53 protein-coding genes (2 of these 53 cut by a window edge) are annotated in these 56,192 nt (G+C 62.0%); 33 read left to right on the top strand and 20 right to left on the bottom strand.

Annotation, left to right across the window (positions count from 1 at the left end):
- The 9 genes from Q4S41_RS06070 to Q4S41_RS06110 all read left to right on the top strand — a co-directional run.
- Positions 1-560, top strand: the 3' portion of a protein-coding gene (locus Q4S41_RS06070; RefSeq protein ID WP_305030207.1) for a ribonucleoside-diphosphate reductase small subunit. The gene continues 400 nt to the left of window position 1, outside the view; 560 of the gene's 960 nt are visible here — the last part of the coding sequence; the start codon falls outside the window, past its left edge; the stop codon is at positions 558-560.
- A 199-nt stretch (positions 561-759) separates the two neighbouring features.
- Entirely contained in the window at positions 760-1,383 is a 624-nt protein-coding gene (locus Q4S41_RS06075; protein WP_305030208.1) for a YceI family protein, read from the top strand.
- A gap of 143 nt (positions 1,384-1,526) precedes the next feature.
- A complete protein-coding gene (locus Q4S41_RS06080; RefSeq protein ID WP_305030209.1) occupies positions 1,527-2,402 on the top strand; it encodes a hypothetical protein in 876 nt (291 codons plus the stop codon).
- Between the two features lie 250 nt (positions 2,403-2,652).
- Complete coding sequence (locus tag Q4S41_RS06085) at positions 2,653-5,034, top strand: ribonucleoside-diphosphate reductase subunit alpha (protein ID WP_305030210.1); 2,382 nt, start codon at positions 2,653-2,655, stop codon at positions 5,032-5,034.
- Positions 5,035-5,333: 299 nt separating this feature from the next.
- Positions 5,334-6,992, top strand: a complete 1,659-nt coding sequence (locus Q4S41_RS06090) for a hypothetical protein (protein ID WP_305030211.1) — start codon at positions 5,334-5,336, stop codon at positions 6,990-6,992.
- Positions 6,993-7,071: 79 nt separating this feature from the next.
- Positions 7,072-7,317: a DUF433 domain-containing protein gene (locus Q4S41_RS06095; protein ID WP_046243905.1), complete on the top strand. Its 246-nt coding sequence runs from the start codon at positions 7,072-7,074 to the stop codon at positions 7,315-7,317.
- Positions 7,314-7,688 carry a DUF5615 family PIN-like protein gene (locus Q4S41_RS06100; protein ID WP_305030212.1) on the top strand — a complete coding sequence of 125 codons (375 nt, stop codon included), beginning with the start codon at positions 7,314-7,316 and terminating at the stop codon, positions 7,686-7,688. Before Q4S41_RS06095 ends, Q4S41_RS06100 begins: the two co-directional genes overlap by 4 nt.
- Before the next feature lie 335 nt (positions 7,689-8,023).
- Entirely contained in the window at positions 8,024-8,923 is a 900-nt protein-coding gene (locus tag Q4S41_RS06105) for an Abi family protein (RefSeq protein ID WP_305030213.1), read from the top strand.
- 292 nt (positions 8,924-9,215) lie between these two features.
- The gene (locus Q4S41_RS06110; RefSeq protein WP_305030214.1) at positions 9,216-10,124 is read left to right on the top strand and encodes a DUF5694 domain-containing protein; all 909 of its coding nucleotides are present in this window, start codon (positions 9,216-9,218) and stop codon (positions 10,122-10,124) included.
- Positions 10,125-10,203: 79 nt separating this feature from the next.
- Here Q4S41_RS06110 and Q4S41_RS06115 read toward each other — a convergent pair whose 3' ends face one another.
- Positions 10,204-11,664, bottom strand: a complete 1,461-nt coding sequence (locus tag Q4S41_RS06115) for an alpha/beta hydrolase-fold protein (RefSeq protein WP_305030215.1) — start codon at positions 11,662-11,664, stop codon at positions 10,204-10,206.
- A 241-nt stretch (positions 11,665-11,905) separates the two neighbouring features.
- On the opposite strand from Q4S41_RS06115, the gene Q4S41_RS06120 reads away from it, so the two are divergent.
- Positions 11,906-12,505: a hypothetical protein gene (locus tag Q4S41_RS06120; RefSeq protein WP_305030216.1), complete on the top strand. Its 600-nt coding sequence runs from the start codon at positions 11,906-11,908 to the stop codon at positions 12,503-12,505.
- A gap of 27 nt (positions 12,506-12,532) precedes the next feature.
- Here the strand turns inward: Q4S41_RS06120 and Q4S41_RS06125 are convergent, their stop codons facing one another.
- Both Q4S41_RS06125 and Q4S41_RS06130 read right to left on the bottom strand, forming a co-directional pair.
- On the bottom strand, positions 12,533-13,441 hold the full coding sequence (locus Q4S41_RS06125) for a helix-turn-helix domain-containing protein (protein ID WP_305030217.1): 909 nt from the start codon (positions 13,439-13,441) through the stop codon (positions 12,533-12,535).
- A gap of 2 nt (positions 13,442-13,443) precedes the next feature.
- Positions 13,444-14,412: an NADP-dependent oxidoreductase gene (locus tag Q4S41_RS06130; RefSeq protein ID WP_305030218.1), complete on the bottom strand. Its 969-nt coding sequence runs from the start codon at positions 14,410-14,412 to the stop codon at positions 13,444-13,446.
- Between the two features lie 281 nt (positions 14,413-14,693).
- On the opposite strand from Q4S41_RS06130, the gene Q4S41_RS06135 reads away from it, so the two are divergent.
- From Q4S41_RS06135 to Q4S41_RS06145, 3 genes are all read left to right on the top strand, one after another.
- Positions 14,694-15,431: a DUF3826 domain-containing protein gene (locus Q4S41_RS06135; RefSeq protein WP_305030219.1), complete on the top strand. Its 738-nt coding sequence runs from the start codon at positions 14,694-14,696 to the stop codon at positions 15,429-15,431.
- Between the two features lie 108 nt (positions 15,432-15,539).
- Complete coding sequence (locus Q4S41_RS06140; RefSeq protein WP_305030220.1) at positions 15,540-16,808, top strand: cation:proton antiporter; 1,269 nt, start codon at positions 15,540-15,542, stop codon at positions 16,806-16,808.
- A gap of 154 nt (positions 16,809-16,962) precedes the next feature.
- Complete coding sequence (locus Q4S41_RS06145) at positions 16,963-17,691, top strand: potassium channel family protein (protein WP_305030221.1); 729 nt, start codon at positions 16,963-16,965, stop codon at positions 17,689-17,691.
- A 149-nt stretch (positions 17,692-17,840) separates the two neighbouring features.
- Here the strand turns inward: Q4S41_RS06145 and Q4S41_RS06150 are convergent, their stop codons facing one another.
- A complete protein-coding gene (locus Q4S41_RS06150) occupies positions 17,841-19,901 on the bottom strand; it encodes an ExeM/NucH family extracellular endonuclease (protein WP_305030222.1) in 2,061 nt (686 codons plus the stop codon).
- Positions 19,902-20,001: 100 nt separating this feature from the next.
- Entirely contained in the window at positions 20,002-20,421 is a 420-nt protein-coding gene (locus Q4S41_RS06155) for a hypothetical protein (RefSeq protein WP_305030223.1), read from the bottom strand.
- A 102-nt stretch (positions 20,422-20,523) separates the two neighbouring features.
- On the opposite strand from Q4S41_RS06155, the gene Q4S41_RS06160 reads away from it, so the two are divergent.
- From Q4S41_RS06160 to Q4S41_RS06180, 5 genes are all read left to right on the top strand, one after another.
- Positions 20,524-21,075, top strand: coding sequence for a GNAT family N-acetyltransferase (locus tag Q4S41_RS06160; RefSeq protein ID WP_305030224.1), 552 nt, complete (start codon positions 20,524-20,526; stop codon positions 21,073-21,075).
- Between the two features lie 79 nt (positions 21,076-21,154).
- Entirely contained in the window at positions 21,155-21,787 is a 633-nt protein-coding gene (locus tag Q4S41_RS06165; RefSeq protein ID WP_305030225.1) for a YhcH/YjgK/YiaL family protein, read from the top strand.
- A gap of 78 nt (positions 21,788-21,865) precedes the next feature.
- Positions 21,866-23,134 carry a TPM domain-containing protein gene (locus tag Q4S41_RS06170; protein WP_305030226.1) on the top strand — a complete coding sequence of 423 codons (1,269 nt, stop codon included), beginning with the start codon at positions 21,866-21,868 and terminating at the stop codon, positions 23,132-23,134.
- Between the two features lie 162 nt (positions 23,135-23,296).
- Positions 23,297-23,665 carry a VOC family protein gene (locus Q4S41_RS06175; protein WP_305030227.1) on the top strand — a complete coding sequence of 123 codons (369 nt, stop codon included), beginning with the start codon at positions 23,297-23,299 and terminating at the stop codon, positions 23,663-23,665.
- Positions 23,666-23,827: 162 nt separating this feature from the next.
- Positions 23,828-24,382, top strand: a complete 555-nt coding sequence (locus Q4S41_RS06180) for a GNAT family N-acetyltransferase (RefSeq protein WP_305030228.1) — start codon at positions 23,828-23,830, stop codon at positions 24,380-24,382.
- On the opposite strand, the gene Q4S41_RS06185 is transcribed toward Q4S41_RS06180, so the two are convergent.
- Complete coding sequence (locus Q4S41_RS06185) at positions 24,370-25,044, bottom strand: hypothetical protein (protein WP_305030229.1); 675 nt, start codon at positions 25,042-25,044, stop codon at positions 24,370-24,372. The genes Q4S41_RS06180 and Q4S41_RS06185 overlap by 13 nt on opposite strands.
- 50 nt (positions 25,045-25,094) lie before the next feature.
- Complete coding sequence (locus Q4S41_RS06190) at positions 25,095-25,694, bottom strand: TetR/AcrR family transcriptional regulator (RefSeq protein ID WP_305030230.1); 600 nt, start codon at positions 25,692-25,694, stop codon at positions 25,095-25,097.
- A 222-nt stretch (positions 25,695-25,916) separates the two neighbouring features.
- Between Q4S41_RS06190 and Q4S41_RS06195 the strand changes: the two genes are divergently transcribed.
- The 4 genes from Q4S41_RS06195 (at position 25,917) to Q4S41_RS06210 (ending at position 28,378) form a co-directional block, all read left to right on the top strand.
- Complete coding sequence (locus Q4S41_RS06195; RefSeq protein WP_305030231.1) at positions 25,917-26,681, top strand: creatininase family protein; 765 nt, start codon at positions 25,917-25,919, stop codon at positions 26,679-26,681.
- 93 nt (positions 26,682-26,774) lie between these two features.
- Positions 26,775-27,419 (top strand): HAD family hydrolase, encoded by a 645-nt coding sequence (locus tag Q4S41_RS06200; RefSeq protein ID WP_305030232.1) that lies wholly within the window; start codon positions 26,775-26,777, stop codon positions 27,417-27,419.
- A gap of 57 nt (positions 27,420-27,476) precedes the next feature.
- Complete coding sequence (locus Q4S41_RS06205) at positions 27,477-27,872, top strand: DUF433 domain-containing protein (RefSeq protein WP_305030233.1); 396 nt, start codon at positions 27,477-27,479, stop codon at positions 27,870-27,872.
- An 80-nt stretch (positions 27,873-27,952) separates the two neighbouring features.
- Complete coding sequence (locus Q4S41_RS06210; RefSeq protein ID WP_305030234.1) at positions 27,953-28,378, top strand: hypothetical protein; 426 nt, start codon at positions 27,953-27,955, stop codon at positions 28,376-28,378.
- Positions 28,379-28,545: 167 nt separating this feature from the next.
- Here Q4S41_RS06210 and Q4S41_RS06215 read toward each other — a convergent pair whose 3' ends face one another.
- From Q4S41_RS06215 to Q4S41_RS06230, 4 genes are all read right to left on the bottom strand, one after another.
- Positions 28,546-30,195, bottom strand: coding sequence for an MFS transporter (locus Q4S41_RS06215; RefSeq protein ID WP_305030235.1), 1,650 nt, complete (start codon positions 30,193-30,195; stop codon positions 28,546-28,548).
- 231 nt (positions 30,196-30,426) lie between these two features.
- Positions 30,427-31,461 (bottom strand): LacI family DNA-binding transcriptional regulator, encoded by a 1,035-nt coding sequence (locus tag Q4S41_RS06220; RefSeq protein WP_305030236.1) that lies wholly within the window; start codon positions 31,459-31,461, stop codon positions 30,427-30,429.
- Between the two features lie 381 nt (positions 31,462-31,842).
- Positions 31,843-32,451: a pentapeptide repeat-containing protein gene (locus Q4S41_RS06225; protein WP_305030237.1), complete on the bottom strand. Its 609-nt coding sequence runs from the start codon at positions 32,449-32,451 to the stop codon at positions 31,843-31,845.
- Between the two features lie 79 nt (positions 32,452-32,530).
- Entirely contained in the window at positions 32,531-34,624 is a 2,094-nt protein-coding gene (locus Q4S41_RS06230) for an ExeM/NucH family extracellular endonuclease (RefSeq protein WP_305030238.1), read from the bottom strand.
- A gap of 198 nt (positions 34,625-34,822) precedes the next feature.
- Between Q4S41_RS06230 and Q4S41_RS06235 the strand changes: the two genes are divergently transcribed.
- From Q4S41_RS06235 to Q4S41_RS06245, 3 genes are all read left to right on the top strand, one after another.
- The gene (locus Q4S41_RS06235; protein WP_305030239.1) at positions 34,823-36,163 is read left to right on the top strand and encodes a Gfo/Idh/MocA family protein; all 1,341 of its coding nucleotides are present in this window, start codon (positions 34,823-34,825) and stop codon (positions 36,161-36,163) included.
- A 156-nt stretch (positions 36,164-36,319) separates the two neighbouring features.
- Positions 36,320-37,171, top strand: a complete 852-nt coding sequence (locus Q4S41_RS06240) for a pirin family protein (RefSeq protein WP_305030240.1) — start codon at positions 36,320-36,322, stop codon at positions 37,169-37,171.
- Between the two features lie 125 nt (positions 37,172-37,296).
- A complete protein-coding gene (locus Q4S41_RS06245; RefSeq protein ID WP_305030241.1) occupies positions 37,297-37,713 on the top strand; it encodes an STAS/SEC14 domain-containing protein in 417 nt (138 codons plus the stop codon).
- A gap of 37 nt (positions 37,714-37,750) precedes the next feature.
- Here Q4S41_RS06245 and Q4S41_RS06250 read toward each other — a convergent pair whose 3' ends face one another.
- Positions 37,751-38,449 (bottom strand): DUF1345 domain-containing protein, encoded by a 699-nt coding sequence (locus tag Q4S41_RS06250; RefSeq protein ID WP_305030242.1) that lies wholly within the window; start codon positions 38,447-38,449, stop codon positions 37,751-37,753.
- 267 nt (positions 38,450-38,716) lie between these two features.
- Here Q4S41_RS06250 and Q4S41_RS06255 point away from each other — a divergent pair, with 267 nt between their 5' ends.
- The gene (locus Q4S41_RS06255) at positions 38,717-39,061 is read left to right on the top strand and encodes a hypothetical protein (protein ID WP_305030243.1); all 345 of its coding nucleotides are present in this window, start codon (positions 38,717-38,719) and stop codon (positions 39,059-39,061) included.
- An 8-nt stretch (positions 39,062-39,069) separates the two neighbouring features.
- Here Q4S41_RS06255 and lysA read toward each other — a convergent pair whose 3' ends face one another.
- Entirely contained in the window at positions 39,070-40,299 is a 1,230-nt protein-coding gene (lysA, locus tag Q4S41_RS06260) for a diaminopimelate decarboxylase (protein ID WP_305030244.1), read from the bottom strand.
- Between the two features lie 162 nt (positions 40,300-40,461).
- Here lysA and Q4S41_RS06265 point away from each other — a divergent pair, with 162 nt between their 5' ends.
- The gene (locus Q4S41_RS06265) at positions 40,462-40,989 is read left to right on the top strand and encodes a DinB family protein (RefSeq protein WP_305030245.1); all 528 of its coding nucleotides are present in this window, start codon (positions 40,462-40,464) and stop codon (positions 40,987-40,989) included.
- A gap of 149 nt (positions 40,990-41,138) precedes the next feature.
- On the opposite strand, the gene Q4S41_RS06270 is transcribed toward Q4S41_RS06265, so the two are convergent.
- The 6 genes from Q4S41_RS06270 to Q4S41_RS06295 all read right to left on the bottom strand — a co-directional run bounded on the left by Q4S41_RS06270 (position 41,139) and on the right by Q4S41_RS06295 (position 47,223).
- The gene (locus tag Q4S41_RS06270) at positions 41,139-42,233 is read right to left on the bottom strand and encodes an NADH:flavin oxidoreductase/NADH oxidase (protein WP_305030246.1); all 1,095 of its coding nucleotides are present in this window, start codon (positions 42,231-42,233) and stop codon (positions 41,139-41,141) included.
- Between the two features lie 254 nt (positions 42,234-42,487).
- Positions 42,488-43,606 carry a 3-isopropylmalate dehydrogenase gene (gene leuB, locus Q4S41_RS06275; protein WP_305030247.1) on the bottom strand — a complete coding sequence of 373 codons (1,119 nt, stop codon included), beginning with the start codon at positions 43,604-43,606 and terminating at the stop codon, positions 42,488-42,490.
- A gap of 12 nt (positions 43,607-43,618) precedes the next feature.
- Complete coding sequence (gene leuD / locus Q4S41_RS06280) at positions 43,619-44,215, bottom strand: 3-isopropylmalate dehydratase small subunit (RefSeq protein ID WP_305030248.1); 597 nt, start codon at positions 44,213-44,215, stop codon at positions 43,619-43,621.
- Between the two features lie 101 nt (positions 44,216-44,316).
- Positions 44,317-45,711 carry a 3-isopropylmalate dehydratase large subunit gene (leuC, locus tag Q4S41_RS06285; RefSeq protein WP_305030249.1) on the bottom strand — a complete coding sequence of 465 codons (1,395 nt, stop codon included), beginning with the start codon at positions 45,709-45,711 and terminating at the stop codon, positions 44,317-44,319.
- Positions 45,712-45,864: 153 nt separating this feature from the next.
- Entirely contained in the window at positions 45,865-46,041 is a 177-nt protein-coding gene (locus tag Q4S41_RS06290) for a hypothetical protein (protein WP_305030250.1), read from the bottom strand.
- A 15-nt stretch (positions 46,042-46,056) separates the two neighbouring features.
- Positions 46,057-47,223: a 2-isopropylmalate synthase gene (locus Q4S41_RS06295; RefSeq protein WP_305030251.1), complete on the bottom strand. Its 1,167-nt coding sequence runs from the start codon at positions 47,221-47,223 to the stop codon at positions 46,057-46,059.
- Positions 47,224-47,389: 166 nt separating this feature from the next.
- On the opposite strand from Q4S41_RS06295, the gene Q4S41_RS06300 reads away from it, so the two are divergent.
- The 6 genes from Q4S41_RS06300 to Q4S41_RS06325 all read left to right on the top strand — a co-directional run bounded on the left by Q4S41_RS06300 (position 47,390) and on the right by Q4S41_RS06325 (position 54,343).
- Positions 47,390-48,934 (top strand): hypothetical protein, encoded by a 1,545-nt coding sequence (locus Q4S41_RS06300; RefSeq protein WP_305030252.1) that lies wholly within the window; start codon positions 47,390-47,392, stop codon positions 48,932-48,934.
- Positions 48,935-49,002: 68 nt separating this feature from the next.
- Positions 49,003-49,539, top strand: coding sequence for a DUF4833 domain-containing protein (locus Q4S41_RS06305; RefSeq protein ID WP_305030253.1), 537 nt, complete (start codon positions 49,003-49,005; stop codon positions 49,537-49,539).
- Positions 49,540-50,050: 511 nt separating this feature from the next.
- Complete coding sequence (locus Q4S41_RS06310; RefSeq protein ID WP_305030254.1) at positions 50,051-50,923, top strand: prephenate dehydratase; 873 nt, start codon at positions 50,051-50,053, stop codon at positions 50,921-50,923.
- Between the two features lie 5 nt (positions 50,924-50,928).
- Positions 50,929-52,161 carry a pyridoxal phosphate-dependent aminotransferase gene (locus Q4S41_RS06315; RefSeq protein ID WP_305030255.1) on the top strand — a complete coding sequence of 411 codons (1,233 nt, stop codon included), beginning with the start codon at positions 50,929-50,931 and terminating at the stop codon, positions 52,159-52,161.
- Positions 52,162-52,239: 78 nt separating this feature from the next.
- The gene (locus Q4S41_RS06320; RefSeq protein ID WP_305030256.1) at positions 52,240-53,085 is read left to right on the top strand and encodes a prephenate dehydrogenase; all 846 of its coding nucleotides are present in this window, start codon (positions 52,240-52,242) and stop codon (positions 53,083-53,085) included.
- A 148-nt stretch (positions 53,086-53,233) separates the two neighbouring features.
- A complete protein-coding gene (locus tag Q4S41_RS06325) occupies positions 53,234-54,343 on the top strand; it encodes a chorismate mutase (RefSeq protein ID WP_305030257.1) in 1,110 nt (369 codons plus the stop codon).
- Positions 54,344-54,430: 87 nt separating this feature from the next.
- Here Q4S41_RS06325 and Q4S41_RS06330 read toward each other — a convergent pair whose 3' ends face one another.
- Positions 54,431-56,192 carry the 3' portion of a hypothetical protein gene (locus Q4S41_RS06330; protein WP_305030258.1) on the bottom strand. It continues 29 nt past the right edge of the window, so only the last 1,762 of its 1,791 coding nucleotides appear in the window; its start codon lies off the right edge, out of view — the gene reads right to left on this strand; the stop codon is at positions 54,431-54,433.

Consider the following 56,192-nt stretch of genomic DNA (forward strand, 5'->3'; position numbering starts at 1 on the left):
CCGTGCAGAAGAAAGGCGAGTGGGCCCTGAAGTGGATTAACTCCGAGAATTTCGCCGAGCGCCTCATTGCCTTCGCGGCGGTGGAGGGCATCTTCTTCTCGGGTTCGTTCTGCTCCATTTTCTGGCTGAAGAAGCGCGGCCTGATGCCGGGCCTGACCTTCTCCAATGAATTGATTTCGAGGGATGAGGGCCTGCATTGCGACTTCGCTTGCCTGCTCTACAGCTATCTGCAGAACAAACTCGACCCGGCGCGGGTGCAAAGCATCATCCGCGACGCGGTGACGATTGAGCAGGAGTTCGTGACCGACGCGCTGCCGGTGAGTCTCATTGGCATGAACGCCAAGACGATGTCGCAGTACATCGAGTTTGTGGCCGACCGCCTGCTGGTGGCCCTGGGCTGCGGCAAGATTTACAACGCCACCAACCCCTTCGACTTCATGGAGATGATTTCGGTGCAGGGCAAAACCAACTTCTTCGAGAAGCGCGTGGCCGAGTACCAGAAAGCCGGCGTGATGAGCGAACGGAACGACAACGTATTCTCGCTCGACGAGGATTTTTAGGATACTTGATTGATTTTTGACAAAGGCCTGTCCTGCTGATTGTTGTTCAGCAGGACAGGCCTTTTTTATGGCCGGCGGCGCCGGAACGAAAAAAAGAAAAACGGGAGGCAACCACGAAATCAATTGTTTCGAGTTGTAATACAGCGGGCCTCTGGCCCGCCGCCTTTTATATTTGCTGTCTTCCGATAATCAGTCCTTTATGAAATACCGTTTACTCGTTCTCTTTGCTTTTCTAATTGCCGCGCCCTTGGCGCAGGCCCAAACCCCAGCGGCCCCCGCTGCCACTACTCCCGCCGCATCCAAGCTGCCGCGCTACACCACGGCTACCGGCCTTATCACCTTCTTTTCGACGGCCCCGCTGGAGGATATTGAAGCACTGAATTCCAAGGTGGCGGCCGTGTTTGAGTTGGCCACTGGCCAGTTGGCTTTCTCTATGCTGATGCGCGATTTTCAGTTCAAGAACACGCTGATGCAGGAGCACTTCAACGAGAACTACGCCGAGAGCGAGAAGTACCCGCGGGCGCGCTTCACCGGCACGCTGGTGACCATGCCCGACGAGGCCACGCTGCGCAGCGGCCCGCAGCCGGTGTACGTGCAGGGCGTGCTCACCATTCACGGGGTGAAGCGCAAAGTGCGGGTGCCCGGCACCCTGCACTTGCGCGACAACGACCTCGTTGTGACCTCCAAGTTTGCCGTGGCACCGGCCGATTACAAGATTAAAATCCCGGCGCTGGTGCGGAACAACATCGCCAAGAGCATCGACGTGAGCGTAATAATGACCTGCCAGCCCACGACGACGGCCACCGCCAGCATTGCCAAGTAGCTTCGGGTGTCTGCGAAAGCAAAAGCCCGCTCTGCACCAGCAGCGGCGGGCTTTTTTGTGTGCCAAGCAAGAAAGGCCCAACTTCCGCCGTTGCGAGAGCTATGACAAGATTTCGACGCTTCTTAGAGTGGCTTCGGCCGCTCATGCCGTATCTGAATTTTATACTGGCGGGAGCGGCTTACTGGGCCAATGAATACTGGTTTCAGGGTTTTTGCCAGCCGGTGGAGTGGGCGGCTTGGGTGCTGGCCGTGAGTACAGGGGCGTTTTTGCTGTGGCCATTTGCGAAACGTGTGCCGGGACTGAACTACCTGCTGCTCTTTCTGATGGGCGTGCATTTCACGGTGTGCGTGTACTGCGCGCTGTTCATCAATCCATTGCAGCTGTTAAGCATTTTGCTGATGGCTTTTCTAGTGTTTCCCTTGCTGCTATGGGTGCCGGTGGTGTTTGCGGTGCAGGCTTTGAACCGGGTACATAGGAGTGCACTGCCGGGGGCTAGGGTAGTTTTTGGCCTGGGGGTGCTTGCACTGTTGCCCGTGCAGCTTTGGGCAGAGCTTCGGTACCGGGAAGTGGAAACAGCCGTGGCACGGTTGCCCTGGCAGCAGCGGCATCAGGTGGCGTCATTGGTGGGGGTGGTTCCCCGGAACTACATGGCCGAGCGACTGGCTGGCGCCCTTTTCAAGTATCATAATTCCCCCGAATTTGTGTTCGATGGCTGGCGTCCGCCCCTGCACGACCCCTTGGTGAATATATGTTTATGGAGCCGAAGTGGCGGTGGCAATCCGCTGCTTATTGATAGTGCTGCATGGCGAACGCCCCAGACTTCGGCCGACACCCAGGCAGCTTTCTACCACCAGCTTTTCCCGGACCTGCCCATCAAAGCCGACTGTACCTGCAACCACACGCACGATGGCGAAAGCTACCTGGAATGGCAACCCTGGCTGAACAGCCGCGCGGCGGACGCCCGGCTTCGACTGAAGCGCCAAGAATTGCTAAAACAGAATAACCCTTTGGGCTTATAAACCGTAGTGCGCGGCTCCTTTTCGAAAAGTGGCCGGGCGACCTGTTTCAGGTCCTTTGTGGAAAACTTCAGGAACTTTTTCTTGCCCTTGGAAAACAGATGAGGTAATTTCCGGGATTAAATATTCTGCAGGCTGGCCAATGCCTCCGCATTCGCTACCGCCTTCTAGAACTGCCTGAACAAGTTGCGACTGGACCTTTCCAAACCGGCCGCTTTTTATACGAAAAAACCCACAACCAAACACCACTGGTATGCTAGTAATTAAACGCGACGGTCGCCGCGAATCCGTGAAGTTTGACAAAGTCACGGCCCGTATCGAGAAGCTTTGCTACGGCTTGAATCAGGATTTCATCTCGCCGATTGAGGTGGCCAAGAAGGTGATTGACGGCATCTACGATGGCGTGAGCACCATTGAGCTGGACAACCTGGCCGCCGAAACGGCCGCCTCGCTCACCACCCGCCACCCCGATTACGCCATTCTGGCGGCCCGCATTGCGGTGAGCAACCTGCACAAAGTGACTTCTAAGTCCTTTAGCAGCACTATGAAGCGGCTGTACACTTATGAAGACCCCAAGAATGGCGATAACGCTTCGCTGATTGCCACCGACGTGTGGGAGGTGATTCATAAGAATGCCCACACCCTGGACTCGGCCATTATTTATGACCGCGACTACAACTACGACTTCTTCGGCTTCAAGACCTTGGAGCGCTCGTACTTGCTGCGCCTGGAGGGCAAGGTGGTGGAGCGGCCCCAGCACATGCTGATGCGCGTGTCGGTGGGCATCCACAAGGATGACATTGACTCGGTTATCAAGACCTACAATCTGCTGTCGGAGCGGTGGTTTACGCACGCTACGCCGACGTTGTTCAACGCGGGCACGCCGAAGCCGCAGATGTCGAGCTGCTTCCTGCTGACGATGAAGGACGACTCCATTGACGGCATTTACGACACGCTGAAGAACTGCGCGCTGATTTCGCAGTCGGCGGGCGGCATTGGGCTGTCGGTGAGCAATGTGCGGGCCACGGGCTCCTACATCAAGGGCACCAACGGCAACTCGAACGGGCTGGTGCCCATGCTGAAGGTGTTCAACGACACGGCCCGCTACGTGGACCAGGGCGGCGGCAAGCGCAAGGGCGCGTTCGCCATTTACCTGGAGCCCTGGCACGCCGACATTTTCGAGTTCCTGGACCTGAAGAAGAACCACGGCAAGGAGGAAATGCGCGCCCGCGACCTGTTTTACGCGCTGTGGACGCCTGATTTGTTCATGAAGCGCGTGGAGGAAAACGGCGACTGGACGCTGATGTGCCCCCACGAGTGCCCCGGCCTGGACACCACCTGGGGCCCCGAGTTCGAGAAGCTGTACGCCAAGTACGAGCGCGAAGGCCGCGGCCGCCGCACCATCAAGGCGCAGGAGCTGTGGTTTGCCATTCTGGAAAGCCAGACGGAGACGGGCACGCCCTACATGCTGTTTAAGGACGCGGCCAACGGCAAATCGAACCAGCAAAACCTGGGCACGATTAAGAGCTCGAACCTGTGCACCGAGATTATTGAGTACACCGACGCCGACGAAATTGCCGTGTGCAACCTGGCTTCGCTGGCGCTGCCCCGCTACCTGGTGACCGACGCGCAGGGCAACACCACCTTCGACCACCAGAAGCTGTACGAGGTGACCTACCAGGCCACCCTGAACCTGAACAAGGTGATTGACGTGAACTACTACCCGGTGCCCGAAACGCAGAAGTCGAACTTCCGCCACCGGCCCATCGGGCTGGGCGTGCAGGGCCTGGCCGATACGTTCATTGCCCTGCGCATGCCCTTCGAGAGCGACGAAGCCTCGGGCCTGAACAAGGACATCTTCGAAACCATCTACTTCGCGGCCATGACGGCTTCGAAGGACCTCGCCATCAAGGACGGGCACTACGAAACCTTCCCCGGCTCGCCCTTGAGCGAGGGCAAGTTCCAGTTCGACCTGTGGGGCGTGACGCCCGACTCGGGCCGCTGGGACTGGGACAGCCTGCGCGCCGAGGTGGTGAAGCACGGGGCCCGCAACTCGCTGCTGGTGGCGCCCATGCCCACGGCCAGCACCGCCCAGATTCTGGGCAACAACGAGTCGTTTGAGCCCTACACGAGCAACATTTACGTGCGCCGCGTGCTCAGCGGCGAGTTTATGGTGGTGAACAAGCACCTGCTGAAAGACCTGGTGGCCCTGGGCCTCTGGAACGACGCGATGAAGCAGGAAATCATCGCGGCCAACGGCTCGGTGCAGGGCATTGCCCGCATTCCGCAGCACATCAAGGACCTGTACAAGACGGTGTGGGAGATTTCGCAGCGCCGCATCATCGACCAGGCCGCCGACCGCGGGGCCTACATCTGCCAGAGCCAGAGCCTGAACCTGCACGTGCAAAACGTGAACTTCGGCAAGCTCACCAGCATGCACTTCCACGCCTGGAAGCGCGGCCTGAAAACGGGCATGTACTACCTGCGCACCAAAGCCGCCGCCGACGCCATCAAATTCACGGTGGAAAAGCAAGCCGCCGAAACCCTGGAGCCCCTGGCCCTGGTGGAGCAAAACCAGTCCGACATGGCCTGCTCCCTGGATAACCCGGACGCCTGCGAGGCCTGCGGGTCGTAAAACGGTGGTTACATAGCCAAACAAAGAAGGCTCCCTCTAGGGAGCCTTCTTTTATATTTAAGGAAGCGGACGACAAACTCTGTGGCTTACGTCAACATTGAGTTTGAGCCGCTATCCTTTTTTGTTTTCTGAAATTCGGAACGCAAAGATAGCACATAAAGTTTCAAATGCAACATACGCCTTACCGCAACCAGTCATTTTCAAAGCTCCAAAAGATTTTCGTCGAATCTTGCATAGAGCTATGTGACCCCAAGTCCCTAGACAGCTATAGAGCTAGGGTAGCAGGCCCAATATACATCTTGGAAGAGCTATACAAGCTTGTAGACGATTGGAAAAAGGCCAAGCTTAAATCATTTGAAACACTTGCTTCATGTCGAGATGAGACAATTCTCATCTTAAAAGAAGATAAATGTATCAACTATGGCCGGGTCTCAAAAGCAGCTTTTATCGAGATTTTGAACTCCTTGAAAGACCAAAAAGACAACCTTGAGAATAATTTGCCGAAAGCAGAATATTATATTTATTATATACTGACGGTAAATAAGGATTACATTAAATCAACTCTTGAAAGTATAAAAGCAATTATATCTGATACTTATACGACTGTTGAGGACGAAAATACAGCGGCAAGTGCGTTGGTGTCAAGGACGGGTTTTTTAATAACTGAAATTATAAATTTTGGATTCACTAAAGGATTTATAATAAGATTAATACGAGGCATATTTGTTTTCAACCCAGGTGGTTCATTCGAGGACTGTTGGGCAGCATTTTATGGAAGAATTTTGTCACAAGATAAGGAGAACTACTCTGTTATTTTTAAAGGATATATTCTTGAAAGCTTATTGGATGATGTGAATATCCCAAGCTTAAAGAGAGAAGTAGAGGAAGATGAAGTTGCAAAAATTGATGTATTGAAAGGTATAAGCAAGTATAGAAAATTTTTGCAAGCTGCGGTTAACCAAAGGTTCATGGTTAAAAGTGTTACTGCACTTGACCATTACCAAGCACTGAAAATAGCCAAGTCAGAGTTAGGGGCTATGCTAGATTTAATGCATTTAGGATACTGTAATCTCAAAATTGATTTAAGAGAATCAGCCCTAGTGGTAAATCACAATTCACCTGAAAGAGCCGATTTTCAAACTATTCATTTTCAGGCAGATGATGTTTTCACCAGTAATGACACCCTTTACAATAATCTATCTCTAAAACTGAGTAACATTGAATCTAAACGGTTCATAGCACAAGAAGTAGTAGCAAAAATAGAGTCTGCTATAAGATATCTGCGTGCAGGAAGTGAAGCGGTTGAATTAGAACAAAAGTTTTTGAATTATTGGATTGGGTTAGAAAATATATTCTCGACTCATGATATAAATGCCAAAACTTTTCTGAGAATTAGGATGCATCTATCCACAGCTCATGCGGTAAGCTACGCTCGTAGGAATTTGCATGATTTTCATAAGTCATTGAAGCGAATGAATGCTCGTCAGTATTTACCTGCATTCAATGATGACCTTACGTACTTAATGGACGTTGCCACATACGACTTAGTCATAGCTCAGAGTACTGAGCAGCCGTTTTTAGCCTTACGTGCACAGACTTTGAAAGACAGCTACTTTGGAAATCCCAAACATTGCGAGGAAACTATCAAAAGGCATAAATTGAACGTTGAACGGCATCTTACAAGGATGTATAAAATCAGAAATGAATTGGTGCATAATGCGGCAACATTTCAAAAGATTGAAAACATTACAAGTAATCTGAGATATTATTTAGTCTTTGTGCTGAACAAACTAATAGAGTACTTTGATGGATGCCAACAAAAAGCTATTAGCGACAGATATATTGACATGAACGACTTTTTCTTGTTTCAAGAAGCTGTGCTGAAATCAATTGAGGAAAAGGGATACTTACTAGAAGACTTGCTTAGAACGCCTCATCCAGTTGAATTTATAGTTTGATTCTTAAGCTTCGCCAGCCGCTGCCGCCCCGGGAGCGGCTGGGGGGTGGGGCACTCTGGCAATTTCGTATCTTAGCCACATGGAAACTGTTGCTTCAGCGGCCCACCCGCGCATCACCCTCGACCCGAACATCTGTCACGGGCAGCCCACGGTGCGCGGCCTGCGCTACCCTGTGCAAAACGTGCTCGAATACTTGGCCTCCGGCATGACGGAAGCCGAAATCCTGGCCGACTACCCCGATTTGGAGGCCGAGGACCTGCGCGCCTGCCAGGCCTACGCGGCCGACATGCTGCAAGTGCGGTCCATCTTCCGGCTGGCGTCGTGAGCACCGCCGAGGCGCTGCGGTTTTTGGTCGATGCGCAGCTGCCGAAGCGGTTGGCCGATTTTCTGGCCTTTCATACCGGTTGCGATTGCCTGCACACCCTCGACCTACCGGCCGCCAACCAGACGCAGGACGGCAGTATCACCCGGCTTTCGATGGATGAGAAGCGGGTGGTCATCACCAAAGACGCGGACTTTGTGAACAGCTTTTTGCTGCATGGCCAGCCCTACAAGCTGCTGCTCGTGTCCACGGGCAACATCAGCACGAATGAGTTGCTGGAAGTGTTTCGGGCGTTTCTGCCGCAACTCACGAAGCTGTTCGGGAATCACTCGTACCTGGAATTGTCGCGCACGCTGCTGGTGACGCACCGTTAGCAAGTAACCTAAGCTTCCCCAGCCGCCTTCGCGCCGGGGGCGGGTGGGTTGGTTTTGGGGGTGCGCGCCGTTAGGTAGAAACACGAAGCATCGTTCAGCCGCTGGGGCGCCGGGGGCGGCTGGGGTGGCGTTGGGGAAGCTCGCGCGCCGTTAGGTAGAAACACTAAGCGTCGTTCAGCCGATGGGGCGGGTGGGGGGATGCGACTGTTTTCACTGGTGAAACTTGTTTTCCGGTATAGCCGTTCTACCTTTGCAACAACAACACCCGCCACGCCTCTAGGTCTCACGACTCACGCGCACCAGGGCGGGTTTTTTGTTGCCTCATTTTTCGGCCTGTGCAGTACGCGAAACCAGCTATTCCCATTCCGCAACAGCTGGCTTTGCTGCAAAGTCGCGGTTTGGTGATTACCGATACGGGGGAAGCAGAACGGGCATTGGCCCGATTGAGCTATTACCGGTTGAGCGCCTATTTCCTGTCTTTCCAAACACCGGGCGACCCCACGCACGCCTTTCGGCCAGGCACCACGTTTACGGAAACGTTGCGGCTCTACGAGTTTGACGAGGAATTGCGGCTGCTGGTCTTTCGGGCGGCGGGTACGGTAGAAATTGCGCTACGGGCGCAGCTTGCTTACCAAAACTCGCTGTTACTGGGGCCGCATTGGTACGAGAACCCGACGGCTGCGGTGAATGCTTACCGTTTTCAGGAAAACCTAAATAGCTTGGATAAGGACTTGGCGCGGGCCAGCGAAATATTTCTGGACCATTACCGCACCACCTACACCAACCCGCAACGGCCGCCCAGCTGGATGGGTTTGGAAGTGGCCTCATTCGGGCTGACATCTAAATTTCTGAATAATCTGCGCTCTTCGCCAGCTTCCGTCGCCATTGGTGCCTACTTCGGCGTCGATGAAATAGTGTTGAAAAGCTGGACGCGGATGATGAGCTACGTGCGCAACGTCTGTGCGCACCATGCACGTCTGTGGAACCGGACGCTAACAGTAAAGCCCAAACTTCCGCGCCGTACTGCTCACCGCTGGCTCGCCAATCCACGCATTGCCGATGACCGGCTTTATAGCCTGCTGGCAGTAGCCGCTTACCTGCTAACAGCTATCGAACCCGCTATCGGGCAACGATTCAAACGGGATTTACGGACACTACTTCAAGTGTACCCAACGGTGCCAATAACGGTCATGGGTTTTCCTGTCGGTTGGGAACAAGATGCCTTCTGGCAGTAGTAAAGCAACCTAAGCTTCGCCAGCCGCCCCCGCCCCGGGAGCGGCTGGTTTGGTTTTGGGGTAGCTCGCGCGGGATTGCGAGAAACACGAAGCATCGTTCAGCCGCGGGGGCGCCGGGGGCGGCTGGGGTGGCGTTGGGGAAGCTCGCGCGGCATTGCGAGAAACACTAAGCATCACCCAGCCGCTGCGCGCCGGGGGTGGAGGGGAGGCTTATGTTCAATTGCGGCGGCATATGCAGCTTTGCAATGGCCAACGGGTTCTTTAGCCACTGTTTCACCCTTCTCCTTGTTGTATGCATCTGTTCGGTCACCGCAACCGGCGTTTGGCTGCCAGCCTGCTGGGGCTGGCCCTGAGCTTATTGGGCTGTAGTGCCACCAAGACGCCGCTGGCCGCCCGCGTGCGTCCGGGCAGTGCGCCCACCTCCATCCTGATGCTCGGCTGTAGCCACCTGACGCAGCTCTACAAAGCCGGCAACCCGAACTCCGATGTGCTCACGCCCAAGCGCCAGGCCGAACTGGCCGCCGTGCTCGACGGGCTGCAGCGCTACCAGCCCGACGGCAGTCTGGTGGAGGAGCTGCCCGAGCAGCAGGGCCGCATCGACAGCCTGTACCAGCGCTACCGGCAGGGCCAGCTCGACCTCAACACCCTGCCCGGCGGCCGCAGCGAGGTGTACCAGTTGGGTTTTGCGCTGGGCAAGCGCCTGGGGCTGGCCCGGATTCAGTGCGTGAACGCGCCGGGCGGCACGTCGCAAAGCATTCTGAATGCCGGCCAGAACATTGAGCTGTACGAGCAGGCCAATGCCGACTGGCACGCGTTTTCCGACCCCTTCGGGCAGCAATTGGCGGCCGGCACCAGCACCATTGGGCAGTTTCTGCGCACCATCAACACCCCGGCTACCCTGCGGCAGCTGCACGCGCTGGTGTACTGCACGCCGGCCCGCGTCACCAACGGCACGCTCAAACCCGATGAGATGGTCGATGCGGCGTTTATCAACCCCAAGTACGTGGGCGCGGAGTTCATCTCCGTATTCTACAACCGCGACCTGAAGGTGTATTCTAACATCGTGACCACTCAGCTGCAAACCAAGCAAAGCCGCCAGCTCCTGATAATCGGGGCGCGGCACGTGAGCTCGCTGCAGGGCATTCTGGCCGCCGACCCGGCCTATCGGGTGGAGCCCACTGCGCGCTACCTCGGGCGCTAACGCAGTCGCTCACAGTGTCGTATGGCCGCCTGGTGCCGGCCGGAGGCTACGGGCCAACTGGCGTGGGCGCACGTTAGCGCTAGGCCTGGGGGTGCTGGGCCAGCCACTGCAGGTAGGTTTTCTTCAGCCACTGTATTTCCGCTTTGCGGTATTCCGGGGTGCTGACCGTGAAATGGGTGCCGGGGTAATAGGCAAAGACTACGTCGGCGCCCAGCTTTTTCATTTGCTGCTCCATGAGCATTGCGGAAAAATTTAGGAAGTAGTTGTCCTCCGTGCCGGCCGATACCCGGAGCTTGCCATTGAGGTCGGGCTTGAGCCGGGCCCAGTGCCGGGTGATGTACTGCGTGAGGTCGTAGCGCTTCCAATAGGCAAACACCTGGCGGTCGAGGGTGCCGGTGGCGGGGTCGAACAGCGGTTTGGGCAGGCCCTGCGGGCCGCGGGGGCCAAACACGGCATCAAATGACACGTCCTGCTCGCCGCGGTAGAGCACGTTTTCCAGGTGGTGGGCAATGTTGGGCCGGTCGTACACCGCGGGGGCGGGCAGGGGGCCGCCGTAGATCACCGAGTCCGGCACAGGCACCCAGCGGGCGTCGGTGTAGAGGTTGGTGCGCAGGAAGCGGTGAAAGTCGACGGGGTCGGGGGCGCTGGCGTTGCCGCCGGCAAAGAGCTTGGGGTAATGCGTGAGTAGGTACACCACGGCCCAGCCGCCGCTGCTGTGGCCCCGCAGCAGGCGCGCGCCGTTGGTGCGGTAGCGGCGTTCGAGCGCCGGCAAAAACTCGGTGGTGAAGGCATCGCCCACTGGGCCGTTGTTGTCGCTGTTGGCATACACGCTGTGGCCCAGCGAGCAGTCGCCGTCCAGAAACACGCGAACGCAGGCAATGGTGTCAATCGGGTTGGCGGGCAGGGTATCGGTGCTCTCGGTGCGCGAGTAGTGCAGGTAGCTGCCGCCGTAGCCCCCCACCGTGAGCACCAGCGGGTAGCGCCGGCCGGGGTGCTGGTGGTAGTCTCGGGGCAGGATGACGGCGGCGTTCAGCGAAACGGGCTTGCGCTGGAAGCGCGTCAGCAGCGCCGACGGCACTTTGATTTCCTGGCAAAACGTGGTGGGCACAAAAACCGGCGCCGCCACGGCCTGGTCGCACACCAGCACGAAAGTTTCGGAGGCCGCCCCCAGTCTTACCTTCCGGGACGGGCTGTAGGGGTTGCCCGTGCTCTGGCCAATGGCGCGGCCTTCGAGGTTGCGGTCCCACACGGCCTGCACGTAGTAGTCGCCGCGGGCAATGCGCGAGAGCAGCGTGGGGTAGGAGAGGGCCGCATCATCGAAGGTAATGGCCTGGCCGGGCGGCACGTTGCGCACGGCCAGCCGGAAGCAGGGCCAGCTCGGCTGGTTCTTGGGCGCTTCGTTCTTTTGGGAAAGGTACAGGATGACGTTGCCCGTGAAAGGCCCCGCGTAAGCCGCCGCGGTGTAGGAAACCTTGAACTGCTGGGCGCGGGCGCCCGGCAGCGTCAGCAGCAGCAAAAAGAAGATGGCCAGGTATTTCATTGCAGCAGCAGCAGAACGGGGAAGGTGAAGGAAGCGCTGTGGTTTTGCCAGCAGCGCCGGGAGTACCGGTTCGGTGGCCCACCCGTTACAGCCCCGGCCAAAAAAACTCCATTGCCGCCTTGAGACGGTTGAAAACAGCCCGCCGCCCCCGCGCCGGACGCGGCTGGTTCAGCATCAGGGGGCTGGCCGGAAACGCGGCTTTGCGCTATCTTGGAAGGCACATCCACCCCCCACGACAGCCATGGCCGTTTCGGAAGCCGCCCTGAAGGAAAATTACCGCCGTCTTTCCGACGAGAAGCTGATGCGCATTGCCGCGGAAGACGCGCCCCGGCTCCGGCCGGAAGCCCTGGTGCTGCTCAAAGCAGAGCTCAGCACGCGCGGACTGGCCGAAACGGCCGAGAAAACCATTCAGGCGCAGCTGCGGCAGGCGACCGAAGCCGAGGTGCTGGCCTATGGAGCGCTGCTGCAGGCCCAGCCGTGCCCGGTGTGCGGGTCGGCGGCGCGGCCGCTCAATGCCACGGTCACGCACCGGGTGCTCAGCTTTGTGGTGATGACGACCTGGAAAAAACAGCTGGTCATTGCCTGCCCGCCCTGCCTGGACCAACTCAACCACGACGCCATGAAGTCTTCCGCGCTGCTGGGGTGGTGGGGCTTTCCCTGGGGAGTGCCGCGCACCATTGACGCCCTGCTGTCGAACCAGAAAATGACCAGGGCCAACCATGCGCCCTATCCCAACGAAACCCTGCTGGCATTTGTGGCGGGCAACGTGGGCCGCATCGAAGCTGCTCGCGCCAACGCCCGCGACCTGCACGCCTTGCTCAAAGCCACGCTGCGGAGCTAAAATGCCCGGGGACGCGCCCAATGATTTTCAGTTGAATGACGCCCGAAACGCCAGCGGCGAGAGGCTGGTCTTGGTTTTGAACAGCTTGCTGAACGATTGCAGGTGCTCGAATCCCAGGCCGTAGGCGATTTCGCTCACGGTGAGGCTGGTGGTCGAGAGTTGTTCTTTGGCCTTGGCGATGAGCTGGGCGTGGATGTGCTGCTGGGTGTTCTGGCCGGTGAGGACGCGCAGCAGGTTGCTGAGGTACTTGGGCGACACGCGCAGGCGCTCGGCCACGTACTGCACGGTGGGCAGGCCGCGCTCCAGCAGGTCGGGGCTGTCGAAATAGGCGTGGAGCAGGGTTTCGAGGCGTTCAAGTACCTCGTGGTTGGCCTTTTCGCGGGTCAGGAACTGGCGGTCGTAGAACCGGTCGGCGTAGTGCAGCAGGCTTTCCAGCTGCGACACGATAATCCGCTTGCTAAACCGGTCGATGGTGGACGTGTATTCCCGCTCGATGGCGAAGACAAGGCTCAGGATGGCCGCCTCCTCCTTCGCCGACAGAAACAGCCCTTCCTTGAGCGAATAATCCCAGAAATCGTACTGCTTGATGGTTTTGGCCAGCGGCGTGTTCCACAGAAAATCGGGGTGGACGTACACTACCCACCCCGATTTTTCTACTGCCTGGGCCGGGTCGGCCACCGCCATGCTGAACACTTGGCCCGGCGCCATGAAGGACATGATGCCCTCGTTGAAGTCGAACGAGTGCTGCCCGTACTGCACGTGCACGTTGTGCATGCGCTTGATGGAAATCGAGTAGAAATCGAAGACCATGCTCATCGGCTCCGCGCCATCGCGGTGCGGCACGGTGCTCACGTCCACCACGCTCAGCAGCGGATGCTGGGGCTTGGGCAGCTGCGCAAACGCATGAAACTCGCTAATGGTGGTGAAGCGCCGCATCGTTATTCGCCGCTGGGGTTGATTTCAAGCACCAGCTTGCCTTGTACGTGCCAGGTCTGGCTTTCGCGGTGGGCATCGGCCACCTGCGCCAGCGGGTACACCCGGCTGATGGTCACCTTCACCTGGTTGGTATCAATCAGCTGGCCGATTTCCTCGAGCCAGTCCCGCCGGGCCTGGTTGGGGGCCAACTCGCCGGTGGCCTGCTGGTCGGCCAGGGCCGCCTGCATGGCGTCATCGAAGGGAAAATCGACGTTCACACTCACGAAGATACCGCCGGCTTTCAGCACCCGCACGGCGTTCACGCGGGCGGCATTGTCGCGCAGGGGCGAGGCTTCGAGCACCACGTCAATGTCGCGCAGCAGGTTTTCTGCCGGCTGGGTGCGGTAGTCCAGCGCCTCATCGGCCCCGAGGCTTTTCACATAGCCCAGGTTGCCGGCCGAGGCGGTGCCGATGACGTAGGCGCCCCTGGCCTTGGCAAACTGCACGGCGAAACCGCCCACGCCGCCCGAAGCCCCCTGAATCAGGACGCGCTGGCCGGCCCGCAGCTGGCCGTGCCCAAACAGGCCGGTCCAGGCCGTGAGGGCGGCCAGCGGCACCCCCGCGGCCTCGGTGAAGCTCAGGCTGTGGGGCTTGGGGGCAAACTGGCTGGCTTTGGCCGCGCAATATTCGGCGTAGCTGCCATTGCCGGGGAAGTTGGGCACGCCGTACACAGCATCGCCTTTCCGGAACCCGGTTACCTGGCTGCCCAGCTCCTCCACCACGCCGGCCGCGTCCCAGCCCAGGGTCAGGGGCAGGGTGAGGTAGGCCCGCAGGGCGTCGTTGCCGCCTTCGCGCACCACCCAGTCCACGGGGTTCACGCCGCTGGCGTGTACTTTGACGAGGATTTCATCAACCGCCGGTACGGGGCGGGCTATTTCTTCGATTTGCAGGACCTCGGGCCCGCCAAATGCGTGAATTCTTACTGCTTTCATCGGGAAATACATTTGGTTAGTTGATAAGACAAAGGTCCCGGCTGGCGAGGCGGGGCGTTTAACCGAAATGCCTTTTGTTTCAATCGAAATGACGCGTGGTAATCCTTGGCTTTGCAGGGCTCACGCCCCGGCGGCCGGCCGCCAGTTGTGCGGCCGGTGGCGCATTTTTGGTTTCCAAAGGCTAATACCGGCTGCCTGGTGACCGGCCCGTTTGTGCCTGGCATTCATTCTTTAAACTGGTAACCCAAGTAAACCGGTAACCCAAGCAACTTCATTTCCCCATGAGCAAACCCCTGAGAATACTCGTTCTCTTCATTGGCTTGGGCGCAGCGGGCAGCCTGGCCGCGCACGGCCAGGGCCTGAGCAATGCCGCACAGGCACCAGCCCCCGGCACCGTCGCCCCGGCCGCCGACCCGGAAGCCGCCAAAAAAGCTACTGAATGGGTGGCCGCGCTCAACCTGCGCGATGCTCAAAAGGAAGCCGCCATACAGCAAGTCATTGCCACGCACCTCGCGGCCATTCGCGACTACCACAATACCCACCCCTACACCGAAACGCCGGCCGGCATCAACCCCGCCACCGGCCGGCCGCTGAGCGTGATGGACCGGACGCTCATCACGGTGTCGGCCATGCCGAAAAGCATCCACGACAACCTGATGGCCGGCCTGCGCCAGCACCTCACGCCTGCGCAGGTAGAGGCTGTGCTCGACCAGTACACCATCGGCAAGGTGGCCTTCACGCTGAACGGCTACAAATCCATCGTGCCCGACCTGACCCCGACGGAGGAAGCGGTGATTGTGGCCAACCTGAAACAGGCCCGGGAGCAGGCCGTCGATTTCAAAAGCATGAAGGAAATATCGGCCGTTTTTGAAATCTACAAAACCAAAAACGAGGACTACCTGAACACCCACGGCCGCAGCTGGCGCGAGCTGTTCAAGGCCTACGTAGATGCCGCCAACGCCAAAAAAGCCGCCGACAAAGCCCGGGCAGCCACCGCCCCTGGTTCCTCGCCGAAGTAGCACCAGCCCGGCCTTGGCGCCGCCAACGCCGTATGAATGAGGCACCACTCCAACCGGCTGCCAGCGGCCTGCGCCAGCGCAGGCCGCTGCCGCCGGTTCTTTTTGCCCATGCCCTATTACACCATTGCGCTGCTGCTGCTGGGAATTGCCATTCTGGGCGTGGCCTGGCTGCCGTCGCTGCTGGAGAAGTACCCGCTTTCCTATCCCATTCTCTACATCTTGCTGGGGCTGGGCGTGTGCAGCCTGCCGCTGCACCTGCCCGCGGCCGACCCGCTGGCGCATCCTGCCTTCGTGAAGCACCTCTCGGAGCTGTGCGTGATTGTGGCCCTCACGGGCACGGGGCTGAAGATTGACCGGCCGTTTTCCTTGCGGGCCTGGCGCTCGCCGCTGCTGCTGGTGCTCGTGCTCATGGTGTTCACCATTGGCGGGCTGGCGCTGGCGGGGCGCTGGCTGCTGGGGCTGGCCCCGGCCTCGGCCCTGCTGCTGGCCGCCGCCCTGGCCCCCACCGACCCCGTGCTGGCCGGTGACGTGCAGGTGGGCGACCCCGGCGAGGGCCGCGAAGACAACGTGCGCTTCGCCCTCACCGGCGAGGCAGGGCTGAACGACGGCCTGGCGTTTCCCTTCGTGTACCTGGCCCTGGCGCTGCTGCCCACGGCCGTGCCGCTGAGCGAGCGGCTGCTGCATTGGCTGTGGCTGGATGTGGGCTACCGCATCGGGATGGGCGTGCTGCTGGGCTGGCTCTCGGGCCGAGTGCTGGCTTATTTGATTTTCAACCTGCCCAAGCGCGTCAGCATCAAAACCGAAGGCTACGGGTTTGTGGCGCTGGCCGTCACGCTCACGTCCTACGCCGTCACGGAACTGCTGCACGGCTACGGGTTTCTGGCCGTGTTCATTGCTGCCATCACCCTGCGCAGCCGCGAGCGCAAGCACGAGTACCACCGCCTCATGCACGCCTTCACCGACCAGATGGAGCGGCTTTTCATTGTGGTCATTTTGCTCTTACTGGGCGCCGCCATTGCCGATGGCCTGCTGCGCGCCCTCACCTGGCCGGGGGCGGCGCTGGGCGTGCTGCTGGTGCTGGTGCTGCGCCCGCTGGGCGGCATGCTCACGCTCATTCGCTCGCCGCGCATCAACCTGGCCGAGCGGGCCGTGATTTCCTTTTTCGGCATCCGGGGCATTGGCTCGGTGTTTTACGTGGCCTATGCATTGGGCGAAGCTGACTTCCCGCAGGCCCGCCAGATTTGGGCGGTGCTGGCCTTCACCATGCTGCTGTCCATCACGGTGCACGGCATGCTGGCTACGCCGGTGATGAACTGGCTCGACCGCCGCCACGGCCGCAAAACCCAGACGGAAATTACGGCGGCGGCGGCGGAGTAGGGGCATACACTCAACGACGGAATGCCCGCAGTAGGCGACGGAAGAGCCCGCTCCGTCGAAGTAGCCGCCGGGCCGCGCACCTCAACGGCCCCGGGCCGCGTTGGCAACAGCAAAGCCGGCCCCGCCGGCCCACTTCCACGTCTTGCCAAACCCGATGGATACTGCAGCAGAATGGATAGAAAACGGAACGGTGGCCGTGCCGTTTGCCCAGCCCCTGACCGAGGCCCCCACTTGGCGCACCCGCCTCGCGCAGTGGCAGGACGCCGCCCGCGACCCCGCCCTGAGCGTGCTGCTGGGCGTGCAGGTGCTGTTCATCTTCGTGGTGGGGCCGTTGGTGAGCACCGGCACGCTGCCGCGCTGGCAGCTGGAGTTTTTCCAGCTGCTGATGCCGCTGGTGTCGTTTTTCGTGCTGCCCCGCCACAGCAAGGTGCGTCCGCTTATCCTGCTCACGGCCGGGCCCATTCTGGCGCTGGAACTGGCGGAAAACGGCGTGTTTGCGGGCATGCTGCTTCGCATGTTCGTCACGGTGGCCATCACCGTGCTGGTGGCGCAGGCCGTGTTCCGGGCCGAAACCGTGACCACACACCAGCTGCTGGGCGCCGTGGTGGTGTACCTGAATCTGGCTCTGCTGTTCATGGGCATCTTCGCGGCCATCAAGCACGCCGTGCCGGGCGCCTTCCAAACCTTCACCCACCAGCCGCTGAAATCAGGCGAGCTGCTGTATTTCAGCATCACCACGCTCACCTCCACCGGCTACGGCGACCTGCTGCCCATTCACCCGCTGGCCCGCAGCATGGCCAACCTGGAGGCCGTGACGGGGCAGCTGTTTCTGGGTACTTTCCTGGCCCGGGTGGTTACGCTGCACGGGAAGAGCAGGACTTAGGTGCTTCGTTCTGGCGGGCGCCTCACCCCCTGACCCCCTCTCCTCAGGGAGAGGGGGCACCGGACATGCTTCGGGCCGCAATCGTCAGGCTCCCCTCTCCTTTGGGAGAGGGGCCGGGGGTGAGGCGCCACGTCAGGCGAAACCCCGCCCTACTCCTTCATCACCCGCCGCGTCTGCTGGTAGCCGGTGCCACGTAGCGTGAGCACATAAATGCCCGGCGCCAGGTGGGCGGTGTACTCGCGCAGCTGGCTTTGCAGCGCCTCGGGCGAGCCTTGCAGCGAGAGCAGGCGCGGGCCCTGCGGCAGCGAGAAATCGAGCGAGAGGCGGCCGGCGCGGGCGGGCACATCGGCCAGGGTGAACGGCACCGGTCCGGCCGCCGGGCTGGGGTAGATGAACAGGCGCGAGGTGGGCCGCGAGGTATTCGCGTTGGTCATGCCCGCAAAATTTACCCCAATGAGCACCGGGTCGTGGTCGGAGGACCGAAATGGAGTGAACAGGTTGGTATCGGCGCCGGCGTTGGAGTACTCCAGCACGCTGGGCTCGGCCGAGTTGATGTGCCACTTCTGCACGTCGATGAAGCCCACCAGATTGTTGGTAATCACGGCGTGGTCGAGCGAACCGGTGAGGCCGCGGTACACGTAGGAGGCGCTGGTAGGCGGCGTAGCCGGCACCAGCCCGGCGGCGCGCATCACGTCGATGGGGTCTTCCTCGTAGTTGGCGTTGTAGTCGCCGGCGCTCACCACGCGGGCGGCCCCGGCCGGTATCACCGTCTTGTTGATGAACTGCACCAGCGCAGCGGCCTGCAGCTTGCGGCGGGCGTTGGAGCCGCCCTGGCCGTCATTCTGGTCGGCGTCGGCGCCTTTGCCGCTGCCTTTGCTCTTAAAATGGTTGATGACAAAGCCCAGCGTATCGGGCCGCTCCTTGCGCTTGGTGACAAATATTTGGGCCAGCGGCGGGCGCTCAAATACGTCGGGCGCCGTGAACAGCAGCGGCGGCCCCAGCGGCGCCACCACGGCCGGCTTGTACAGAATGGCGCAGTGAATAAGGTCCGTATTGTTGGGCTGGTGGTTGGCGTCGCCATCGTTCACGAAGATGTAGGTGCCCGCGCCCATCACCTTGTTCAGTCCATCCACCAGGTCCTGAATGGCTGAGGTCGAGCCATTGCCGTCGTTCTCAATCTCCGTCAGGCCCACCACATCGGCATTCATCTGGCTGATGGCCATAATAATTTTGGCCCGCTGCCGGGCGAAGTCCTCCGGCGTTTTGGCCCCGCGCGGCGTGGGGAAGCCACCGCCCAGGCCGTCGCCATTAAAGTAGTTGAGCACGTTGAAGCTGGCCAGCTTCAAGTCGAGCTTGCTGAACACCGGCGGGCCCTTCGGGCGCGAGGTGCGCACCACCGGCGCGGCCTCGCCCGGCAGCGGCTGCACGCGCCACTTGCCGAACCCGTAGCCCATGATGCCGCGCAGTCCCAGCAAGGTGCTGCCCACGCGCACGGTACCGGTGTTGGGGTCGAGGTAGGGCGTGGGGGAAGGATTGTTGGCCGAGCTGCCGTCGTCGAGCACCAGCGACTTGTCGTCGTTGGCTTTCTGGTAGGCGTTCACGGCGGCCAGGTTGCTGGTGCCGCTGCTGTGGGTGCCGGTGGCGGGGTTGTCGTTGGGGTCGATGAACTGCGTGGGCTGGTAGGTGAGGCCCTGGGCCGAGAGCGTGAGCTCGCCGCGCTGCTTGAGGCTGTAGTTGTCGGTCACGGTCATGGGGCTTGAAAACTGCACCCGCATGCCCTCGTACCGCTCGGCGTTGGCGCTGGAAAACGCGGCGTTGTCGATGGTGATGAAGGCCGGCAGCGCATTGCCCGACGAGAGGACCGTGATATCGGGCGCGGTGAGCACGGCCTGGTTGAACGACGGCGCGCCCGCGTCCTCCCGCACCACGCCGCTGATGCGCACCTTATCGCCGATGCTTACCGTGGGGTTGGGGGCCACCACAAACAGCGCATCGGAAGTAGCCGGGTTGCCGTCGGCACTGGCCGTTTCGTCCTGCACATAGAAGCCGGCCGGGTTCAGGCCAGCGTACACGCCCGTCACCACCGCCTCGATGATGTAGAGGCCCGGTTTGGCAGCCGCGCCGCTGCCCTGAATGGAGCCGATAGTGGTAGCACCGGCCCCGCCGGCGCTCAACATAAAACCAGCTGAAAGGAAGAGCTTAGTAAGCATTAAACCAGAAAAAGATAGAATGGAAAGGGCGCTAAAGATAGGTTTTCCGGCGCTTAAGTGACGGAAACCCCCTGGAACGGCGCCGGCCCACTAGGCCGTGCTACCCCGGCTGCTGCGCCAGCCACGCGGTGGCCTGGGCTTCCGTGTCGAAGGTGCGGTACGTGAGCGGCAGGCCCTGCACGTTGGTGGTCACGAAGGCCGTGGCCAGGCGCACCAGCACGTGCGGCGACACCACCACGGCGCCGAAACGGTAACCGCCTTCGGTCACGGCCCGCGCCAGCCAGTTTTGGGCCACCCACTGCTGCTCGGCCGGGGTGAAGGGCGTCATCTGCGCCTGATTGACCAGAATGCGGCTCCAGCGGCGCTGCTCCAGGCCGCGCAGCATAGCGTTGAACAAGGCTTGCGTATCGGCTAGGGTGCGGGGCTGGCTGCTCCAGGTAGTGCGCAGAAAACCAGCCGAATCAGCTGTCAGACGGCCCGCATTATTCTCAAAAAGCAGCTCGGGCCCGGGTCGGTTCATCGGCGCAAAGGTACCGCCGGGCCCGTGTTCTGCCCGCCTGTATTTGCCGCTGGCCGGGCCCAACCGCACCGCCCGGGCCCCAAAAGCCGTATACTGCGGCCTATGATTCCGCTGATAACCCAAACGCCCCGCCTCACCATTCTGGCCGCCAGCCGCGCGCTGCTCACGGCCGAGCTGCACAAGCCCCAGTACTTCCCGGTGCTGCTGGGCGCCGCCTTGCCCACCGACTGGCCCCCTGCCGGCCCCGACCGCGCCGCCTTGGAACTCTCCCTCGAAAAGCTCACCGAGGGCGGGCGCCACGCCGCCGGCTGGTACGGATGGTACGCTCTGCGCAAAGCCGAGGGCGACACGCCCCGCACCCTGGTGGGTAGCGCGGGCTTCATGGGCCCGCCCGACGCGGCCGGCACCGCCGAAATCGACTTCGCCATCGCGGCCGACTGGCGCCGGCAGGGCCTGGGCACCGAGCTGGTGGCCGGCCTGGTGGCCCACGCCGCCGACACCGGCCTGGTGCGCCGCCTGGTGGCCCACCCCGCGGCCGACAACCCCGGCGCGCTGGAGGTGTTGCGGCGCACTGGCTTCGAGCCGGCCGGCACCGCCGACGACGGCCGCCTGCGTTTCGAGCGGGCCGTGGAACCGGCGGTAGTGGCGGCCTGAGGTTTTTGCGAAACGGGGGCGGGAAGGCGGCGGGCCGTGGCCTACATTTGCCGCATCCCTCCCCATGCCTTGCCGCTCCATGAAAAACGCCCTGCTGAAATACGGTTCTTTCGCCCTTCTCCTCGCCCCGCTGGGCTGCCAAACCAGCGCCCCCGCCGCCACGCAAGCCACCACGGCCGACGCCTGGACGCCGAAAAAGGCCGACAAGTGGTTTCGGAGCCGCGTGTGGGCCAACGGGCTGAAGCTGAACGTGCAGGAGTCGGTGGACAAGGTGGAGTTTGCCAGGCAGTACACGGCCAATAAGGCGGCCTGGGATAAGGCCTTTGCCTACTTCCGCGACACCAACCTGGAGCAGCTGGCCGTGGGCAAATACCCCATCGACGGCGACAACGTGTTTGCCGCCGTGACCGACAACCCCACCAAGGAATACGCCAACACCAACTGGGAGTCGCACCGCAAGTACATCGACATGCAGTACGTGGTGCGCGGCGCCGAAAAAATCGGGCAGGTCCCCTTGGCATCGGCCACCGTCACCAAGCCCTACGACGAAGCCCGCGACGCCGCCAACTACAGCGCCGAAGGCCCCCTCTACGAAGCCAAGCCCGGCACCATCTACATCTTCTTCCCGCAGGACGTGCACCGGCCCAACATCAAAGTCGAGGGCATCGACAAGGACAAGAAACTGGTGGTGAAGGTGCGCGTGGCGCAGTAAGCCCGCCTGGCAGCCAAACCGGCACCGGGACCGTAGAAGGCCGAAGAATTCTTTCTTCCACCTCACTTCCGCTGTGCTATGTCTAAACTGCTGTTTCTCGTATTCCTGTTTGTATCGGCCGGGCTGGGCTTGCCCGCGGCCGCGCAAACCGGCACTTCAGACGTGCCGCCCCGGCCCAACCCGTTTCATTTCGTGAACGACGAAGCCAACCTGATGGCGCCCGCCGACGCCAAGAAGCTGGACAACGGCCTGCGCCGCTACGCCGACAACAACGGCACCCAGATTGTGGTCGTGACCGTGCCCTCGCTGGGCGGCCGCGACGTGGCTGCCTACGGCAAGGCCATTGGCACGGCCTGGGGCGTGGGCCAGAAGGATAAAAACAACGGCGTAGTGGTGCTTGTGAGCGCCCAGGACCGCAAGCTCAGCATCCAGCCGGGCAGCGGCCTGCAGGGCGTTATCACACCGGCCGTTACGCAGCAGGTGATTGGCCAGATGGGCCCCAGCTTCAAGCAGGGCAACTATTTCGCCGGCCTCCGCACCGGCCTCAACACCCTGATGGCCGCCGCCGACCCTAAGACCGCGCAGTCGCAGCAAGCCGGCAGCACAGCCGCTGGCACCGGCGCTGCCAGCACTGCCACTCCCGAATCGAACCTGGACCAGCAAACCACCACCTCGACTACCACGACCAACGACCCCATCATGGCGCCGCCCCCGGCCGAGCCCGCGCCGTCGGGCCCCGGCATGGGCACGCTGCTCATTGGCGCTTTGGTGATTGGCGGCATCCTGTGGTTCGTCATCAAGATGTTCCGTGGCCGAAGCGCCGCCAACAATCAGGCGGTCAATGGCCCGTTTAACAACACGCCCGGCGGCACCCCCAATTTCCTGCCCAATCGGCCCAACGGCCCCGGCGGCGGCTACGGCCAGGCCCCCGGCAACTACGGCCAGGCGCCCGCCTCGGGCGGCGGCATGGGCGTGGGCGGCATGCTGGCCACGGGCGCAGCCGCGGCGGCCGGTGCCTACCTCGGCAACCGCATGGCTTCGGGCCACGACACGTCGGGCAACAACTACGCGAACGACGGCAACAACTCAACCTTTAACACCGGAGCCGGCGCTGCGGCCGGCGCCGCTGGTGCTGGCACGGGCGCAGCCAGCGACTACTTCTCGGGCCGCGACGGCGGCACGGCCGATAACGCGGGCACCGACTATTTCTCCGATGCCAACACGGCCTCCGACAATTCGTCGGACTACTTCTCATCAGACGACAATTCCTCTTACGACGACACCTCTTCCGGCGACACGGGCGGCGGCGGCTTCGACAGCGGCAGCGACAACAGCGGCTCCTGGTAGCTGCGCCAGCGTACGGAAACGCTGACCGAAACGGGCTCCAACGCATTACGCGTTGGAGCCCGTTGTGCTTCCGGCCCTGGCCGGAGGCGCAGAAATCGGCCCTGGGCTTGGTTTAAAACGCTCTATCTTTCGCCCTCACTTCACAGCTAACCCAACAAGCCAATGCTGCAAGGACTGCGCACCGTGGTGTATCCGGTGGGAGATTTGGCCAAGGCCACGGCCTGGTACCGCACCGCCCTGGAACAGGCGCCCTACTTCGAAGAGCCGTTTTATGTCGGTTTCAACGTGGGCGGCTACGAGCTGGGCCTGATACCGCAAAACACCGCCGCCGGGCAGGCCGGCCCCACGGCCTACTGGGGCGTGCCCGATGCCGCCGCGGCCTACGCCCGCCTGCTGGAGCTGGGCGCGCATCCCAGCGAAGCCGTGCAGGACGTGGGTGGCGGCATCCTGCTCGGAGCCGTGCTCGACCCGTTTGGCAACCTGCTCGGCGTTATTCAAAACCCGCATTTTGCCCTGCCCGCTTACGCTTAAAGGGAGTAAAGAAGGTAAGAAACTGTCATGTCGAGCGCAGCCGAGACATCTCGCGTGCCGAAATAATCAAAATCGACCGACGATTTAATTTGCTATTGCACGCGAGATGTCTCGGCAAGCTTGACAGGACGGCCTGAATAATTTCCTCAATCCACTGATACGATGATTCCTAGTGTTTCCGTCCCGTCGGCCGTGCCTGTCCTCGAAACCAGCCGCCTGCGCCTGCGCGGCTTCCGCGCCGATGACTTCGACGCTTGGTTTGCCATGAGCCGCAGCATCGACTACCACCGCTACTTCACCCCCGAGCCTATGCCCGCCGAGGAGGTGTGGAAATTGCTGTTGCGCAGCGCCGGCCACTGGGCCGTGATGGGCTACGGCTTCTGGGCCGTGGAGGAAAAGGCCAGCGGCCGCTTCGTGGGGGGCATCGGCTTTCTCAACCTGAAGCGCGACATCGACCCGCCGCTGGGCGAAGCGCCCGAAATGGGCTGGGTGCTCGACCCCGCCATCCACGGCCAGGGCTACGCCAGCGAGGGGGTGGCGGCGGCCCTGGAATGGGCCGCCAGCTACTTCGGGCCGGAGCGCATGGTCTGCATCATCCACCCCGACAACGTGCCTTCGCTACGCGTGGCGGCCAGGTTCGGCTTTCACGAATACGCCCGCGCTACCTACCACGGCGCGCCCATTGTGCTGCTGGAGCGGCCCGCTCAGCCGGCCTGAGCCTGCGCCCGGCGGTGGGCCCGCAATAGCCGCACAATGGCGTAGATGCCCGGCAGCATGGGCAGCGCCGCCGTCCACATGCCGGCAAAATAGTAGTGCCCGGTGGTGCCGACATAGTAGTTGGGCATGTTGGCCACGAAGCGTCCGTTGCTCACCACCGCCGAAATCGCGCGGGCCAGCCCGGGCTGAATGGCCGGGCGCAGGGCCGGAAAAATGAAGTGCGTGAACTCGGCCACGCCCGGCCCGATGAAAATAAACCAAGCCATAAATCCGGCCAACGGCACGCGGTAGTACAGCCCCAGCGCCGTGAGGGTGTAGAGGATAGGACCAAAAAAGGCGAACACCAGCAGGAAGCCCCGCTCCGTCCAGCTGATGTCGAACAGCCGGCTCATGGCCGGCCCGAAGCCGGTGAGGTATTCCTCCACCATATGCACTTCCAGGGCCGCCACCGTGAGCAGAAACAGCGGCAGGATGAGGGCCGGGTCGGTGGGCCGGGCCAGGTTGGTGCGGCGCCACAGCAGCAGCGCCACCGTGCCCGAGCCGCCCACAATGAGCACCGGCGGCAGGCCAATGTTGCGGTAGCCGGCCACCATGGCCACCACCAGAAAAACCAGCGCCCCGCCAAAGCTGAGGCGTTGGGTGAGTTTGCTTGGAACTGTCATAAAGGGAAAATTTAAACTAACCAGTTGGTTAATGAGTGGATAAAAAAAACTCACAGCTGCTCCAGCAGCAGCTGCGTGATGTGGGCCGCACGCTCGCCCAGAAAGCGGCGGTACTGCGCCTCGCTCTGGTGCAGGAGGCGGCTGAGCAGGGGCTGGGCCAGCACGGGGTACACGCACAGGGCCACCATGTTGGCAAAAAAATGCTCGGCCGCGTGGGGCGCCTGATACCGCGCATTAGCGGCGGCCAACTGCTGCCGAAAGGCGTCCAGATTAACCAGGCGGCTGTCGCCGAACTGCTTGCTGAGGCGCTCGGGGTGCTGTTGCAGCTCGTGCACGATGAAGGCGGCGAGGCCCGGCGTTTCGGCCAGCGCCGTGGTGGTGTAGGCCACGTACTGCTCAATCTTGGCCGGAAGCGCGGCCTCGCCGTTGAGCACCTGCCCGATACCGCCCAGAAACTGCCCCAGCGCCTGCTGAAACACGGTATCGAACAGCTGCTCCTTGCTCTTGAAGTAGTAGTGCAGCATGGCCTTGTTGATGCCGGCCAGGTCGGCAATTTCCTGCATACGGGCCCCACTAAGGCCTTTTTGGTAGAAGACCGTGCCGGCTACCGCCAGGATTCGGTCGCGGGTAGAAGCGTCCAGGGATTTCATAAATTAACCAGTTGGTTAACTCAAAGGTAGTAGCTAAAGCGGCAGAAAACCAGAACGTCATGCTGAGCGCAGCCGAAGCATCTCTACAGCGCATGTAAATAAATGCTACTGCGGTAGAGATGCTTCGGCTGCGCTCAGCATGACGTGCCTGTTTGAGTAACACTAACGCTCTGCACCAACCGGCAATACCTTTGCCCCGCTTCACCATTTCCCCTTTCCGCCATGCCCCGCCCCTACATCCTCGCCGAAACCACCTGGAAAACCGTGCAGGAAAACGCCTATCAGGTCGTCGTGCTGCCCTGGGGCGCCACCGAGGCGCACAACTACCACCTGCCCTACGCCACCGACAACATTCAGTCGGACTACGTGGCGGCCGAAGCGGCGCGCAAAGCCTGGGAGCAGGGCGCCAAGGTGGTGGTGCTGCCCTGCATCCCGTTCGGCGTCAACACCGGTCAGCTCGACATTACCCTCGACATCAACATGAGCCCCAGCACCCAGCTGGCCCTGCTGCGCGACGTGGTGCAGGTGCTGGCCCGCCAGGGCATTCCCAAGTTCGTCATCCTGAACGGCCACGGCGGCAACGACTTCCGCCAGATTCTGCGCGAGCTGCAGGCCGAATTCCCCACAGTGTTCCTGAGCACGCTCAACTGGTTTAAAGCGGCCGACCGCAACCAGTATTTCAGTGCCCCCGGCGACCACGCCGACGAGCTGGAAACCAGTGCCATGTTGCACATTGTGCCCGCGCTGGTGAGCCCGCTCAGCGAAGCCGGCGACGGCGCCGCCAGGCAGTTCCGCATCGCCGCCCTGCGCCAGGGCTGGGCCTGGGCCCAACGCGAGTGGAGCAAGGTATCGGCCGATACCGGCGTGGGCAACCCCGCCGCTGCCACGGCCGAAAAAGGCGCTGCCTTCCTGGAAGCCTGCACCACCAACATCGGCCAATTCCTGGTCGAGCTGGCCGCCGCCGACCCGCAGGATTTGTACGAATAAGATTTTAGTTGGCAGTTGTTCGTTGTCAGTTGTCAGGCCCTGGCAACGGCTGCTTAAACTAACAATTGACAACAAGCAACTTACAACTGAAACATGCCCTCCCAATTCGATAGTGTGATTTTTGACCTCGACGGCACCCTCTGGGATGCTTCTGCGGCCATTACCAAAGCCTTCCAGGCTGCTAAAAGCAGCGTCGATTACATCGAGAATGACGTGACCCTGGCCCAGGTACAGGCCGTGACGGGCCAGCCCTACACCGTGGTGTACGAGCGGCTTTTCCCGAAGATGCCGGCCGATAAGCTCGACGAGTACCGCGCCCTCTGCGCCCGGCACGAGCTGAGCGCGGCCGAGGAGCACGGCGGCGCGCCCTACCCCGGCCTGGAGGATGCCCTCAGCTACCTGCGCGGCCAGGGCTACCGGCTGTTCATCGTCAGCAACTGCCAGCTGGGCTACGTGGAGGCCTTCTTCAAGCACAGCGGACTGGGCCATTTCTTCGAGGGCCACCAGTGCTTCGGCACCAAGTTGCTGCCGAAGGCCGACAACATCCGCGAAATAGTGGCCCAATACGGCCTGCAGGCGCCCGTGTACGTGGGCGATACGCCCGGCGACCTGGCGGCCAGCCAGGGCGCGGGCGTGCCGTTCATCTTCGCCACCTACGGCTTCGGGACGCTGACGGAAGCCGAAGCACCGGTGCGCATCGACCAGCCCACCGATTTGGCGCGTGTGCTTCGAAAATAGGCGCTGCGTGCTGGCGGGATTTGGTGGGCCGTGTAGCAAATGCTTAGTTTTGGAGGAATGAAATTCCCGGTCTTTCCCCGCATCACCGTTCATCCCGCCATCTGCAACGGGCAGCCCACCGTGCGCGGCCTGCGCTTCCCTGTGTGGCAGGTGCTGGATTGGTTGGCCGCGGGCACCACCGAAGCCGAAATTCTGACGCAACACCCCGAACTGGAGCCGGAAGATTTGCGGGCCTGCCTGGCCTTTGCCGCTGAGCGCCTCAAGCCCCTCGAACGCGCCTCGTATAGCCCTGAGGATGAAAGCTCCGAGGAGTGGATACTGAACCGGCAAAGTCAGTGGCTGGCCGAGCAGGAGTTCCTGAAGCAGCTATGGGAGCGCAGCCCTGTGCCGGCCAACACCGGTACCGCCCCGCGCCAGCCGGGCCAGCCAAAGCCCGCGGCGCCCAAAAAATGAGTCGTCAGGAAGCTGGAATAGATGCGTAGATTTGGGCACCGAGCCGTCTGCCCTTGATGGACGCCGGAATGCTTTCTGCCATGTACCAGGAACTCGCTTCCACCGCTTTTCTGCAGGTCGTTTACCGGCCCGACTCGTGCCTGCTCATTGGCCGCTGGCTCTGCTCCATCACCGACGAGCAGCTGTGCGAGGGCTACGAAACCATGCGCCTCGCCGCTCAGGAGCACGACTGCCGCCACTGGCTGATGGACGCCCGTCGCCGCACCGACCGCAGCCGCAACGGCCCCGAATGGGTGATAACCAGCTTTCTGCCCCGGGTGCAGAAGGAAATGGGCGGCAAACTCTACGTGGCTTTCTTGGTGTTGCCCAATCACTTGGCTGAACTCGACGAAGACCCCAGCGTGCCCAAAAAAGCCCATGGCGCCTCGGCGCCTTTCCAATACGCCCGCTTCATCGATGAAGGCGCCGCCAACGCCTGGCTCGACCAGAAGCGGCGCGGGAAGTAGGCGGGGTGGTTGCTTTGCGGGAGCAGGCCATAAACATAAAAAAGAACGGTCATGCTGAGCGCAGCCGAAGCGTCTCTACCGCTTCAGCGCAGCCAATTGAATTACCGCTGCGGTAGAGATGCTTCGGCGGCGCTCAGCATGACCGTTCTATAGATTTCGAACCGCCCTCACCGCTGGCTTTCCTGCGTTTGCATGGGCGTGGCCATTTCCACGTTCGAGGCATTGGGGAAAGCCAGGAAATGCGACACGCGCGGCACCTCCGGCCCGCTGTGGAAACTGAGCACCTGAGCCTCCACCACCTGGTCTTCTTTGGTGAAGCGGTGGTGCTGGCGCTGGTGCTCGCCCCAGGTGGCTACGTAGTAGAACTCGGTGAGGCGGGTGGGGTGCGCCACGTCGGCAAACATGCCGGCGCGCAGAGCGCCGTCGCGCAGGCGCAAGCGCTTGAGCTGCTCGGCCGCCGCGCGGAAGGCGGGCCAGTCGGCCGGCTCCACATGGTACTCAATCATGACCACGACGGGGCCGTCGTCAGGGTCGATTTCGCCTTCGGTTTCGGGGTCGGGCCAGTGCTCGGCGGGGGCCAGGTCCAGCCCTTCGGCCGGACGCATGGGGAAGGGCAAGGCCAGCAGCGTGCTCACCAGCATCCAGCCGGCGGCAATCAGCAGCGAGGTTTCGAGGCTGAGGTGGTCGGCCAGCTCGCCCCAGGCTAGGCTGCCCAGCGACATCCCCGCCTGAAACACCAGCATGTACACGCTGATGACGCGCGCCTGCACCCACTTGGGCACGTTTAGCTGCACGGTGGTGCTGAAGCTGGTCATCACCATCAGCCAGGCAATGCCCGAGAAGAACATCACGGCGTAGAGCAGGTAAATCTGCGAGACGAGGGCCAGCGCCACGTTGGTGCCCGCAAACATGAGCACGCCCAGCAGCACGCGCTGGTTGAAGCTCAGCCGCGATCCCGCCCGGCCCATCAGGAACGCGCCCGTGACGGCGCCCGCGCCCAGCCACGAGAGCATTACGCCGTAGTGCCCCGAGCTCAGGTGCAGCCGCCGGGCAATGACCACCGACACCAGCGCCCACATGGCCGTGGCGCCAAACGAAAACGCGAACGTGCGCACCAGCACCCCGTAAATGGCCGGCGAATACTGCACGTAGCGCAGCCCGGCCCGCAGCGCGCCGGTGAAGTTTTCGGCCGGCCCGCTGCTCACTTCCTGCTCACGCTTCCAGAAATACACCACCGCCCAGGTGCCCAGAAACGACACCCCGTTGAGCACAAACACCCAGCCAGCCGAGTAATAGGCAATGATGACGCCGCCAATGGCCGGCCCGATGGCCCGGGCAATGTTGTTGCTCACGCCGTTGAGGGTGATGGCGAACGGCAGCACCGGCCGCGGCACCAGCTCCGTGGTCACGGCCTGCCAGATGGGCGAGTTCAGGGCCGCGCCCATGCCCAATAAGAAGGTGAACCCCAGCACGCCCAGCGCCGACACGTTGTCCATCAGCGTGAGCACGCCCAGCACCGTGGCCACCACCGCCATGAACCCCTGCGTGAACAGCAGCAGCCGGCGCCGGTCCACGAGGTCGGCCATGGCGCCGGCGGGCATGCTGAGCAGGAACGCCGGTAAGCTGGTGGCGGCCTGCATCATAGCCACTAGCAGGGCCGAGGTAGTGAGGGTGGTGACGAGCCACACGCCGGCCACGTTCTGCATCCAAGTGCCCACGTTGCTCACCAGGCCCGCAATCCAGATGGCCCGGAAAATGGCGATGGTAAACGGCGTGAGCATGGTGGCCCTGGGGGCCGGGGCGGTGGTAGGCGTCATCGAAAAGCAGTAGGAGTCCGCTGGGTATAACAAGCCAGCGGGCGGAATGGCTTGGCTTCCTACGGTTTTCGGGGATGGGCTGTTAAAAGGACGAAAGAAATAGAATAAAAAAAGCCCGTCATGCTGAGCGCAGCCGAAGCATCTCTACCGCAGCAGTAAATTGATTACTTGTACGGTAGAGATGCTTCGGCTGCGCTCAGCATGACGGGCTTTATCTGTCCGCTGGATTATTTACCGCTTCTGCGACGACTCGCGCACCAGCAGCTTGGGCTTGAGCACGATGGGCTTGGGCGGCGCCTGGCGGTTGGGGCCGCCTTTGAGCATCTTTTGCAGCAGCTGCACCGCTGTTTTGCCCATTTGCTCGCAGCGCTGGTCCACGCTGCTGAGCATGGGCTCGGTGAGCAGCGTGAACATCTCATTGCTGAAACCCACCACGGCCACGTCTTTGGGCACACGCAGGCGCGCGCTCTTCACCGCCTGAATGGCGCCGATAGCGGCCAGGTCGTTGCTCGAAAACACGCCGTCCGGGCGCTGGGGCAGCTTCAGGAGCTGGCGCATGGCCTGGGTGCCGCCCTTCTGGTTCATCTCGCAGAACACAATCAACTCTTCGTCCACAGGCAGGCCGTGGGCCGTGAGGGCATCGCGGTAGCCCTGGTGGCGGTTTTTGTGAATGCTCAGGTGCAGCGGGCCGCTGAAGTGGGCAATGCGGGTGCAGCCCTGCTCGATGAGGTGGGTCACCACCTGGTAGGCGCCCTGGTAGTCGTCAATGACCACGGCGCTCACGTTGCTGCCGCTGAAATCTTCCACGGCGCGGTCGAAAAATACCAGCGGAATATTCTGCTGGCGCACCGCCTCGAAGTGGCCGAAGCTCTGCGTGGTGTTGGCCAACGACACGAGGATGCCTTCGACCTGCGAGTTCATCAGCAGGTCGATGTTTTTCTGTTCCTGGCGGGCGTCTTCGTTCGACTGGCAAATCATCACGTTGTAGCCCAGCTTGGCCGCTTCGGTGGCAATGCCGTGGACGACCTGCGGGAAAAAGTGGCCCGTGATGTGCGGCACCAGCACCCCCAGCGTGTTGCTACGGCCGCGGCGCAGGGCGGCGGCCAGTTGGTTGGGCTGGTAGTGCAGCTCTTCGGCCAGCTGGCGCACGCGGGCCTTGGTGGCTTCGCTCACGTCGTCGTGGTCGCTCAGCGCCCGCGAAATGGTGGAGGGGGAAAGTCCCAGCGTCTTGGCCAGGTCAGTGATAGAGGCGCGCCGATTGGCCATCTGTTCGTTGTAGCAAGGTGAAAAAATACCCGTGCCGTGGCTTGTGCTACTGTTCACGGGCCCCAGCGCAACGTTCCGAAACGGCCCGTTGCGTGGTGCTGACAATTTACCGAAAGCAGGCCGCGGCCCGGACATGAAGCCGCCACTTTCGGGCATAGATGGGAATTCTTCCGCAATCTACTAGCCACAAACGAAACCGGAAGTTTAGGGATGGGTTTTGGCGGGGGGTAGAAGGGCGCGGCAAGCGTTTAATGAAACGTCATGCAGCGCGTAGCGAAGCATCTTTACCGTAGCAGTAAATCCTTTTGAATGGATTGCGTTACGCGGTAAAGATGCTTCGCCGCGCGCTGCATGACGCCATGAAAACCCGTAATGCCCTACTTACTCCACCACCAGCCCAAACTTGGCCACCACGCCCAGCAGGCCGTGCAACGTGAACTTGGCGCCCAGTAGCGGGTTGATTTCGGGGTCGATGATGAAGCCGGTGGCGGTGGTGAAGTCGGCGCCCGGCAGGCGGGTGTTCTGAAACACCGCGCCGGCCAGCGCGCAGTCCTGGAACACGGCATTGCTCAGGTCGGCGTCGGCGAAATCGGCTTCCTCCAGCCCGCAGCCCATAAAGCGGGTGGCGGCCATGCTGCGCCCCGCAAATGAGGCGTAGCGCAACTGGCATTGGTCGAAATGCACGCCAAATAGCATGTCGCGGCAGGCCGTGAACTGCAGGCCCAACAGCTTGCACTCATCAAACGCCACGTTTTGCAGCGCCGTGCCCGCCAGCTTGGCCGAGGAAAGGTTGCAGCGCTCAAACCGGCATTCGCTGAAGCGCAGCCCGCTCAAATCGGCCCCGCCAAAATCGCAGTTGATGAAGTGGTATTCGTCGAATTCGGTGTGGCCCAGCAGGTGGCGGGCATCCCAGCCCGTAGCCACGTTTTCATCGGGAAATCGGTCGGGCTTGCGCAGGGCAGGGGCGGGCTTGCGGCGGGCTGGTTTCATGGCGGAGAGGTGTGCCACCACAAAGAACGTCATGCTTCGGCTGCGCTCAGCATGACGTTCTTTTTATTCTAAATAGCGCCTACTCCTTCACCACCCGCTGCACCTCGCTCAGCCCTTCGCCGCGCAGCCGCACCAGATAAGCCCCCGGCGTGAGCGCCGCCGTGCGCCGCGCCAGCTCGGCCTGCACCTCGGTGGCCGTGCCGCGCAACGCCAGCACCGGCTGGCCCAGGGCCGACAGCACCTCCAGCGTCAGGGGCCGCGCGTCGGGGTTGGCGATGCGGATGTTGAAGGCGCCCGGCGCGGGGTTGGGGAAAATTTGCAGGCGCGCGGTGGCGGCTTTGGGCGCCAGCGCCGCGGTTACGGTGCTGCGGAAATTCAGTCCGATGAGCACCGGGTCGTGGTCGGAGGAGCGGAAGGGGCTGGTGATGTCGGTGGCGGCGCCGGCCACGTCGTATTCCAGAAATTCGGGCTCGGCGGCGTTGATGTGCCACTTTTCCACAGCCGCGTGGCCCACCAGGTTGGGCGTGAGCACGGCGTGGTCGAGCGAGCCGCTGAGGCCGCTGAAGAGGTAGGAGGCGCTGGCGGCCGGGCTGCCCAGCACGAAGCCCGCCGCCCGCAGCACGTCCATCGGGTCTTCCTCGTAGTTGGCGTTGTAGTCGCCCACGCTCACCACGTAGCGGGTGCCGGCGGGCTTCACCACGGCGTTGATGAACTGCACGAGGGCCGCGGCCTGCTGCTTGCGGCGCAGGTTGCTGGCACCCTGGCCGTCCTGCTGGTCGGCGTTGGCGCCGCTGCCGCTGGCTTTCGATTTAAAGTGATTTACCACGATGGCAAAGGTGTCGCGGGTAGCCGTGGGGCGGTTGGTGGTGAAGAGTTGGGCAATGGGCGGGCGCTCAAACACGCCGATGGTGGTGCACAGCAGGAAGTTGCCGTAGGGCGTCACCGCCGCCGGCTTGTAGATGATGGCGCAGTGAATCAGGTCGGTGTTGTTGGGCTGGGTGTAGAGGCCGCCGTCGTCGATGAAGGCGTAGGTGCCCGCGCCCTGGGCCTGGTTCAGGCCGTTCACGAGGTCCTGCACGGCCGAAATGGCCCGGGTGCCGTCGTTTTCCACTTCCATCAGGCCAAATACGTCGGCATTTATCTGGGTGAGGGCAGCGAGGATTTTGCTGCGCTGGCGCTGAAAATCGGCCAGCGTGAGAGCCCCGCGCGAAGTAGGAAAGCCGCCGCCCGCGCCATCGCCGTTGAAGAAGTTAAGCACGTTCATGCTGGCCAGCTTCACGTCGATGTTGCTGAAAGTAGGCACCGGCGGGCGCACGGTCGTTACCTGCGGCGCATCGGCGCCGGCCAGCGGCTGGATGCGCCACTTGCTGCTGCCGTAGCCCATGATGCCGCGCAGTTGCGTCACGGTGCTGCCCACGCGTACAGTGCCGGTGGTGGCGTCGAGGTAGGGGATGGGCGTGGGGTTGGTGGCGGCGCGGCCGTCGTCGAGCACCAACGATTTGGCTACGTTGGCGGCCTGGTAGGCGTTCACGGCGGGCACGTTGGTGGTGCCGGTGCTGCTGGTGCCGCTGGCCGGGTCGTCGTTGGGGTCCACGAACTGCGTGGGCTGATACACCAGGCCTTGGGTCGAAATGGTGAGCTCGCCGCGCGACTTCACGGCGGCCACGTCGGCCACCGTCACGGGCGCCGAAAACTGCACCCGCATGCCTTCGTATTGCTCGGCGTCGAGGCTCGAAAACATGGCATTATTAAGAATGGTGAAGGCCGGCTGTGCGCTGCTGGCCGCCACCACCGTGATGCTGGGGCTGGTGAGCACGGCCTGGTTGAACGAAGGCGTGCTGGCAATTTCCTGCACCGCGCCGGTGATGCGGAGCTTGCTGCCGACGGCCACCGTGGGGTTGGTTTGCACCACAAACAGGGCGTCGGAAGTGGTGGGGTCGCCGTCGGCGCCGGCCGCGTCGTTCTGCACGTAGAAGCCGGCCGGGCTCAGGCCCGCGTACACGCCCGTCACCACCGCCTCGATGGTGTAGGTGCCCGCCGTGGCCAGCGCGCCGCTGGTTTGGATGACGCCAATGGGCGTTACGGTGGCGGTTTGGGCCAATGCGGGGGCGGCCGCAACCGCCAGCAGTGCCGTGCCGGCCAGGAAAAAGGAGCGGGTAAAAACCTGCGTCATAAACGGAAAAATCAAAAGAGTCCCAAAGCGGGGCTGTAAATGTACTGGGGATTTGGCAGTTGGGGCCGTTGGTGAAAAAGGCTGTCGGTCAGGCATCGGATAAGCTCAACCACACCGCGATGCCCGGCAACTCGCAGGCGGCCCCGGCACGTAAGCCCGGTAGTTGCCTTCCAATTCACCTTGCCACCTTTCCGTTCAATGTTCCAGGAAACTTCCGCTGCCGCCCCCGAAACCACCGACCTCGAGCCGCGCCACGACGAGTCGCGCCGTCAGTTCATCAATCACGCCGGGCGCGGCCTGCTGGCCGTGGGCGTGGCTGGCGCATTGCCCCTCGCCGCCGCCAAAGCTGCCACCCCCGAAGCCCCCGTGCCACCTGCCACGGGTCCGCTCGACATCCAGCTGCCGCCCCTCGAAGCGCCCACCGACCCCAAAGGCGCCGACCCCCTCAACCCCGACGCCCCCGAGCGCCGCGTGGGCTACGCCCTGGTGGGCTTGGGCCACCTCACGCTGAATGAGATTTTGCCCGCCTTCGGCAAAAGCAAGCACGCCAAGCCGGTGGCCTTGGTGAGCGGCGACCCCGAGAAAATGCGCAAAGTGGCCCAGCAGTACGGCATCAAGCCCGGCAGCTGCTACTCCTACCAAACCTACGACCAGCTCAAGGATAACCCCGAAGTGGAGGTGATTTACATTGTGCTGCCCAACTCCATGCACCACGAATTCACCCTGCGCGGCGCCAAGGCCGGCAAGCACATTCTCTGTGAAAAGCCGATGGCGAACAGTTCGAAAGAGTGCGAGGAGATGATTGCGGCCTGCAAAAAAGCCGGCAAGAAGCTCATGATTGCCTACCGCATTCAGTACGAGCCGCTGAACCGCATGGCCCAAAAGGCGGTGCGCGACAAGACCTACGGCCGGACCAAGATGATTCAGATGATGAACACCCAGAACCAGGCCCACGACCAGCAATGGCGCCACAAAAAAGCCCTGGCCGGCGGCGGCTCCCTGCCCGATGTGGGCCTGTACTGCCTCAACACCACGCGCTTCCTGCTGGGCGAGGAGCCCACCGAAGTATCGGCCCAGATATACAGCACGCCGGGCGATGACCGGTTCAAGGAAATCGAAGAGAATGTGAGCTTTACGCTGCGGTTTCCCAGCGGTGTCATCTCGCAGTGCATGACGGGGTACGGCTCATTCAACAACAAGAGCTACACCGTGTATGCCGAAACCGGCAGCATCGAAATGGACCCGGCCTTCCCTTACCACGGGCTGCGGCAAGAGCGCACCCACGCCCCCGGCGGCAAACAAATGAAGGAGGTGCCCAACGACCCGCAGAAAGACCAGTTTGCCCTCGAAATGGACCACATGGCCGAGTGCGTGCGCCAAAATAAAACGCCCTACACGCCCGGCGAAGAAGGCCTGCAGGACCAGCGCATCATGGAAGCTATCTACCAGTCGGCCCGCGAAAACAAGCCGGTGAAACTGCCCGCCGTGGCCAAGCTCGACGCCTTCCGGGGCGAGGCGCCGAAGGAAGAAGAGGCGTAATCCTGCGAGTTTAACGTAGTACGTCATGTCGAGCTTGCCGAGACATCTCGCGTGGGATAGTAATCCAATCGATTGAATTACTATCCCACGCGAGATGTCTCGGCAAGCTCGACATGACGTTTTTATTTCCTACTTCCTCCAAATTCCCACCGCCCCATGCGCACCATCAAGCAGCAGCACCGCGCCATCAACGCGCCCATTGCCGACCTCGTGACTTACCGGGCGCTGCCCACGGCCTCGGTCGAGTACCTCGACCCGTTTCTGTTTCTCAACCACCACGGCCCGCAGGTGTACCGGCCCAACAACCAGGGCCTGCCCTTTGGCCCGCACCCGCACCGCGGCTTTGAGACGGTGACGTTTATTCTCGAAGGCGATATTTTGCACAAAGACACGGGCGGGCACGAGAGCGTGATTTCGGCCGGGGGCATTCAGTGGATGACGGCCGGCAGCGGGCTGATTCACGCCGAGGTGTCGTCGGAGGAATTTAAACGGACCGGTGGGCCGCTCGAAATCCTGCAGCTCTGGGTGAACCTGCCGGCCAGGGACAAGATGGTGGCGCCGCGCTACATTGGCCTGCAGCGCGACGAAATTCCGGCCGTAAACCTGGCCGGCGGCGTGGTGGTGCACGCCGTATCGGGCGAGTGGGCGGGTACAGCTGGGGCCGTGCAGCCGCTGGCCGACGTGGCCCTGGCCTGGCTGGAACTGCCGGCCGGCAGCCGCGCGGTGCTGCCCATTGCAGCAGCGCGCAACATTTTCTTCTACACCGTGCGCGGCACCTTGCGCGTGAACGGCGCCGAAACCAAGTCGCGCGAGCTTCTGGAGTTCAACCACGACGGCAACGAGTTGACCCTGGAAGCCCACGAGGCGGCCGTGGTGCTGCTGGGCCACGCCCTGCCGTTCAACGAACCCATGGTGTCGTATGGGCCGTTTGTGATGAACACGGAGGCCGAGATTCAGCAGGCCTACCGCGACTACCAGGCCGGCGCTTTCGGCGTTTGGAACGGCTGATTCGGCGAAAAGACAGGCCAAAAAATAACCTCAACTGGCATTTATTAGTTGAGGCCAGCAGCGGCAGCTAACGCAGAGGCGTGATGGCCGCCGTTTTGTTTGTTTAGCCGGTGCTGATGCCCCCTTTGTCCCGTTCCCTTTATTTCGAAAACAGCCACGGGCGCATCTGGGAAGAGCCGGAAGGCTACGTGCGGCTGGTGTACCACGCCGGCCCGCGCGAGGCTGTGCAGTTCCGGGCCCTGCTCACGCACGCCGCCCAGGCCCTGAGCCGCCACCGCTGGAGCCGCATGCTGGTCGACCAGCGCGACATGGCCCCCTTCAACCCCACCGAGCAGGACTGGATGACCAACGAGTGGCTGCCCCGCGCCGTGAACGAGCACGGCTACCGCCACGGCGCCATTCTGGTGGCGCACAACGTGTTCGCCCGCCTGGCCACCAACCAGTTTGTGATGGCCAGCCGCAACCTGCCCCACGTCTACCGCACGTTTGAGGCCGAGGCAGAAGCCACCAACTGGCTGAAGCAGGTGCCCGACGGGCGCTGAGTCAGCGGAGCCCTGCCCAAAATCGGTGCCCCAGCCGCTAAAGCAGGCCCGCCAGAATGTTGATAGTCAGGGCCACAATGGTGGTGTTGAAGGCAAAGGCCATAAGGCTGTGAAACAGCACCAGTTGCCGCATGCGCAGCGAGGTGATGGCAACATCGGCGGTTTGCGACGTCATGCCAATCACGAAGGAGAAGTAAGCAAAGTCCCAGTAGGAGGTTGGCTCGGCGCCGGTGAAAAGCAGGCCCGCATCGGGCGCGGTGTCCTTGCGCAGCGTGAAATAGGTGTGCGCGTAGTGCAGGGCAAACAGCGTGTGCATCAGGCACCAGGTGCTGCCAATGGCTACCACCGATACCGAGATGTTCTCCACCCGCTCTTCCAGCGCCATGGCCTGCATGTTGTGCAGCATCAGCACCACGGCCACGATGCTGATGGTGGTGCTCGTGAAGGTGGCCAGCAGCAGCAGCAGCCACGTTTTGTTGGGCTGCAGCGACTTGACGACGTGGGGCATGTCGGCCACGCGCGTATGGAAAATGGTCATCCAACTCAGCAGCAGAATGCTCAGCACGAAACCATCCCAGCCCATCATCAGCCGGGTGAGGGGCGAGAAATCGGGCGGAGCCAGCCGGTAGCCCAGGCCGCCGATGGCCAGGGCCAACAGCAGATGAATCAGGCGGGGCAGCAAGCCCGGCCGCAAAGGCGTCAGCGCCGAAAGTCGCGTCGAGAGGGCAGCGTCCATGGCATGCGAAACAATTGCGCGGTGGCCCAACCGGCCGCCGCGCCCCACACTAGCGCCGCACCAGCCGGCGGCCTATCAGCAGTTTCGAAACTTCCCTAATATACAACAATGCCGGGACGTTTGGGGCGTCCCGGCCTCCGGCAGTAGGCGACTGGCGCGGGCCTGGCTGGCTATTCCAGCAGAGAATCAGGGTGGGAAAAAGAACTAGCAGGCCAGACCAATTGCAAGGGCTGTGCGTAGTTTTGGGCGTACCCTTTCCCCGTTATCATGCGCAAAATCCTCTGCCTTGGGGCGCTGCTGACTGCCTCTATCCCCTCATTTGCTCAAACGGCCCGCCCGGCGGCCAGCGCCGCGGCGGTGCAATACGAACACTGCATCCTAGTGGTCACGGGCCGCGAGTACGACCATGCCGAACTGGAATATGGACAACATTTCAAAGACGGTTCGAAAGACGAAGCCATGGCCAAAACCGACCAGGTGGTGCGGAAACTCCGGTCGGCCGTGGCCGCGCTCAACTACCTGAGCAGCCAGGGGTGGGAATGTGTCGGCGTCAGCACCGCCTCGCCAAACACCTTTGACCAAACCGGGTACCTCATGCGGCGCGCCAAGTAGCGCGCCGTTTAGCCCACTTTCGCCTCGGCCACGGTATCCACCTGCCCGGCCAGCAGGTCCTCAAACGTCTGGCGCTTGCGGATGAGGCGCAGCTCACCACTTTCGTCGAGCAGCACTTCGGCCGGGCGGGTGCGCGAGTTGAAGCTGCTGCTCATCTCGAAGCCATAGGCGCCGGCGTTGTGGAAGGCCAGCAGGTCGTTTTCGTGAATTTCGGGCAGCAGCCGGTCCCAGGCAAAGGTGTCCGTCTCGCAGATGTTGCCCACCACGGTGTAGAGCCGCTCGGCGCCCTTGGGGTTGGTGAGGTTGCTGATGTGGTGGTAGCTGTCGTAGAACATGGGCCGAATCAGGTGGTTGAAGCCCGAGTTGACGCCCGCAAACACGGTGGCCGTGGTTTGCTTCACCACCGCCACGTTCACCAGCAGGTAGCCGCTTTCGCTCACCAAGTACTTGCCCGGCTCGAACCAGCACTCCAGCGCGCGGCCGTATTCTTTCTCGAACGACTTGAAGGCCGCCGCCACCTGCACGCCCAGCGCGTTCACGTCGGTTTCGGGGTCGCCGGGCTTATAGGGTACTTTAAAGCCCGAGCCCAAATCCAGAAACTCCAGGTCCGGGAAGCGCGTGGCCGCGTCGAAGAGGATTTCCAGCGCGCGCATGAACACGCCCACGTCCTTGATTTCGGAACCCGTGTGCATGTGCAGGCCGCGCACGTGCAGGCCGGTGCCCTTCACCACACGCTCCAGGTGGCGCATCTGGTGGATGCTGATGCCGAATTTGGAGTCAATGTGGCCGGTTTGAATCTTGTAGTTGCCGCCGGCTTCGATATGCGGGTTCAGGCGCACGCACACCGGGTAGGAGCCGCCAAATGTGGCGCCAAACCGCTCCAGCAAGGAAATATTGTCGATGTTGAGGTTAACGCCCAGGTTCTTGGCTTCCACCAGCTCCTCAAACGTCACCGAGTTGGGCGTGAACAAAATATCATCGGGCGCGAAGCCCACGTGCAGGCCCAGCCGCACCTCGTTGATGCTCACGCAGTCGAGCCCCGAGCCCAGGCTGTGGATGTGGCGCAGAATGGCCACGTTGCTCAGCGCTTTGCAGGCATAGAAAAAGCGCGTTTTATGGCCCGAAAAAGCCTTGGTCAGCTTCTCGTACTGGCGCGTGATAGTCGCCGAATTATAAACGTATAGGGGGGTGCCGAACTGGTCGGCGGCGGCGCGCAGCGCATCGTTAATACCTGACATAATTACAAAAGTACGGCCTGCTGGAAGTAAAACAGAACGTCATGCTGAGCGCAGCCGAAGCATCTCTACCGCGCAAGTATTCATTTACTATTGCACGGTAGAGGTGCTTCGGCTGCGCTCAGCATGACGTTCTTTCCAAACGCTTAATTCCCTGTTATCATCATGTCATCTCCTGCTCCCCTCGAAGTCTGGCTGCGCGGCCCCATTGCCGGGGTGCCGCCGCTGCTCCAGCCCGTGGCCCACGCCCTGCTGCAAGCCCGTGAAGAACTGAACACCGCTATGGCTGATTTCCCGCCCGCGCTGCTCAATGAACGGCCGGCGGGCGTGGCCTCCGTGGGCTTCCACCTCCAGCACCTCGCCGGCGTGCTCGACCGCCTGCTGACTTACGCCCGGCAGGAAACCTTGTCCGAACAGCAGTTTGCCGAATTCCACGCCGAAAACCCGCCACTCACCATTGAATCTGACGTCGTGACGAAACTCGTGCAGCGCTTCAGCAACCAAGTTGATGCAGCCCTAAATCAGCTAAAAGCCACCAACGAAGCCAGCCTGACCGAGGTGCGCGGCGTGGGCCGGGCACAGGTGCCGTCCACGCACTTAGGGCTGCTGGTGCACGCGGCCGAGCACACCACCCGCCACCTGGGCCAGCTGCTGGTGACGGCCAAGTGGGTGCAGAGCCTGGCGCTGCATTAAGAGATGAGCAGTGCAAAAAGGCTGTCATGCTGAGCGCAGTCGAAGCATCTCTACCGCACAACGCAATCCAATCGACTGGACTAGTACAGCAGTAGAGATGCTTCGACTGCGCTCAGCATGACGGCCTTTCAGTAGAGCAAAACAATGGGCTACCGCTGGCCGGCGGCCTCCTTGTGCACGCGCGGTTTGGCCCGCTCGTACTGCGCCGGCCAGGGCACTTCTATGCCCAAATCCTGCGCTGCGAAGAGCGGGAAATACGGTTCGCGCAGAAACTCGCGGGCCAGCAGCACCAGGTCGGCCTGGCCGTTGGCGAGAATGGCCTCGGCCTCCATGGGGCTGGTGATGAGGCCCACCGCGCCCGTCCGGATGCCGGCCTCGGCCTTGATGCGCGCGGCGAACTGCACCTGGTAGCCGGGGCCCACGGGGATGTTTGCCTGGGGCACGTTGCCGCCCGTGGAGCAGTCAATCAAATCGACGCCGCGCGTTTTGAGGATGGCCGAGAGTTGCACGGCATCGTCGGCAGTCCAGCCGCCTTCGGTCCAGTCGGTGGCCGAAATCCGCACGATGAGCGGCAGGTTTTCGGGCCATACTTCGCGGGTAGCGGCCACCACTTCCAGCAGCAGGCGGCTGCGGTTTTCGAAGCTGCCGCCGTACGCGTCGGTGCGGTGGTTGCTCAGCGGCGAGAGAAACTGGTGCAGCAGGTAGCCGTGCGCCGCATGCAGCTCAATGGCCTGATAACCCGCATCCAAAGCGCGCTGGGCCGCGGCCCGGAAATCAGCAATTACCTTTTGAATGCCAGCCGCATCGAGCGCCTGTGGCTGCGGATAGTTGTCGGCAAAGGCCTCGGTGTCGGGGCCCACCACGGGCCAGCCGCCTTCGCTGGCGGGCACGGCGCCGGCGCCGCGCCAGGGGGCGTAGGTGCTGGCTTTGCGGCCGGCGTGGGCCAGCTGAATGCCCGGCACGCTGCCCTGCGCCGTGATGAATTCGTTGATGCGGCGCAACATGGGCACCTGCTCGTCTTGCCAAATCCCGAGGTCTTCGGGGCTGATGCGGCCCTCGGGCGACACGGCCGTGGCCTCTTGAATAATGAGGGCGGCCCCGCCCACGGCCCGACTGCCCAGGTGCACGAGGTGCCAGTCGTTGGCAAAGCCGTCCTGGGCGCTGTACTGGCACATGGGCGATACCACAATCCGGTTTTTCAGTGTGACGCCGCGCAGGGTAAGGGGTTCAAACAGCTTTATCATATAGAGGCACAAGATGAAGTCAGGGAGCAAGCTGCCTTAACCGGGTTCTGGCCTTTGGGGTTATTGCGAATAGGCTTTAAAGGACAAAGCTTTCATTCGTGCTGAGCGCAGCCGAAGCAATTAACATTACATGAGTCATTAAAAACGCCTGTCATCCTGAGCGCAGCGAAGGACCCTCTCACGTTAGGTGTTCAGACGTGAGAGGGTCCTTCGCTGCGCTCAGGATGACAGGATGCGCGTGATAGAACTTTCTATCAGATAATCGTACTCAGCCCGATTTCCACATTGACCCGGTTCCACTGCTTCTCGCGGGAATCGGCAATCCAGAAGGCGATGTAGTTGCCTACTTCCTCGGTGGTGTAAGGCGCGGTGTGGTTGAGCTCCTGGGTTAAGACGCTATTGTTCAGCGCTTCGTCCACGGCCTCGCGCACTAGGGCGGCTTCCTCGTGCAAGTCCAGATGCTCCAGCAGCATGGCCGCCGAAAGAATGGCGGCAATGGGGTTGGCAATGCCTTTGCCCGCGGCCTGCGGGTAGGAGCCGTGAATGGGCTCGAACAGCGCCACCCGCTCGCCCACCGACGCGGAAGGCAGCAGCCCCAGCGACCCGGCAATCACCGACGCCTCGTCCGAAATAATGTCGCCGAACATGTTCTCGGTCAGAATCACGTCGAACTGCGTGGGGCTGAGAATGACCTGCATGGCCGCGTTATCAACGAACAGATAGTCAACGGCTACTTCGGGGTATTGCGCAGCCATTTCCCGCACCACTTCGCGCCAGAGGCGGGAGGTTTCCAGCACGTTGGCTTTGTCGATGAGCGTGAGCTTCTGCCGGCGGCCGGCGGCGGCCCGGAAGGCCAGGTGCGCGATGCGCTCAATCTCGGGGCGGCTGTAGGTGCAGTGGTCGTAGGCGGCCTCGCCGTCGGCGGTGCGGCCTTTGTCGCCGAAGTAGATGCCGCCGGTCAGTTCGCGGAAGATGAGCATATCGGTGCCCTCAATGCGCTCGCGCTTCAGGGGCGAGTGCTCCAGCAGCACGCCGTAGGCCACGACGGGCCGGATATTGGCGAACAAGCCCAGCGACTTGCGCAGGCGCAGCAGGCCCTGCTCGGGGCGCACCTTCGCGGCAGGGTCGTGGTCGTACTTCGGGTCGCCGATGGCGCCGAGCAGCACGGCATCGGCGGCGCGGCAGGCGGCCAGGGTTTCGTCGGGCAGCGGGTTGCCGGTGGCGTCGATGGCGCAGGCACCCATCAGGTACGACTGCATCTCGAAGTGATGCCCGAAACGGCCGGCCACGGCTTCCAATACTTTCACGGCCTGCCGACAGACTTCTGGGCCGATGCCATCGCCGGGCAGTACAGCTATTTTCTTGCTTTTCATTGCCTTAATTATTTACCAGGTCCAGGTTCGGGTTTGTTCGTAGGCTTCGATGGCGGGTTTCTGACTCACCAAATAGTCAATGTCGTCGTAGCCGTTAATCAGGCATTCCTTCTTGTAGGCGTCGATGGCGAAGTGAAAGCTGTCGCCGGTGGCGGGCACGTGCAGCGTCTGCTCCGGCAGGTTCACCACGAATTGGGTGGCGGCGTCCTGCTCCACCAGCGCAAAAAGCCGGGCCAGTTCAGCATCCGTCACTTGCAGGGGTAGCAGGCCGCTATTCAGCGCGTTGCCCCGGAAAATATCGGCGAAGTAGCTCGAAATCACCACCCGAAAACCGGCGTCGTACAGCGCCCAGGCGGCGTGCTCGCGGCTGGAGCCGCAGCCGAAATTCTGGCCCGCCAGCAGAATCTGGCCATTGAATTTTGGGTCGTTCAGCACGAACTCCGGCTTGGGCGAGCCGTCCGGGTTGCGGCGCCAGTCGCAAAACAGGTTCTCGCCAAAGCCTTCGCGCGTCGTCGCCTTCAGGAAACGGGCCGGGATAATCTGGTCCGTATCGATGTTTTCGAGCGGCAGCGGCACGGCGGCGGAATAGAGGGTCTGGAATTTTTCCATTACGGTTAGAACGTCATGCAGAGCGCAGCGAAGCATCTCGCTTGGGATAGTAATTAGTTAAAGCACGCGAGATGCTTCGCTGCGCTCTGCATGACCGTTAATCAATTCAAATACTGCGTGATGTCCACAATCCGGCCTTGCACCGCCGTGATGGCCGCCACCAGCGGGCTTGCCAGCAGCGTGCGCGAGCCCGGTCCCTGCCGCCCCTCGAAATTGCGGTTCGAAGTAGCCACGCAGTAGGCGCCGGCGGGGATTTTGTCCTCGTTCATGGCCAGGCAGGCGCTGCAGCCGGGCTCGCGCAGCTCGAAGCCGGCGGCGGCCAGAATCCGGTCCAGGCCCTCGGCAATGGCTTGCTGCTCCACCTGCTTCGAGCCGGGCACAATGATGGCCTCGACGTGGCCGGCTTTCTGCTTGCCGCGCACGTAGGCCGCCACGGCCCGCAAATCCTCGATGCGCGAGTTGGTGCAGCTGCCGATGAATACGTAGTTGATTTCCTTGCCCAGCAATGACTCGCCCCGCTGGAAACCCATGTACTGCAATGATTTATCAAAGCTTTCGGCTTCACTGGCCGGCACCTCGCGGGGGATGTGGCCATTCAGCGCCATGCCCATGCCGGGGTTGGTGCCGTAGGTTATCATCGGCGTGATGGCGGCGGCATCGAAGCGGTGCTCGGCGTCAAAAACTGTGTCCTCGTCCGAAAACAGCGTGTGCCAGTAAGCCACGGCCTGCTCCCAAGCGGCTTCTTTGGGGGCGTAGGGGCGGCCCTTCACGTAAGCGAAAGTCGTATCGTCGGGCGCGATGAGGCCGCCGCGCGCCCCCATCTCAATGCTCATGTTGCAGACCGTCATGCGGCCTTCCATGCTCAGGCTGCGCACGGCGCGGCCGGCGTATTCCACGAAGTATCCCGTAGCGCCGCCGGTGCCGAGCTGCGCAATCACATAGAGAATCAAATCTTTGGCCGTGACGCCGGCCCGCAGCTCACCGTCTACCGAAATGCGCATGCGCCGGGGGCGGCTCAGCAGCAGGCACTGCGTGGCCATCACCTGCGCCACCTGGCTGGTGCCGATGCCGAAGGCCACCGCCCCGAACGCGCCGTGCGTGGAGGTGTGGCTGTCGCCGCACACAATGGTGGTGCCGGGCAGCGTGAGTCCCAACTCCGGCCCAATCACGTGCACAATGCCCTGGCGGGCGTGGCCCAGGCCATAAAGCTCCACGCCGTACTTGGCGCAGTTGGCGGTCAGTTTATCTACCTGCGAGCGGCTCAGCGGCTCCGCTATGGGCAGGTGCTGGTTGCGGGTGGGTACATTGTGGTCGGCCGTGGCGAGAATGCGCGCCGGGCGGAAAAGCGGCAGGTCGCGGGCTTCGAGCTCGTCGAACGCTTGCGGGCTGGTCACCTCGTGGATGAGGTGCCGGTCGATATACACGATATCCAGGCCGCCAGGCGCGGGTTGAACCACGTGCGCATCCCAGATTTTATCGAATAAGGACTTGGCCATTGGAAGGGGAATTGATTTGTCAGATGGTCCTGCAGAGCGCAGCGAGGCATCTTGCACGCCACCACTAAATCAGTTAATTTACTGCCCACGTGCCACACGCGAGTGCCCACGTGCCACACGCGAGATGCTTCGCTGCGCTCTGCAGGACGTTGTTTAGTGGTCAGAATCGGAGGAGTAGCCGGCTCCATTGGTGGGTGCTGCTTGCTGAACCACGGCCACGGCGTAGCTAATCCAGTCGGCGCAGCGCTGGGGGAGCGACGCCGGTTGTTCGGGCTGGTGGCTTTCGACGGCAGCCGCGAGGCTGGTGTAAGGCTTTTCCTGGGTAGTCATAATGTTAATTTTTAGTTAATTAGTAGTTACAAGTTTTTCCTGTTCAACCAGTATGTGTAGGTCGTCGTCAATCACTTCGCGCTGGCGGTCGGCGAGCTGGAGGAAGCTGGCGTAGGCCTTGTTCAGCTCGGGCTTTTCGAAATCGTAGCCCAATTTCTGGAGGCGGTAGGCGAGGGCGGCCCGGCCCGAGCGGGCCGTGAGCACGATGGACGAATCGGCCACGCCCACTTCCCGGGGGTCGATGATTTCGTAGGTTTCGCGGTGCTTGATGATGCCGTCCTGGTGGATGCCGCTGCTGTGCGAGAAGGCGTTGGCGCCCACAATGGCCTTGTTGGGCTGCACGGGCATGGTCATCAGGTGGGCCACCATGGCCGAGGTTTCGGCCAGCAGGCGGGTGTTGATGTTGGTGTGCAGGTTGAGGTAGGGGTGCTGGCGCAGAATCATCACCACTTCCTCCAGAGCCGTATTGCCGGCGCGCTCGCCCACGCCGTTTATCGTGCATTCAATCTGCAGCGCCCCGTTCATCACGCCCGCGATGGAGTTGGCGGTGGCCAGGCCGAGGTCGTTGTGGCAATGCGTGGAAAGGCGCACGTTGTGGATGCCCGTCACGTTTTCGTAGAGGTACTTGATTTTGGCGCCGTATTCCTGGGGCAGGCAGTAGCCGGTGGTATCGGGAATGTTGAGCACGGTGGCGCCGGCCTTGATGGCGGCCTCGCACACGCGGGCCAGAAATTCGTTGTCGGTGCGGCCGGCGTCTTCGGCGTAAAACTCGACGTCTTCCACGAAGGATTTGGCCAGCTTCACGGCCGCGATGGCGCGGGCCAGCACGTCCTCCCGCGTGGTGCAGAGCTTGTGTAGCACGTGAATATCGGACGTGCCGATGCCGGTGTGAATGCGCGGGTAGCGGGCCGGGCGCAGGGCTTCGGCGGCGGTGCGGATATCGTTTTCCACGGCCCGCGAGAGGCCGCACACGGTGGCATCGCGGGTTTGGGCTGCAATGGCCTGCACGGCGGCAAAATCGCCGGGGCTCGACACCGGAAAACCGGCCTCAATTACATCGACGCCCAGCTCTTCGAGCTGCCGGGCAATGAGAAGCTTCTCTTCTCTGTTTAGCTTGCAGCCCGGCACCTGTTCGCCGTCGCGGAGCGTAGTATCGAAGATTTGAATTTGCTGAATGGCCATGCTACAATCGCCCGGACCAGCCGGGCGCGGGATATGAATGCAGGCGTAAGTAGCGGCGTGCGGGGTGGCGAGAAAATCGTCTTTTTGGTGTTTCTACTATTTCTAACCGTTGTCTTTTAATTGGCAATAGGTTGTTGATTAAGATATTGCGCAATGCGCTATTACAATGCCCAGCAGAAGTTCGGAGCCCGTTTTTCAACTAATTAAATCCCTGACTCGCTCGGAAAAGCGGCATTTCCGGCTGTTCACCAACCGGCCGGGCGCTACCGAGGACCTGAAGTTTCTGCAGCTTTTCGACGCCCTCGACGCCCAGGAAACTTACGACGAAGCCCAGGTGCTGGCCCAGGTGCCCGCCCTCAAGCGAGTGCAGCTGGCTAACCTCAAGGCCAACCTCTACCGGCAGCTGCTGGCCAGCCTGCGGGTGTACCACGCCGGCCAAAACCCGGATATTCAGCTGCACGAGCAACTCGACTACGCCCGGGTGCTCTATAATAAGGGCTTCTACCAGCAAGCCCTGCGCATGCTGGAACGGGTGAAACAGCAGGCCCGGCAGGCTGAAATGCCGCACATCGTGCTGCTGGCGCTCGATTTTGAGAAGCTCATCGAAAGCCAGTACATCACGCGCAGCCTGAAGGACCGCGCCGAAACCCTCACCACCGAAGCCGTGGACACTGTGGCGCACCTGACCAGCCAGCATGCGCTCAGCAACGCCGCCCTGCGCCTCTACGGGCTGTACCTGAAGGCCGGCCACGCCCGCAACCGCGCCGACCACGAGCGCATCAAAGCGTTTTTTAAGGACAACCTGCCGGCGATTGAGGAGCGCACGGCGGGCTTTTTTGAGAAGCTGTATTTCTACCAGGCGCACGTGTGGTACCACACGCTCAACCAGGATTTTCGGGCCGGCTACCGCCACGCCCAGAAGTGGGTCGACTTATTCGAGGCCGCGCCGGCCATGAAGGAGCTGCAAACCATGCTCTACATCAAGGGCCTGCACAATTTGCTGGCCTCGCTCTACAACATGTTGTACTACAGTAGGTTTGTACAGGTGCTGCGCACGCTGGAGGACTTCGCCGCCAGCCAGACCCGGCGCAGCAGTCCCAACACCGAAATCCTGCTCTTCCAGTACCTCTACACCAACCGCATCAACGCCTATTTCCTCGAAGGCCGCTTCACGGAGGGCCTGGGCATTATCCCGGAGCTGCTGGAGCAGCTGGAGCACTTCAAGGGCCAGCTCGACATGCACCGCACGCTGGTATTTTACTACAAAATCGCCAGCCTCTACTTCGGCAGCGGCGAATATGGGAAAGCCATTGAGTACCTCAACCTCATTATTCAGCACCGGGATTTGAGCTTGCGGGAAGATTTGCAGTGCTTCGCCCGCATCCTCAACCTCATTGCCCACTACGAAGCCGGTGACGACGCCAGCCTGGAGTACCAGATTCGCTCGGTGTACCATTTTCTGGGCAAGATGGACGAGCAGCAGCCCATGCAGGTCGAGATTTTCCGGTTTCTGCGGCAGCTGGGCAGCATCGCCCCGCCGCAGGTGCGCGAGGCGTTCATCGCCCTCAAAGAGAAGCTGCAAATCATCGCCGCCAACCCCTACGAAAGCCGCCCCTTCCTTTACCTGGACATCATTTCCTGGCTCGAAAGCAAGATTTCCAACGTGTCGGTGCAGGACGTGATGAAGCAGAAGTTTCTGCTAATGAAGTGATGTAGCGTGGACTCTGCGAGTCCACGCTACGGTACCTTTGCGGCTTCATCTACCACCCCCGAAAACCGATGTCGGCAACGACTTTCCTGCTGCTTTTCAACTTCCTCGTTGCCCTGCTGCCCGCTCAGAAGCCCGCCACCGTCTTCCCGGTGCCGAGCGGCGTGGCCAACCAACTGTTCTACCTGCAACGCGACCCCAATACCAACACCGTCATCTACCAACTGAACGTGGACCGCTCGGGGCGCCTCGATGAGGAGGAGCCCGTGAACGTGTTCTGGCTGCGCTACGACGAGCACGGCGAGCGCAAGGAGTTGAACTTCATTCAGCGCAAATTTGCCTACGGCCTCACCGCCGAAAAGCTGGCCACGGATAAGTACGAGCTGAAATTTGCGGCCTACAACAAGGTCCGGTTCTACCTGCTGCGCTCGCCCACCGACAAGGCCTTTCACGTCTACACCACCATCGGCGGCAAGCAGCTGCAGTTGGAGCGCGTGTTTCTGCGCATCGAGGGCGGCACGTTCTGGGTGCCGAATGTGAAATACATCGAGTTCAAAGGCATAAGCACCGCCACCCGCCAGCCGCTGGTGGAGCGGGTAACGCTGTAGCGCGGACTTTTAGTCCGCGAGTAGCAAAAGCGCAAAAGCCGAGTTGTGAAGCAAAAGGAAACTCCCGCTAATAATCGGCTTCATTTGGATTTCTGCCGGGCGTGCCTACCTTGCAGCCGCTAACGCACTCCGCCATGTTCCAGACGCGCACCTTCTTTGGCTATTATTACTTCTACGCCACCGCGTAGAACGAGCCGCCGTTTGTAGCTAATCCTCAAGCCAATCCAGCGCCGCTCGTTCATCGGGAAGGCGCTTTTTTAATGCCCATTCAGCTCATGGTACCCACGCAGCAAGTGTTTTTTTATTACGGCTATTACTTCTTCTACCCGAAGAAGCCGGCCCGCTGTTGCCTGAGCTAACCACTCGCTGCCAACATCACCAGGGCCCCGCACACGGAGGCCCTTTTTTATTGCCCATTCTAGTTGTCAGTTGTCAGTTGTCAGGAATTCAAGCGCCGGCAATCAAAACAAGTGACTAACAACGGCCAACCAACAACTGACAACTAACCACCATGCACGTTTCCATCCAGGGTTTTCAGGGAAGTTTCCACGAAGTAGCGGCCCGGCAGTTCTTCGGCCCGACGCCGACGCTGCTGCCCTGTGCCACCTTCGGCGCGGTGGTGGCCCACGTGGTGGTCGGCACCGCCGAGGCCGGGCTGATGGCCATGGAAAACTCGCTGGCCGGCAGCATTCTGCCCAACTACCTGCTGCTGGAGCGCCACCCCGTGCGGGTGACGGGCGAAGTGTACCTGCCCATTCATCAGCACCTGCTGGCCCTGCCCGGCATCGCGCTGACCGACGTGCGGCAGGTGCACTCGCACCCCATGGCCCTGCGCCAGTGCGGCGAATTCCTCGACCGCCACCCGCACTGGAAGCTGGTGGAAACCGACGACACCGGCCACAGCGCCCAGCTGCTGGCCGAAAACCGCACGCCCGGCGTGGCCGTGGTGGCCGGCGCCCAGGCCGCCGCGCAGTTCGGCCTGCACATTCTGGCGCCCGCCATCCACGACGACCCGCACAATTACACCCGTTTCCTGGTGCTGGAGCACGCCGACACCGCCCGCCCCGATGCTTTGGCCGATAAGGCTTCGCTCTATTTCTGCGCGCCGCACGCGCCGGGCAGCCTGGCCGCCGTGCTCAGCCGCGTGGCCGCGCACGGCCTGAACCTGAGCAAGCTGCAGTCGTGCCCCCGGCCGGGGCAGCCCTGGCACTACGGCTTCCATGCCGATGTGGAGTTTGCGGAAAGAAGCCAGCTGGAGGCGTTGCTGGCCGATTTGGCGGCGGTGACGGAGGAGCTGCGGGTGCTGGGCGCCTACCGCCGCGGGCAAGGCAATACCGCCGCCACAGAAACAACCGATGCCCAAGTCACGCCGCAATTGGCTTAGAAATTATGACGACAACTTTTGAAAATCAGCTAAAAGTGCCCGTTGCCAGCCGCCTGGCCCACACCGGCGAATACTACTTCTCGCGCAAGCTGCGCGAACTGGCAGCCCTCAACGCAGCCGGCGCCAATATTATCAACCTCGGCATCGGCAGTCCCGATTTGCCGCCGCACCCCAGCGTGACGGCCGCCCTCGCGGCCAGCGCCGCGCTGCCCGGCGCCCACGGCTACCAGGGCTACCAGGGCACGCCCGCGCTGCGCGGTGCCATGGCCGAGTTCTACCAGCGGCACTACGGCGTGGCGCTGGACCCGGCCTGCGACATCCTGCCGCTATTGGGCTCGAAAGAGGGCCTGATGCACATCGCCATGACGTTTCTGGAAGTCGGCGACGTGGTGCTCATCCCCAACCCCGGCTACCCGACCTACCGCGCCGTGGCCGAAATTAGTGGCGCCGAAGTGCGCGAATACGACCTCACGGCCGCCGCCGGCTGGCTGCCCGACCTGGACGCATTAGCACAAACCGACCTTTCCAGGGTGAAAATGATGCTGGTGAACTACCCGCACATGCCCACTGGCGCCGCGGCCGATGTGGCGTTTCTGACGCGGCTGGTGGCCTTTGCCAAAGCCCACGAAATTCTGCTGGTGCACGACAACCCGTATGGCTTCATCCTGAACGAAACGCCGCCCGTGAGCCTGCTGGCCGTGCCCGGCGCCCGCGAGGTGGCCGTGGAGCTAAACTCGCTCAGCAAATCGCACAACATGGCGGGCTGGCGCGTGGGCCTGCTCTGCGGCCGGGCCGATATTATTGCCGACGTGCTGCGCTTCAAAAGCAACATGGATTCGGGCATGTTCCTGCCGGTGCAGCAGGCGGCGGTGGCGGCCCTGGCGCTGGGCGACGACTGGTTTCGGGAGCTGAACGCCACCTACCGCGCCCGCCGCGCGCTGGTGCTGGAGCTGCTGCGGGCCCTGGGCTGCGCGCCGGCGCCGGGCCAGGTGGGCCTGTTCATCTGGGCCGCCGTGCCGGCCGAATACGCCGACGGTTACGCCCTGAGCGATGCCGTGCTGGCCCAGGCGCGGGTGTTCCTCACGCCGGGCGGCATTTTCGGCAGCAACGGGCTGGGCTACGTGCGCGCCAGCCTCTGCCAGCCGGAAAGCGTGCTGCGCGAGGCGCTGGAAAGAGTTCAGAACGCTAAAATAGCCCGTCATGCAGAGCGCAGCGAAGCATCTCGCTCGCTCAAGTAACGGAATTGCTGCCACGAGCGAAATGCTTCGTTGCGCTCTGCATGACTACTAATCTCTTCAAACCCAACCCTTCTCAAAATGAACGTCACCATCATCGGCCTTGGCCTTATTGGCGGCTCGCTGGCCCTCAGCTTGCGGCAGCACGGGCTGGCACAACGCTTCGTTGGCGTAGAAGCCAGCCCGGTCCACGCGCGCCGCGCCCTGGAGCTGGGCCTGGTCGATGCCATTGAAACCGACTTGGCTACGGCCGTGGCGGCGGCCGATTTGATTGTGGTGGCTGTGCCGATGGATGCCATGCTGACCGTGCTGCCCGCCGTGCTCGATGCTGCCGGCCCGCAGCAGGTGGTCATTGATGTGGGTTCGACCAAGGGTACGCTGCTGGCCGCGGTGGCCGGCCACCCGCGCCGGGGCCGCTTCGTGGCCGTGCACCCTATGGCCGGCACCGAGTATTCGGGGCCGGATGCGGCCGTGCAGGGCCTTTTCGATGGCAAAACGGTGGTGCTGTGCGATACCGGCCACAGCGACGCCGACGCCGTGCTACTCGTCGAAAAACTATTCCAGGCGCTGCCCATGCGGCTGCTGTACCTCGATGCGGCGGCCCATGACCTGCACACGGCCTACGTGTCGCACATCTCGCACATCACCTCGTTTGCGCTGGCGCTCACGGTGCTGGAAAAGGAGAAAGAGGAACAGCGCATCTTCGATTTGGCCAGCGGCGGCTTTGCCTCCACGGTGCGGCTGGCCAAAAGCTCGCCGGCCATGTGGGTGCCCATCTTCCGCCAAAACCGCACGAACGTGCTCGATGTGCTCGATGAGCATTTGCATCAATTGCAGCACTTCCGCGACCTGCTGGCGCGGGAAGATTATGATGGGCTAACCCAGCAAATTCAGCAAGCCAACCACATTCGGAAGATTCTGCCTTAGCAGTTAGAACAAAATAACAAGTGCGTCATGCTGAGCGCAGTCGAAGCATCTCTACTGCAGTAGTAAATAATTGCATTTCGCGGTAGAGATGCTTCGACTGCGCTCAGCATGACCGACCGTTCAGAAATCAAATAACCAACCAATCCCCATGAATCCATCCGCCATCCCCGCCATGAAATCCGCGCTGTTCAACCGCCAGCCCGACGATAAGCCCTTTCTCATCTCGGGCCCGTGCTCGGCCGAAACCGAGGAGCAGGTGCTCGAAACCTGCCAGCGTCTGGCCGCCACTGGCAAGGTGCAGGCCCTGCGCGCCGGCATCTGGAAGCCGCGCACCAAGCCCGGCATGTTTGAGGGCGTGGGCACCAAGGGCCTGCCCTGGCTCAAGAAAGCCAGCGAGCTGACGGGCCTGCCCACGGCCGTGGAAGTGGCCACCGCCAAGCACGTGGAAGACTGCCTGGCCTTCGGTATCGATATTCTGTGGGTGGGCGCCCGCACCACCGGCAACCCGTTTTCGGTGCAGGAAATTGCCAATGCACTGCGCGGCGTGGACGTGCCGGTACTGGTGAAAAACCCCATCCACCCCGAGCTGGAGCTGTGGGTGGGCGCCGTGGAGCGCCTCCAGAAAGCCGACGTGAAGCAAATCGGACTCATTCACCGGGGCTTTTCGAGCTACGGCAACACCGATTTCCGCAACGCGCCGATGTGGCACCTGCCCATCGAGATGAAGCGCCGCCTGCCCGAAATGCCGCTGCTCTGCGACCCCAGCCACATTTGTGGGCGCCGCGACACGCTGGCCGCCGTGGCCCAGCAGGCCCTCAACCTGGGCTTCGACGGCAACATGATTGAAAGCCACATCGACCCGGACAACGCCTGGAGCGACGCCAAGCAGCAAATCACGCCCGAGGTGCTGCGCGACCTCATCGAAAACCTGGTGTGGCGCCACGAAACCACCAACGAGCAGGAGTTTCTTTCGGCTCTTACCGGCCTGCGCGAGCAAATCAACCAGCTCGACGCCGAAATGATGCAGCTGCTGGGCCGCCGCATGGCCGTGGCCGAGAAGATTGGCCAGTACAAAAAGGACAACGACATCACCATCCTGCAAACGGCCCGCTTCAACGAGGTATTGGAGCGCGCCCAGCGCCAAGGTGCGTCCGTCGGCCTCACCCGGGAATTTGTGGAGCAGTACTTGGCGGCGGTACATTTGGAATCCATCAACCGCCAGAATAAGGTGATGGAAGGGTATAAAAAGCGGAGCTAATCGTAGTTTGTGCGCGTTTTATGCCTGAAGTATATAAAAAATGCCCGATGCGTGACGCAGCGGGCATTTTTTATGCTTGATGAGTTATTATTCAACTGCTAACTGGCGGGTGGCGGTGGCGTCGCCCGCACGCACGTGCAGGACATAAAAGCCTGGCGCGAGGCCGTTCAGTGCCAGCTCATGGCGCAGGCCGGCGGCAGGCAGGGGCAGGGTTTCGGTGCGCAGGGTGCGGCCCAAGGCATCGGTCAGGGTGAGGGTGGCGGTGGGGGCACCGGGCACGGCGGGCAGCTGCACGGTGGCGGCGGTGCGGGCCGGGTTGGGGGCGAGGGAGAAACGCAGGCTGCCTTGGGCGGCCGCGGTGGCCAGCAGGGTGGGGTCGAGGAGGAAGGCGAGGAAGCCGACCTGATTATTGGTGCTCTGGTTGCTGGCTGTGTTGATGGCCTGCGTGCTAAAGCTGGCCGAGGGCCCAACCGCGCCGGCCACAACAATGCTCGTGCCCGCGAGGCCCATCGATGTGGCATAGTCGCCCCCCGCGCCGCCGGCCTGCTGGGCCCAGGCAAAACTACTGGTGGCACCCGCATCCACGAGCTTGGTGAGGAATATATCGCGGAGGAAATACCCCGTTGTGCCGGCCGCATTGCTGAGCGTGGTGGCGCCAAAGTCGGCTTGGCCACTGTTGTAAGCGCCTGCCACGTACACGCTGTTGCCGCGCACGGTCACGGCCGTGGCCGAATCCATGCCGGTGCCGCCGGCGCGCTGGGCCCAGGCAAAGCTGCTGCTGGCGCCCGCATCCGTGATTTTGGCCACAAAGGCATCGTAATAGCCCGTATTAGCTATGGAAATGGTGCCGAGCGAAACGGGCGGGTTCTCGGGGCCCTGTGCGCTCGTGAAGTTGCTGCCGTAGTAGCCCGCCACGTACACGCTCGGGCCGCTCACCGCCATGGCCAGTATTCGGTCGTGGCCCATGCCCCGTACCTGCTGGGCCCACACGAAGCTGGCACTGGGGCCCGCATCGGTCAGCTTGGCCACAAAGGCATCGCACCGGGGTTCTCTATAAATCGAAAAGGGAGCCATGTTGGTCAGGGTGATGGCGTCGAAAGGCGCGGTGCTGCTGTAGAAATACCCCGTCACGTACACGTTGGTCCCGTTCACGGACAGCGCCGTCAGCCGGCCAAAATCCAACGAGCCGCATTGCTTGGCCCACCCAAAGGCGGCGCCCGTGCCGGTGTCGGTGAATTTGGCCACGTAGCCATTGCCCAGCTGGTTGCCATTGGCCAGCACCGTGCTGCCCAGCGTGAGCGTTTGGGCGAAGGAGCCCGCCACGTACACGCTGGTGCCGCTCGTGGCTAATGCGGAGGCCCCGACGCCCGGCTGCACCCACCCAAAACTGGCGCTGGTGCCGGCATCGCTCAGTTTGGCGATGAATGACGTGGTCGTGTAGTTCGTTCCCGAAAGTAAAAAGGACCCAAACGTGGCGCTGCCGCTCACGATGCCGCTGATGTACACATTGGTGCCGCTCACGGCGATGCTGTTGACATAGTTGCCGTAGAAACCGTCGCCTCCTGCTTTCACCGCCCACAAAAAGCCTTGGCTTGCCGCACTCCATTTGGCTACGAAGATGTTGGGAAAGCTGCCCGTGCCGGTGAGGGTGGTGGCGCCAAACGAGGTGGTGCCGGCGTAGAGGCCGACTAGGTACACGTTGCCGCTGGCATCGGTGGTGGAGGCGCTCACCTCGGAAAAGTGGGGCATGCCAACCTGGTCCGTCACCACGGCCGTTTGCCAGGCCGGGGCCTGCGCCCGCGCCGCCGGCAGCAGCCCCATCAATAAGAACAACCCGACCAGCCACTGG

It is taken from the genome of Hymenobacter convexus, from assembly GCF_030580955.1.
Classification (GTDB): Bacteria; Bacteroidota; Bacteroidia; order Cytophagales; family Hymenobacteraceae; genus Hymenobacter.

Excerpts from the sequence above, each read along its gene's own strand:
- Q4S41_RS06075 (WP_305030208.1), top strand. The coding sequence starts at position 760 with ATGAAATACCGTTTACTCGTTCTCTTTGCTTTTCTAATTGCCGCGCCC.
- Q4S41_RS06080 (WP_305030209.1), top strand. The coding sequence starts at position 1,527 with ATGCCGTATCTGAATTTTATACTGGCGGGAGCGGCTTACTGGGCCAAT.
- Q4S41_RS06085 (WP_305030210.1), top strand. The coding sequence starts at position 2,653 with ATGCTAGTAATTAAACGCGACGGTCGCCGCGAATCCGTGAAGTTTGAC.
- Q4S41_RS06095 (WP_046243905.1), top strand. The coding sequence starts at position 7,072 with ATGGAAACTGTTGCTTCAGCGGCCCACCCGCGCATCACCCTCGACCCG.
- Q4S41_RS06110 (WP_305030214.1), top strand. The coding sequence starts at position 9,216 with ATGCATCTGTTCGGTCACCGCAACCGGCGTTTGGCTGCCAGCCTGCTG.
- Q4S41_RS06115 (WP_305030215.1), bottom strand. The coding sequence starts at position 11,664 with ATGAAATACCTGGCCATCTTCTTTTTGCTGCTGCTGACGCTGCCGGGC.
- Q4S41_RS06120 (WP_305030216.1), top strand. The coding sequence starts at position 11,906 with ATGGCCGTTTCGGAAGCCGCCCTGAAGGAAAATTACCGCCGTCTTTCC.
- Q4S41_RS06125 (WP_305030217.1), bottom strand. The coding sequence starts at position 13,441 with ATGCGGCGCTTCACCACCATTAGCGAGTTTCATGCGTTTGCGCAGCTG.
- Q4S41_RS06130 (WP_305030218.1), bottom strand. The coding sequence starts at position 14,412 with ATGAAAGCAGTAAGAATTCACGCATTTGGCGGGCCCGAGGTCCTGCAA.
- Q4S41_RS06135 (WP_305030219.1), top strand. The coding sequence starts at position 14,694 with ATGAGCAAACCCCTGAGAATACTCGTTCTCTTCATTGGCTTGGGCGCA.
- Q4S41_RS06140 (WP_305030220.1), top strand. The coding sequence starts at position 15,540 with ATGCCCTATTACACCATTGCGCTGCTGCTGCTGGGAATTGCCATTCTG.
- Q4S41_RS06145 (WP_305030221.1), top strand. The coding sequence starts at position 16,963 with ATGGATACTGCAGCAGAATGGATAGAAAACGGAACGGTGGCCGTGCCG.
- Q4S41_RS06150 (WP_305030222.1), bottom strand. The coding sequence starts at position 19,901 with ATGCTTACTAAGCTCTTCCTTTCAGCTGGTTTTATGTTGAGCGCCGGC.
- Q4S41_RS06155 (WP_305030223.1), bottom strand. The coding sequence starts at position 20,421 with ATGAACCGACCCGGGCCCGAGCTGCTTTTTGAGAATAATGCGGGCCGT.
- Q4S41_RS06160 (WP_305030224.1), top strand. The coding sequence starts at position 20,524 with ATGATTCCGCTGATAACCCAAACGCCCCGCCTCACCATTCTGGCCGCC.
- Q4S41_RS06165 (WP_305030225.1), top strand. The coding sequence starts at position 21,155 with ATGAAAAACGCCCTGCTGAAATACGGTTCTTTCGCCCTTCTCCTCGCC.
- Q4S41_RS06170 (WP_305030226.1), top strand. The coding sequence starts at position 21,866 with ATGTCTAAACTGCTGTTTCTCGTATTCCTGTTTGTATCGGCCGGGCTG.
- Q4S41_RS06175 (WP_305030227.1), top strand. The coding sequence starts at position 23,297 with ATGCTGCAAGGACTGCGCACCGTGGTGTATCCGGTGGGAGATTTGGCC.
- Q4S41_RS06180 (WP_305030228.1), top strand. The coding sequence starts at position 23,828 with ATGATTCCTAGTGTTTCCGTCCCGTCGGCCGTGCCTGTCCTCGAAACC.
- Q4S41_RS06185 (WP_305030229.1), bottom strand. The coding sequence starts at position 25,044 with ATGACAGTTCCAAGCAAACTCACCCAACGCCTCAGCTTTGGCGGGGCG.
- Q4S41_RS06190 (WP_305030230.1), bottom strand. The coding sequence starts at position 25,694 with ATGAAATCCCTGGACGCTTCTACCCGCGACCGAATCCTGGCGGTAGCC.
- Q4S41_RS06195 (WP_305030231.1), top strand. The coding sequence starts at position 25,917 with ATGCCCCGCCCCTACATCCTCGCCGAAACCACCTGGAAAACCGTGCAG.
- Q4S41_RS06200 (WP_305030232.1), top strand. The coding sequence starts at position 26,775 with ATGCCCTCCCAATTCGATAGTGTGATTTTTGACCTCGACGGCACCCTC.
- Q4S41_RS06205 (WP_305030233.1), top strand. The coding sequence starts at position 27,477 with ATGAAATTCCCGGTCTTTCCCCGCATCACCGTTCATCCCGCCATCTGC.
- Q4S41_RS06210 (WP_305030234.1), top strand. The coding sequence starts at position 27,953 with ATGTACCAGGAACTCGCTTCCACCGCTTTTCTGCAGGTCGTTTACCGG.
- Q4S41_RS06215 (WP_305030235.1), bottom strand. The coding sequence starts at position 30,195 with ATGACGCCTACCACCGCCCCGGCCCCCAGGGCCACCATGCTCACGCCG.
- Q4S41_RS06220 (WP_305030236.1), bottom strand. The coding sequence starts at position 31,461 with ATGGCCAATCGGCGCGCCTCTATCACTGACCTGGCCAAGACGCTGGGA.
- Q4S41_RS06225 (WP_305030237.1), bottom strand. The coding sequence starts at position 32,451 with ATGAAACCAGCCCGCCGCAAGCCCGCCCCTGCCCTGCGCAAGCCCGAC.
- Q4S41_RS06230 (WP_305030238.1), bottom strand. The coding sequence starts at position 34,624 with ATGACGCAGGTTTTTACCCGCTCCTTTTTCCTGGCCGGCACGGCACTG.
- Q4S41_RS06235 (WP_305030239.1), top strand. The coding sequence starts at position 34,823 with ATGTTCCAGGAAACTTCCGCTGCCGCCCCCGAAACCACCGACCTCGAG.
- Q4S41_RS06240 (WP_305030240.1), top strand. The coding sequence starts at position 36,320 with ATGCGCACCATCAAGCAGCAGCACCGCGCCATCAACGCGCCCATTGCC.
- Q4S41_RS06250 (WP_305030242.1), bottom strand. The coding sequence starts at position 38,449 with ATGGACGCTGCCCTCTCGACGCGACTTTCGGCGCTGACGCCTTTGCGG.
- Q4S41_RS06255 (WP_305030243.1), top strand. The coding sequence starts at position 38,717 with ATGCGCAAAATCCTCTGCCTTGGGGCGCTGCTGACTGCCTCTATCCCC.
- lysA (WP_305030244.1), bottom strand. The coding sequence starts at position 40,299 with ATGTCAGGTATTAACGATGCGCTGCGCGCCGCCGCCGACCAGTTCGGC.
- Q4S41_RS06265 (WP_305030245.1), top strand. The coding sequence starts at position 40,462 with ATGTCATCTCCTGCTCCCCTCGAAGTCTGGCTGCGCGGCCCCATTGCC.
- Q4S41_RS06270 (WP_305030246.1), bottom strand. The coding sequence starts at position 42,233 with ATGATAAAGCTGTTTGAACCCCTTACCCTGCGCGGCGTCACACTGAAA.
- leuB (WP_305030247.1), bottom strand. The coding sequence starts at position 43,606 with ATGAAAAGCAAGAAAATAGCTGTACTGCCCGGCGATGGCATCGGCCCA.
- leuD (WP_305030248.1), bottom strand. The coding sequence starts at position 44,215 with ATGGAAAAATTCCAGACCCTCTATTCCGCCGCCGTGCCGCTGCCGCTC.
- leuC (WP_305030249.1), bottom strand. The coding sequence starts at position 45,711 with ATGGCCAAGTCCTTATTCGATAAAATCTGGGATGCGCACGTGGTTCAA.
- Q4S41_RS06290 (WP_305030250.1), bottom strand. The coding sequence starts at position 46,041 with ATGACTACCCAGGAAAAGCCTTACACCAGCCTCGCGGCTGCCGTCGAA.
- Q4S41_RS06295 (WP_305030251.1), bottom strand. The coding sequence starts at position 47,223 with ATGGCCATTCAGCAAATTCAAATCTTCGATACTACGCTCCGCGACGGC.
- Q4S41_RS06300 (WP_305030252.1), top strand. The coding sequence starts at position 47,390 with ATGCCCAGCAGAAGTTCGGAGCCCGTTTTTCAACTAATTAAATCCCTG.
- Q4S41_RS06305 (WP_305030253.1), top strand. The coding sequence starts at position 49,003 with ATGTCGGCAACGACTTTCCTGCTGCTTTTCAACTTCCTCGTTGCCCTG.
- Q4S41_RS06310 (WP_305030254.1), top strand. The coding sequence starts at position 50,051 with ATGCACGTTTCCATCCAGGGTTTTCAGGGAAGTTTCCACGAAGTAGCG.
- Q4S41_RS06315 (WP_305030255.1), top strand. The coding sequence starts at position 50,929 with ATGACGACAACTTTTGAAAATCAGCTAAAAGTGCCCGTTGCCAGCCGC.
- Q4S41_RS06320 (WP_305030256.1), top strand. The coding sequence starts at position 52,240 with ATGAACGTCACCATCATCGGCCTTGGCCTTATTGGCGGCTCGCTGGCC.
- Q4S41_RS06325 (WP_305030257.1), top strand. The coding sequence starts at position 53,234 with ATGAATCCATCCGCCATCCCCGCCATGAAATCCGCGCTGTTCAACCGC.